At 65.6% G+C, this 49,561-nt stretch carries 43 protein-coding genes, 1 tRNA gene and 1 pseudogene; 16 read left to right on the top strand and 29 right to left on the bottom strand.

Annotated elements, in window-relative coordinates:
• On the top strand, positions 1-187 hold a 187-nt coding region (locus tag Q8J98_RS11105; protein ID WP_305294399.1), incomplete at its 5' end, for a hypothetical protein.
• A gap of 155 nt (positions 188-342) precedes the next feature.
• Here Q8J98_RS11105 and rpoD read toward each other — a convergent pair.
• The 7 genes from rpoD to Q8J98_RS11070 all read right to left on the bottom strand — a co-directional run bounded on the left by rpoD (position 343) and on the right by Q8J98_RS11070 (position 11,004).
• Positions 343-2,331, bottom strand: a complete 1,989-nt coding sequence (gene rpoD, locus Q8J98_RS11100; RefSeq protein WP_305294398.1) for an RNA polymerase sigma factor RpoD — start codon at positions 2,329-2,331, stop codon at positions 343-345.
• 108 nt (positions 2,332-2,439) lie between these two features.
• Complete coding sequence (gene dnaG / locus Q8J98_RS11095) at positions 2,440-4,392, bottom strand: DNA primase (protein ID WP_305294397.1); 1,953 nt, start codon at positions 4,390-4,392, stop codon at positions 2,440-2,442.
• A 40-nt stretch (positions 4,393-4,432) separates the two neighbouring features.
• On the bottom strand, positions 4,433-4,939 hold the full coding sequence (locus tag Q8J98_RS11090) for a sarcosine oxidase subunit gamma (protein WP_305294396.1): 507 nt from the start codon (positions 4,937-4,939) through the stop codon (positions 4,433-4,435).
• Positions 4,932-7,829: a 2Fe-2S iron-sulfur cluster-binding protein gene (locus tag Q8J98_RS11085; protein WP_305294395.1), complete on the bottom strand. Its 2,898-nt coding sequence runs from the start codon at positions 7,827-7,829 to the stop codon at positions 4,932-4,934. Before Q8J98_RS11085 ends, Q8J98_RS11090 begins: the two co-directional genes overlap by 8 nt.
• Positions 7,826-8,077 (bottom strand): sarcosine oxidase subunit delta, encoded by a 252-nt coding sequence (locus Q8J98_RS11080; protein WP_305185464.1) that lies wholly within the window; start codon positions 8,075-8,077, stop codon positions 7,826-7,828. Before Q8J98_RS11080 ends, Q8J98_RS11085 begins: the two co-directional genes overlap by 4 nt.
• Positions 8,078-8,086: 9 nt before the next feature.
• Positions 8,087-9,337 (bottom strand): sarcosine oxidase subunit beta family protein, encoded by a 1,251-nt coding sequence (locus tag Q8J98_RS11075; protein WP_305294394.1) that lies wholly within the window; start codon positions 9,335-9,337, stop codon positions 8,087-8,089.
• Positions 9,338-9,573: 236 nt separating this feature from the next.
• Positions 9,574-11,004 (bottom strand): Glu/Leu/Phe/Val dehydrogenase, encoded by a 1,431-nt coding sequence (locus tag Q8J98_RS11070; protein WP_305294393.1) that lies wholly within the window; start codon positions 11,002-11,004, stop codon positions 9,574-9,576.
• A 388-nt stretch (positions 11,005-11,392) separates the two neighbouring features.
• Here Q8J98_RS11070 and Q8J98_RS11065 point away from each other — a divergent pair, with 388 nt between their 5' ends.
• From Q8J98_RS11065 to Q8J98_RS11050, 4 genes are all read left to right on the top strand, one after another.
• Entirely contained in the window at positions 11,393-13,057 is a 1,665-nt protein-coding gene (locus tag Q8J98_RS11065; RefSeq protein WP_305294391.1) for a pilus assembly protein TadG-related protein, read from the top strand.
• A gap of 1 nt (position 13,058) precedes the next feature.
• Positions 13,059-13,610 (top strand): TadE/TadG family type IV pilus assembly protein, encoded by a 552-nt coding sequence (locus Q8J98_RS11060; RefSeq protein ID WP_305294390.1) that lies wholly within the window; start codon positions 13,059-13,061, stop codon positions 13,608-13,610.
• Positions 13,611-13,618: 8 nt separating this feature from the next.
• Positions 13,619-14,173, top strand: coding sequence for a TadE/TadG family type IV pilus assembly protein (locus tag Q8J98_RS11055; RefSeq protein WP_305294389.1), 555 nt, complete (start codon positions 13,619-13,621; stop codon positions 14,171-14,173).
• Between the two features lie 124 nt (positions 14,174-14,297).
• Positions 14,298-15,209 carry a pirin family protein gene (locus tag Q8J98_RS11050; RefSeq protein ID WP_305294388.1) on the top strand — a complete coding sequence of 304 codons (912 nt, stop codon included), beginning with the start codon at positions 14,298-14,300 and terminating at the stop codon, positions 15,207-15,209.
• 96 nt (positions 15,210-15,305) lie between these two features.
• Here Q8J98_RS11050 and Q8J98_RS11045 read toward each other — a convergent pair whose 3' ends face one another.
• Positions 15,306-15,893: a TetR/AcrR family transcriptional regulator gene (locus Q8J98_RS11045; protein ID WP_305294387.1), complete on the bottom strand. Its 588-nt coding sequence runs from the start codon at positions 15,891-15,893 to the stop codon at positions 15,306-15,308.
• A 91-nt stretch (positions 15,894-15,984) separates the two neighbouring features.
• On the opposite strand from Q8J98_RS11045, the gene Q8J98_RS11040 reads away from it, so the two are divergent.
• The 3 genes from Q8J98_RS11040 (at position 15,985) to glpX (ending at position 18,771) form a co-directional block, all read left to right on the top strand.
• Positions 15,985-16,194: a hypothetical protein gene (locus Q8J98_RS11040; RefSeq protein WP_305294386.1), complete on the top strand. Its 210-nt coding sequence runs from the start codon at positions 15,985-15,987 to the stop codon at positions 16,192-16,194.
• A gap of 75 nt (positions 16,195-16,269) precedes the next feature.
• The gene (locus Q8J98_RS11035; RefSeq protein WP_305294385.1) at positions 16,270-17,568 is read left to right on the top strand and encodes a homoserine dehydrogenase; all 1,299 of its coding nucleotides are present in this window, start codon (positions 16,270-16,272) and stop codon (positions 17,566-17,568) included.
• 216 nt (positions 17,569-17,784) lie between these two features.
• Positions 17,785-18,771, top strand: coding sequence for a class II fructose-bisphosphatase (gene glpX / locus Q8J98_RS11030; RefSeq protein ID WP_305294384.1), 987 nt, complete (start codon positions 17,785-17,787; stop codon positions 18,769-18,771).
• A gap of 67 nt (positions 18,772-18,838) precedes the next feature.
• Here the strand turns inward: glpX and Q8J98_RS11025 are convergent, their stop codons facing one another.
• Positions 18,839-19,255 carry a c-type cytochrome gene (locus Q8J98_RS11025; RefSeq protein WP_305294383.1) on the bottom strand — a complete coding sequence of 139 codons (417 nt, stop codon included), beginning with the start codon at positions 19,253-19,255 and terminating at the stop codon, positions 18,839-18,841.
• Between the two features lie 158 nt (positions 19,256-19,413).
• On the opposite strand from Q8J98_RS11025, the gene recJ reads away from it, so the two are divergent.
• Positions 19,414-21,159, top strand: a complete 1,746-nt coding sequence (recJ, locus tag Q8J98_RS11020) for a single-stranded-DNA-specific exonuclease RecJ (RefSeq protein ID WP_305294382.1) — start codon at positions 19,414-19,416, stop codon at positions 21,157-21,159.
• Positions 21,160-21,260: 101 nt separating this feature from the next.
• A tRNA-Glu gene (locus Q8J98_RS11015) sits at positions 21,261-21,335 on the top strand.
• A gap of 173 nt (positions 21,336-21,508) precedes the next feature.
• On the opposite strand, the gene Q8J98_RS11010 is transcribed toward Q8J98_RS11015, so the two are convergent.
• The 3 genes from Q8J98_RS11010 to Q8J98_RS11000 all read right to left on the bottom strand — a co-directional run bounded on the left by Q8J98_RS11010 (position 21,509) and on the right by Q8J98_RS11000 (position 26,731).
• Positions 21,509-22,111 (bottom strand): hypothetical protein, encoded by a 603-nt coding sequence (locus Q8J98_RS11010; protein ID WP_305294381.1) that lies wholly within the window; start codon positions 22,109-22,111, stop codon positions 21,509-21,511.
• Positions 22,112-22,454: 343 nt separating this feature from the next.
• Positions 22,455-25,559, bottom strand: a complete 3,105-nt coding sequence (locus tag Q8J98_RS11005) for an efflux RND transporter permease subunit (protein ID WP_305294380.1) — start codon at positions 25,557-25,559, stop codon at positions 22,455-22,457.
• Positions 25,556-26,731: an efflux RND transporter periplasmic adaptor subunit gene (locus Q8J98_RS11000; RefSeq protein WP_305294379.1), complete on the bottom strand. Its 1,176-nt coding sequence runs from the start codon at positions 26,729-26,731 to the stop codon at positions 25,556-25,558. Before Q8J98_RS11000 ends, Q8J98_RS11005 begins: the two co-directional genes overlap by 4 nt.
• 290 nt (positions 26,732-27,021) lie before the next feature.
• Here Q8J98_RS11000 and Q8J98_RS10995 point away from each other — a divergent pair, with 290 nt between their 5' ends.
• The 4 genes from Q8J98_RS10995 (at position 27,022) to Q8J98_RS10980 (ending at position 30,806) form a co-directional block, all read left to right on the top strand.
• Positions 27,022-27,690: a hemolysin III family protein gene (locus Q8J98_RS10995; RefSeq protein ID WP_305294378.1), complete on the top strand. Its 669-nt coding sequence runs from the start codon at positions 27,022-27,024 to the stop codon at positions 27,688-27,690.
• A 69-nt stretch (positions 27,691-27,759) separates the two neighbouring features.
• Positions 27,760-28,716 (top strand): GAF domain-containing protein, encoded by a 957-nt coding sequence (locus Q8J98_RS10990; protein WP_305294377.1) that lies wholly within the window; start codon positions 27,760-27,762, stop codon positions 28,714-28,716.
• Between the two features lie 144 nt (positions 28,717-28,860).
• Positions 28,861-30,378, top strand: a complete 1,518-nt coding sequence (adh, locus tag Q8J98_RS10985) for an aldehyde dehydrogenase (RefSeq protein WP_305294376.1) — start codon at positions 28,861-28,863, stop codon at positions 30,376-30,378.
• A 77-nt stretch (positions 30,379-30,455) separates the two neighbouring features.
• Positions 30,456-30,806, top strand: coding sequence for a DUF779 domain-containing protein (locus Q8J98_RS10980; RefSeq protein ID WP_305185483.1), 351 nt, complete (start codon positions 30,456-30,458; stop codon positions 30,804-30,806).
• 8 nt (positions 30,807-30,814) lie between these two features.
• Here the strand turns inward: Q8J98_RS10980 and Q8J98_RS10975 are convergent, their stop codons facing one another.
• From Q8J98_RS10975 to Q8J98_RS10905, 15 genes are all read right to left on the bottom strand, one after another.
• Positions 30,815-31,156: a DUF4387 domain-containing protein gene (locus Q8J98_RS10975; RefSeq protein ID WP_305185484.1), complete on the bottom strand. Its 342-nt coding sequence runs from the start codon at positions 31,154-31,156 to the stop codon at positions 30,815-30,817.
• Positions 31,157-31,164: 8 nt separating this feature from the next.
• Complete coding sequence (locus tag Q8J98_RS10970; protein WP_305294375.1) at positions 31,165-32,523, bottom strand: acyclic terpene utilization AtuA family protein; 1,359 nt, start codon at positions 32,521-32,523, stop codon at positions 31,165-31,167.
• 154 nt (positions 32,524-32,677) lie between these two features.
• Complete coding sequence (locus Q8J98_RS10965) at positions 32,678-33,661, bottom strand: sigma-54-dependent Fis family transcriptional regulator (RefSeq protein WP_305294374.1); 984 nt, start codon at positions 33,659-33,661, stop codon at positions 32,678-32,680.
• Positions 33,662-33,689: 28 nt separating this feature from the next.
• On the bottom strand, positions 33,690-34,754 hold the full coding sequence (locus tag Q8J98_RS10960) for a C45 family peptidase (RefSeq protein ID WP_305294373.1): 1,065 nt from the start codon (positions 34,752-34,754) through the stop codon (positions 33,690-33,692).
• Entirely contained in the window at positions 34,751-35,761 is a 1,011-nt protein-coding gene (locus Q8J98_RS10955; RefSeq protein WP_305294372.1) for an ABC transporter ATP-binding protein, read from the bottom strand. The genes Q8J98_RS10960 and Q8J98_RS10955 overlap by 4 nt, the downstream gene beginning before the upstream one ends.
• A complete protein-coding gene (locus tag Q8J98_RS10950; RefSeq protein WP_305294371.1) occupies positions 35,758-36,750 on the bottom strand; it encodes an ABC transporter ATP-binding protein in 993 nt (330 codons plus the stop codon). Before Q8J98_RS10950 ends, Q8J98_RS10955 begins: the two co-directional genes overlap by 4 nt.
• Positions 36,747-37,628, bottom strand: a complete 882-nt coding sequence (locus Q8J98_RS10945) for an ABC transporter permease (protein WP_305185490.1) — start codon at positions 37,626-37,628, stop codon at positions 36,747-36,749. The genes Q8J98_RS10950 and Q8J98_RS10945 overlap by 4 nt, the downstream gene beginning before the upstream one ends.
• Positions 37,629-37,630: 2 nt before the next feature.
• A complete protein-coding gene (locus Q8J98_RS10940) occupies positions 37,631-38,638 on the bottom strand; it encodes an ABC transporter permease (RefSeq protein ID WP_305185491.1) in 1,008 nt (335 codons plus the stop codon).
• A gap of 25 nt (positions 38,639-38,663) precedes the next feature.
• Positions 38,664-40,199: an ABC transporter substrate-binding protein gene (locus Q8J98_RS10935; protein ID WP_305294370.1), complete on the bottom strand. Its 1,536-nt coding sequence runs from the start codon at positions 40,197-40,199 to the stop codon at positions 38,664-38,666.
• A gap of 229 nt (positions 40,200-40,428) precedes the next feature.
• A complete protein-coding gene (rpoN, locus tag Q8J98_RS10930; protein WP_305294369.1) occupies positions 40,429-41,760 on the bottom strand; it encodes an RNA polymerase factor sigma-54 in 1,332 nt (443 codons plus the stop codon).
• A gap of 183 nt (positions 41,761-41,943) precedes the next feature.
• Positions 41,944-43,848 (bottom strand): cation-translocating P-type ATPase, encoded by a 1,905-nt coding sequence (locus Q8J98_RS10925; RefSeq protein WP_305294368.1) that lies wholly within the window; start codon positions 43,846-43,848, stop codon positions 41,944-41,946.
• Positions 43,849-43,976: 128 nt separating this feature from the next.
• Positions 43,977-45,008, bottom strand: coding sequence for an LLM class flavin-dependent oxidoreductase (locus Q8J98_RS10920; RefSeq protein WP_305294367.1), 1,032 nt, complete (start codon positions 45,006-45,008; stop codon positions 43,977-43,979).
• Positions 45,009-45,091: 83 nt separating this feature from the next.
• Positions 45,092-45,529, bottom strand: a complete 438-nt coding sequence (locus Q8J98_RS10915; protein ID WP_305185496.1) for a DUF6789 family protein — start codon at positions 45,527-45,529, stop codon at positions 45,092-45,094.
• Positions 45,530-45,553: 24 nt separating this feature from the next.
• The gene (locus tag Q8J98_RS10910; RefSeq protein WP_305294366.1) at positions 45,554-45,805 is read right to left on the bottom strand and encodes a zf-HC2 domain-containing protein; all 252 of its coding nucleotides are present in this window, start codon (positions 45,803-45,805) and stop codon (positions 45,554-45,556) included.
• Between the two features lie 112 nt (positions 45,806-45,917).
• Positions 45,918-46,478, bottom strand: a complete 561-nt coding sequence (locus Q8J98_RS10905; protein WP_305294400.1) for an RNA polymerase sigma factor — start codon at positions 46,476-46,478, stop codon at positions 45,918-45,920.
• 257 nt (positions 46,479-46,735) lie between these two features.
• Between Q8J98_RS10905 and Q8J98_RS10900 the strand changes: the two genes are divergently transcribed.
• Entirely contained in the window at positions 46,736-47,710 is a 975-nt protein-coding gene (locus Q8J98_RS10900; protein WP_305294365.1) for a DUF3179 domain-containing protein, read from the top strand.
• A 360-nt stretch (positions 47,711-48,070) separates the two neighbouring features.
• Here the strand turns inward: Q8J98_RS10900 and Q8J98_RS10895 are convergent, their stop codons facing one another.
• Both Q8J98_RS10895 and Q8J98_RS10890 read right to left on the bottom strand, forming a co-directional pair.
• Positions 48,071-48,757 (bottom strand): hypothetical protein, encoded by a 687-nt coding sequence (locus Q8J98_RS10895; protein ID WP_305294364.1) that lies wholly within the window; start codon positions 48,755-48,757, stop codon positions 48,071-48,073.
• A complete protein-coding gene (locus tag Q8J98_RS10890) occupies positions 48,747-49,100 on the bottom strand; it encodes a hypothetical protein (RefSeq protein ID WP_305294363.1) in 354 nt (117 codons plus the stop codon). The genes Q8J98_RS10895 and Q8J98_RS10890 overlap by 11 nt, the downstream gene beginning before the upstream one ends.
• 170 nt (positions 49,101-49,270) lie before the next feature.
• On the opposite strand from Q8J98_RS10890, the pseudogene Q8J98_RS10885 reads away from it, so the two are divergent.
• Positions 49,271-49,561 (top strand): annotated as a pseudogene (locus Q8J98_RS10885) (hypothetical protein); the annotation flags it as partial.

Here is a 49,561-nt window from a genome sequence, read left to right as displayed (position 1 = left end):
AGTCTGCCCGAAAGCGGGCGCGCCGCCGCGGATGCGGCTCCGAAACCGCAAAATCGATGCCATTTGCCCGAAAAAGGTGCCCCAGCGACGCTCAGACGGCCATCTCGGCGAAGCCGAAGCCGTTAATCAGACGTTCCTTAGCATTGACATTATTTGTATCAAACCCATTGGGCATCAAACTGACTAGCCGAGTGACTTCAACACCGATTCTCCCACCAATGGAGAAATCTGGAAAAGTGCAGCTACCGAGTGGCTCGAACTTTATCGCCCCAATTTGCAGCGACAATAGATAGCTCTGAGTAGCTCGCTCCAAGAAATCCATTGGTGTCGAGTCGGCTTCCCTCACTGATCCAGAAAACTCCGCAATTTCCGGCTCCTCGACGGATGCTTCAGCTTCCTGAGCGCCTTCGCCTCGATCTGTCGGATGCGTTCGCGGGTGACCGAGAACTGTTGGCCGACCTCTTCCAGCGTGTGGTCGGTGTTCATGCCGATGCCGAAGCGCATGCGCAGCACGCGTTCTTCGCGCGGGGTAAGCGAGGCCAACACGCGGGTGGTGGTTTCCTTCAGGTTTTCCTGAATCGCTGAATCCAAAGGCAGAATCGCGTTCTTGTCTTCGATGAAATCGCCAAGCTGGCTGTCTTCCTCATCGCCGATGGGCGTCTCCAGCGAAATCGGCTCCTTGGCAATCTTCATCACCTTGCGGACTTTTTCGAGCGGCATTTGCAGCTTTTCGGCAAGTTCCTCGGGCGTCGCCTCGCGGCCGATCTCGTGCAACATCTGGCGACCGGTGCGCACCAGCTTGTTGATCGTTTCGATCATGTGCACGGGAATGCGGATGGTGCGCGCCTGATCGGCAATGGAGCGGGTGATTGCCTGCCTGATCCACCAGGTCGCGTAGGTGGAGAATTTGTAGCCACGGCGGTATTCGAATTTATCGACCGCCTTCATCAGGCCGATATTGCCTTCCTGAATGAGGTCGAGGAATTGCAGCCCGCGGTTGGTGTATTTCTTGGCGATGGAAATGACCAGGCGCAGGTTGGCCTCGACCATTTCCTTTTTCGCCTGCCGGGCTTCTTTCTCGCCCTTTTGCACCTGATTGACGATGCGGCGGAATTCGGAAATATCGACGCCGACATATTGGCCGACCTGGGCCATTTCCGTACGCAGGTCTTCCACCTTGTCGCGGCTTTTCTCGACCAGTGCCTGCCAGCCACGCCCGGATTTGGCGGCCATCCGGTCAAGCCAGGTCGGGTCAAGTTCATAATTGCGGTATTCGTCGATGAATTCGCGGCGGTTGATGCGGGCACCATCGGCCAGTTTCACCATGCCCGAATCAATCGCCATGATCTTGCGGTTGATGCCGTAAAGCTGATCGATCAGGGCTTCGATGCGGTTGTTGTGCAGGTGCAGTTCGTTGACGAAAACCACGATTTCGGAACGCAGTTTCTGGTAGGCGGCCTCGTCGGTCTTGGAAAAGGTGCCGTCCTCGTTGAGCGTGGCCGACATCCGCAGGTCTTGCATTTCCGCGAGCGTAGTATAATCGCGCGCGATAAGTTCCAGCGTTTCCAGTACCTTGGGCTTTAGCGCCGCTTCCATGGCGGCAAGGCTCATATTGGCACCTTCGTCGTCATCCTCCTCGTCATCGGGGATGACAATGGGGTTGCCGTCGGCGTCAAGCTCTGGCTCTTCGGCAGCGGCGCGGCGCGGCGCGGCGCTGATTTCGGGCTCGTCCACCACCGGCTCGACGATCTCGCCCTCATCGTCAAGGGTGCGGCCAAAGGTGGCCTCAAGGTCGATCACGTCACGCAGGAGAATGTCTTCGTTCAACAGTTCGTCGCGCCAGATGGTGATCGCCTGAAAGGTCAGCGGCGATTCGCAGAGGCCCGCGATCATCGTGTTGCGGCCAGCCTCGATGCGTTTGGCGATGGCAATTTCGCCCTCGCGCGAGAGGAGTTCGACCGAGCCCATTTCGCGCAGATACATGCGCACCGGGTCATCGGTGCGGTCGAGCGTTTCGCTGGTCGAGGTGGAAACCATCACCTCGCGCGAGGTGGAGGCAATTTCGACAAGCTCGCCCGCGGACTCGCCCTCATCGGCCTCGTCGTTTTCGATGATGTTGATGCCCATTTCCGACAGCATCGACATCACATCCTCGATCTGTTCGGAGGAAGCATGTTCGGGCGGCAGCGCGGCGTTGAGTTGATCGTAGGTGATGTAGCCGCGTTCGCGCGCATCTGCGATCATGCGTTTGACGGCGGCCTGGCTCATGTCGAGCGCGTCTTCGCTTTCCTGTTCGGTCGGCTTTTCTTCGTCAGAGTCCTTGGCGGCCATGGGCGTTCCTTGCTGCGGGCTGGGTCGATGGTCGTGCGTCAGGGCGAATCACATCGCCGTCATACCGAATCATGCGGGCGAATCACAGGGGGGCGGCGCGCGCGCCGTTCAACTCTCGGGTTTGCGCGACCGCTGGGCATCAAGCAGGCTTTGCAGGTAGGCGGACATCGCCGGGCGGTCTTCGCCCATGTCGGCGGCTTCTTCGAGCTTCGGGTGCTCGGCGAGGTGGCGGGCGCGGGCGGCCTGACCAAGCCGCCAGGTCACGCCTTCGTTGGCCAGCCCCGCCAGATCTTCGGCCGCATCGGCGATTTCGGCACGCGCGGCGCGGGCGGCGGCAAGTTTGGCGAGTTCTTCAGCAAGGCACATGCGGGCAAGATCGGGGTCGGCGTCGGGGCGCACCGGCGGGGCAATGCGCACATGGGGCAGCGCCAGCAGCCGTTCAAGGGTGCCACCCGCTTGGGTGGCAAGCAGGCTGCGGACCGTCTCGGGCGGCTCATGGCAATGGCGCAGCAAAAGGTGGCGCAGCGCGTCATGCGCCGGGTCGTGCAGCGCCAGCCGCTCGAGCTGGGTTTCGAAACTGACCACCAGCGCCGGGTGATGCGCGCAGATCGCCAGGATCATCGCCTCGCGCAGCCGCTCGGCACCATCGGGGCCAAGCGCGCCCGCGAGCATTGAGGAAAGCGTGCTGGCGCGCGGTGGCTCGGGCGGCGGGGTCCACTTGCCGTTGGCGTCGCGGCTGCCTTTGCGAAGCGTGCGGCTGGCGGCGCGGGGCCTTTGGGCGCCGAACAGTTCATAGCGCAACTCTTTGATTTCGGCTGCGTAATGCGCCTTGATCGAGGGGTCGGTGATGCGCGCGATCATGGCGCGCAGGCTTTTGTCGAGCGTCGCCTTGCGCTCGGGGCTGTCGAGCACGCGGCCCTCGACCTCGCGCTGCCAGATCAGCCGCACCATTGGCTGCGCGGCCTCGAGCACCCGCGCCATCGCGCCCGCCCCTTCGGCGCGGATCAGATCATCGGGGTCCTGGCCGCCGGGCAGGATTGCAAAGCGCAGGCCCTGCCCGGCCTCTAGCAGCGGCAGCGCGAGATCGGCAAGCCGGAGCGCGGCGGCGATGCCCGCGCGGTCGCCATCGAGCGCCACGATCGGCTCGGGGTGGATACGCCAGAGCATGCGCAGCTGGTCTTCGGTAACGGCGGTGCCCAAGGGCGCAACCGCCCCGGCAAACCCGGCCTCAACCAGCGCGATCACGTCCATATAACCTTCGGCGACGATCAAGGGCGCGCCCTTGCCGCAGGCTTCGCGCGCAGGCCCGGCGTTATAAAGACTGCGGCCCTTGTCAAAAAGCGGCGTCTCGGGCGAGTTGAGGTATTTCGCCCGCGCCTCGGGGTCCATCGCGCGCCCGCCAAGGCCGGTGCAGCGCCCGCGCAGGTTGCGGATCGGGTAGATGATGCGGCCCCGAAACCGGTCATAAGGCTCGCCGCCGTCTTCGGGGCGGGCGCAAAGCCCCGCCTCGACGATCAGATCGGCGGCATTGCCCTTGCCCCGGAGCGCGTGGAACAGCCCCTGCCGCTGATCGGGGGCAAAGCCGATTTCGAAACGGTCGAGCGTGGCCTGACCGAGCCTGCGCCGGGCGAGGTAATCGCGCGCCGCCGCCCCGGCGGCGGTTTTGAGTTGCAGCCGGTAATGGCGCACCGCCTCTTCCATCACCGCCGCAAGTTCGCTCTGCCGGTCGGCGGCGGCGGCGGCCTGAGGGTCGCGCGCGGGCATGGCTATGCCTGCCTCGCGCGCCAGCACCTCGACCGCCTCCATGAAACCCATGTTCTCTGTCTCGCGCAGAAAGCTCAGCGCATCGCCCTTGGCGTGGCAGCCAAAGCAATAGTAATAGCCCTTTCGGTCATCAACATGAAAAGACGCGGTTTTTTCCTGGTGAAACGGGCAAGGTGCCCAGAGGTCGCCCTTGGCGAGGTTCGATTTGCGCTGATCCCATGTGACCTTGCGCCCGACCACCTTGCTGATCGAGACGCGGGCGCGCAGTTCTTCAAGAAAACCGTTGGGCAGACTCATGCCGTCTATATTGGGCGCGGGCGGGCCCAAGTCCAGTGGTTCAGCGGGCGGCGAGGCCGCGCATGGCGCTGGCAAGATCGTTGAGGGCATGCGCTGCCATGGAGCGCGGCAGCCAGATTTCGAGCGCCTCGGGGGCCGCTTCGGGGCGGTGGATCAGCACCGCGACATGGCCAAGAAGCGTGCGCGCGACGTGGCCGGGGCGGAAATTGAGCGCCCGAAGGTCGATCGGAACCAACCGGGCAAGCACCGCATCGGGGGCCGGGCCAGTGAGGCGGGCGATTACCCAGGCGTCGGTTTCATCGGTCTGGGGGGCGGTTTGGGGAACGGCCTGGGGCGGGGTGCCGGTGGCGAGCCAGAGCCCGTGCCCTGCCCAGAGCACGATACCACCGGCATGGGTTTGGGCGCGCCCCGGCGCGGGCAGGCCCTTGGCGGGGCCAATGGGGGCAAGCGCGGTGACCCGCCCGGGCTGCGCACCGGCAAGCTGATGCGCGCCACGGGTGGTTGGCAGAAGCGCCGCAAGCGGGTCGGTTGCAATGAAATCAGCCACGGGCGCGGCCTCCCTCGGGGTCATAGGCGGTGGGGGCCGTGACTTCGACAAGCTGATCGGTGCCGCGCAAACCATCCCATAGCCGCAGGGTTTCGCCATGCCGCCCCCGCCCGTCGCGCAACAGCGCCAGCGCAAGCGCGTGGCCCAGGGTTGGGGAATCGCAGGCGGAGGTGACATGGCCGAGGTCATTTTCAGGGGCCAGCACAGCACCTTGGGCGAAGAGGTGGCCGCCGGCGGCGATCGGCATGGCTTTGGCAAGCGGGCGGAGCCCGACAAGCTGCTTGCGCCCCGCTTCGGCAAATGCAGGTCGCGCGGCCATTTCGGCACCGATATGGCCACCCGAGGCCCGCAGCATCCGGCCAAGGCCAAGATCCTCGGCGCTGACCCTGCCATCAATCTCGGCATGGGTGAGAAAACCCTTTTCGATGCGCAAGACATTCATCGCTTCAAGGCCATAGGCACCGCCGCCCAGCGCCTCGGCGGCATCGCAAAGCGCCCGGAAGGCGGCATCGCCATAGCGCGCGGGCAGCACCAGTTCATAGCCGAGTTCGCCCGAATAGGAGATCCGCATCAGCCAGCCCCTGGCACCGCCTGCGCTGACCGGGGCCGCGCCCATGAAAGCCAGATCGGGAAGGCTGTCGAGCGTTTGCGCCAAAAGCTCGCGGGCGCGCGGCCCGGCGATGGCAAACTGCGCCCAGTTTTCGGTGGCGTCGAATATGCGCAGGCGGAGATCGGGCCAATAGCCCTGCGCGGCAAGTTCCAGATGCCGCCGCACCGCCTCGCCCGAGCCTGACGAGGTATAAAGCCAGAACCGCCCCGGCTCCAGATGCACCAGCGGCCCGTCTTCCATCACCTGTCCATCCTCGCGCAGAAGCAGGGTATAGCGGGCATGGCCGGGTTTCAGCGTGGTTATCGTATTTGTGCAAATCCGTTGCAGAAACTCGGCGGCATCAGGCCCCTGAATGTCGAATCGCGACAAGCTGGAAACATCGGCCACGGCAACGGCATGGCGCACATAGGCAACCTCGCGGGCGCAGGATTCGGCCCAGCCGGACTCGCCCAGCCTGAGGAAATGCGAGGCGCGCAGCCAGGGGCCTGCCTCGATCATCACCGCCCCCCGCGCCAGCGCCGCAGCATGCGCCGGGGTAACCCGGACCGGCGCGAAGCCGCGGCCCGCGCCGCCTGCCCCCATCGCGGAAATGCTGACCGGCACAAAGGGCGGGCGCGCGGTGGTGGTGCCGCCCGCGGCAAGCGCGCTGGCGGTTGCATCGGCAAGCACCGCAAGTGCGGTGGTGTTGGAACCACGGCCCTGATCGGGGGCCATGCCCTGCGTGGTGTAGCGCTTGGCATGCTCTGGCGCGCCCATGCCTTCGGCGGCGGCAAGCACCAGATCCTTCACCGTCACGTCATTGGCCAGATCGACAAAGGCGCGCCCGGGGGCCGCCACCTGCCAGACAAGCCGCATTGCCCCGGCCGCATCGCTTGCCGCCGGCAGGTCGGGGTCAATCGGTGCCAGGCCAAGCGCGCGCGCCGCCTCGGCCCCTGCCCGGATGCCCGCCGAAAGCGCCGCGCGGGTTGAAAACACCCCCGCCACCGCCCCCGCGAAGGCCATGCCGGGAACCGCGTCCGGGGCCATGAGAAAGCCGCCAACCGCCTCATCCCAATGCGGTTTCGCGCCAAGGTGGCAGGCGAGCTGCAGCGTCGGGTTCCAGCCGCCCGAGACCGCGAGGCAATCGGCGGCAATCCATTCCACCCGGCCCCCGGCATCGCGCAGCGCGACCGAGGAAAGCGCGGCGCGGCCGCGCGTGGCCACCACTTCGGACCCCGCCCGCAACGGGTAATCGCCCAGCGCCACCGCCTCGGGGCGCGGATCGACAACCACCACCGCGGCCCCCGCCCCGGCCAGATCGCGGGCGGTGCGATGGGCATCGTCGTTGGCCGCAAAGACCACCACCCGGCGGCCCGCCAGCACGCCGAAACGGTTGAGGTAGCCGCGCACCGCGCCCGCCAGCATCACCCCCGGGCGATCATTGCCAGGGAACGCTATCATCCGCTCGCCCGCGCCGGTGGCAAGCACCGCACGGGTCGCGACGATGCGCCAGAAACATTCGCGCGGTCGCTGGGGGCTGCCAGCGGGCAGGCGCTCCAGCGCCGCGAAGGTGCCATGGTCATAGACCCCGGTCACCGTGGTGCGCGGCATCAGCCGAACATTCGGCCAACCGGCAAGCTCGGCCAGCGCCGCTGCCACCCAGGCCGTGGCGGGCATGCCGCCCAGATCCTCAGTCTCGTAAAGCAGCCGCCCGCCCATTACCGCGCCCTCGTCGGCAAGGATCACGTCGGCCCCGGCGCGCGCCGCGGTCAGCGCCGCCATCAGCCCCGCAGGCCCCGCGCCGATCACCAGAAGGTCGCAAAAGGCAAAGGCTTTTTCATCCTGCCCCCGGTCGGGCAGGCCCGAGAGCGCGCCAAGACCTGCGGCGCGGCGGATGATCGGTTCATAAAGCCGGAACCAGGCGCGGCGCGGCCAGAGGAAGGTCTTGTAATAAAAGCCCGCGCCTAGGAAAGGCGCTGCGAGATCGTTCACCGCCTGCAGATCGCGTGCAAGCGAGGGCCAGGCGTTCTGGCTGAACACCTCCAGCCCCTCGTGGATTTCCACCATCGTGGCGCGCTGGTTCGGGGTCTGCGCGGCCCCGCGCCCAAGCGTCACCAGCGCCGAAGGCTCATCGGAGCCGAGCGAGACCACGCCGCGCGGGCGGTGGTATTTGAACGAGCGGGCGACCAGTCGCTGGCCCGCGCGCAGCAGCGCCGAGGCGACAGTATCGCCGGCAAAGCCCTGCACGGCGCGTCCGTCGAAGTGGAAGCGGATCGGTTGCCCGGGGTCGATGCCGTTCATCTTGCGCCCCCTGCAAGCACCAAACCCGCGGTCGCGTGGCTGCGGGTGTCGCGGCGGGCGCGCAACAGCGCGCCGCAGCCCGCAGAGTGCAGCCAAAGCTCGTCAAGCGGCCCGGCGGGGTTTTCGCGCAGGTGCAGCCAGGCGACAAGATCGCCTCCCGGTGCCGGGCGCGGCAGAAGCTCGGCTGCCCCGACCCAGGTGAATTCGCGCCGGTCGCGGGCCCCGCAAAGCGGGCAGATCAGGCGCATCGCGGGCCCCTAATGCAGATGATGGGTGGCACCCGTGCCCTCCTCGTCAATCAGCGCGCCGGTGGCGAAACGGTCAAGCCGGTAGCGCCGGGCAAGCGGATGCGGCGCGTCGGTGGCCATCAGATGCGCCATGCAAAGACCCGATGCGGGCGTGGCCTTGAAGCCGCCGTAGTTCCAGCCCGCATCAAGATACAACCCCTCGACGGGCGTGCGGTCGATGATCGGGCTGCCATCGGGGGTCATGTCCATGATGCCACCCCAGGACCGCAGCACCCGGGCGCGGCCGATGGCGGGCATCAGGGTCATCGCCGCCTCCATCACATGCTCGGCCATCGGCAGGTTGCCGCGCTGCGCGTAAGACGGGTAAAAGTCGATATCGCCGCCAAACACCAGCCCGCCCTTGTCGGACTGGCTGATGTAGAAATGCCCCATGCCGTAGGAAATGACGTGGTGGATGAAGGGCTTCAGCCCCTCGGTGACAAAGGCCTGCAAAATGTGGCTTTCGATCGGCAGGCGCAGCCCGGCGCGCGCCGCCAGTTCGCCCGAACGGCCCGCCGCCACCATGCCCACCCGCCCGGCACGGATCGCGCCGCGGCTGGTCTGCACGCCGGTTACCTTGCCGCCGGTGATGTCGAAGCCGGTCACCTCGCAATTCTCGATGATATCGACGCCGCGGGCATCGGCGGCGCGCGCATAGGCCCAGGCCACCGCATCATGGCGCACGGTGCCGCCGCGCGGGTGCAGGAGCGCGCCGTGCAGCGGAAACCGGGTCTGCTCAAAGTCGAGATAGGGCACCAGGGCGCGCAGGCCCTCGCGGTCGAGCAGTTGCGCATCGTCGCCCTGCACCAGCATCGCATTGCCGCGCCGCGCGAAGGCATCGCGCTGGCCGTCGGAGTGAAACAGCATCAGGAGGCCTCGCGGCGAATACATCAGGTTGAAGTTGAGCTCCTGCGCCAGCGTTTCCCACATTTTCAGCGAGGCCGAATAGAATTCCTGATTGCCGGGGATCATGTAGGTGGCGCGCACGATGGTGGTATTGCGACCGATGTTGCCAGAGCCGACCCAGCCCTTTTCCAGCACCGCAATCCGCGCCAGCCGATGTTCGCGCGCAAGGTAATAGGCGGTGGCAAGGCCGTGGCCGCCTCCGCCGATGACGATCGCATCATATTCCGCCGCAGGTGCCGCCTTGCGCCAGAAGGGCCGCCAGCCGCTGCCGCCGCGCAAGCCCTCGGCCAGAACCCTGAAACCCGAAAAGTGCATCTCGCCCTCCGGCGGCCATCAAGCCCCGGAACGCGGCGGAGTGCAATGCGGCAGCTTCGGCTTTATCGCGCAAAATGCGGCGTCTTCATCGCGAAAATACCCCGCGCGGAGCGCAGCCCGGCCGGAACGCGCCTGGCGGCGGGCGGGTGGGCCGGGGCATGAAAGCCCCCGCCACACCCGCCGCCGCTGGCGAGGGCCTTTGAACCGAAACGCAACCGGCGCATGCGGTTTTGCGCCTAAAGCCCCTTGGACCGGTAGCTTTGCGCCACCCGGTCGATCGCCACCACATAGGCGGCCATGCGCAGGTCGGTCACTTCCGGGCGGGCATGCCAGACTTCGCGCATCGACTGATAGGCGGTGCGCATCGTGTCATCGAGGCCGGAGCGGACCAGTTCCAGCTCGTCAGACCCGGTCTGGTATTTGTCCTTGAACCCGGGCGAGAGGGTCCAGCCGAGGCCCTTGTCGGCCGAAAGCCGTTCGAGTTCATTGACCAGCAGGCGGGTGCGCGCTTCTTCGGCGCGCCGCTGCATACGGCCAAAGCGGATATGGCTGAGGTTCTTCACCCATTCGAAATACGACACCGTCACACCGCCGGCGTTGGCATACATGTCGGGAATGATGATCGTGCCCTTGTGGCGCAAGACCTCGTCGGCCCCGGCGGTGATCGGGCCGTTCGCGGCCTCGATGATCAGCGGCGCGCGGATGCGCTCGGCGTTGCCCAGATGGATCACCGCTTCCATCGCGGCGGGAATGAGAATGTCGCATTCCGCCTCAAGCAGGCTTGCGCCCTCGGCAACATAGCGGCCCTCGGGGCAATCCTTGATGCCGCCGTATTCCGCCATCCAGCCGAGCACGGCGGCAATGTTCAGGCCCTTGTCGTTCCACAGGCCGCCATCGCGTTCGATGATGCCGACAATGGCGACCCCGTCTTCTTCCGAAATGAACCGCGCGGCGTGGCTGCCGACGTTGCCGAGGCCCTGCACGACGCAGGTCTTGCCCGCGAGCGAGCCGAAAAGATGCGCAGAGGCGACGTCTTCGGGGTGGCGGAAGAACTCGCGCAGCGCGTATTGCACGCCGCGCCCGGTGGCCTCAATGCGGCCCTGGATGCCGCCGGAATTCAGCGGTTTGCCGGTGACGCAGGCGCGGGCGTTGATGTCGGTGGTGTTCATCCGCGCGTATTGATCGACGATCCAGGCCATTTCGCGCTCGCCGGTGCCCATGTCGGGGGCGGGAACGTTTTGCGCCGGGTTGATCAGGTCGCGCTTGATAAGCTCATAGGCAAAGCGGCGGGTGATCTGTTCCAGATCATGTTCGTCATATTTGCGCGGATCGATGCAGAGCCCGCCCTTGGAACCGCCGAAAGGTGCCTCGACAAGGGCGCATTTGTAGGTCATCAGCGCCGCCAGCGCCTCGACCTCGTCCTGGTTGACCGCGAGCGAATAGCGAATGCCGCCCTTGACCGGCTCCATATGTTCGGAATGCACCGAGCGGTAGCCGGTGAAGGTTTCGATCTTGCCGTGCAGGCGCACACCGAAGCGCACCGTATAGGTCGAATTGCAGACCCGGATCTTCTGGCACAGGCCCGGCGAGAGATCCATGACCGCCGCGGCGCGGTCAAACATGATATCGACGGATTCGCGAAAGCTCGGCTCGGTCTTTTGCAGCATGGTTCCTCCAATGGCTCCGCAACCTGCGGCGATAGACCGCAACGCTGGCGGCCCGGCACGCAGCGCGAGCCTAGGCGCAATGCTGTGCCACCGCCACCACGGAAATGAACGAATCACCGCGCCGAGCGCCCAAAACGGCGTGATTTGCGCGCAATCTGGTACCGAAGGGTTAACCAATTGTGGCACGAATCTGGCGGCACCGTGGGCGGCGCGAAACAAACCCGCAGCATCGCCGCCACCGTATGCAAATACCGCACAATGCCGCTCTCGGGTCACAATTTCTGCCTCAATTCTGCCGCGCGAATGAGTTTAATTCAAACCCGTGAGTCTGCCCCGGGTCGGGAGAAACCGGGATGGCGCGCCACGGCGCAAGTGGATGAGGTGTGTGATGGAACGATCGAAACTGTCCGCTCTGAACCGCCGGGCCGCCGCCGTGATGCACCGGTTCCGCGACGCAGAGGATGGCGCGCTCATCGCCCTTTCGCTTTATCTGTTTGTCGGCATGCTGGTGGTGACCGGGGTGGCGATCGAGATCATGCGCCACGAGGATCGGCGCGTGCAGATTCAGGGCACCGCGGACCGCGCCGCACTTGCCGCCGCCGACCTTGGCCAGACGCTCAGCCCGGCAGACGTGGCGCGCGACTATTTCGCCAAATCGGGGCTGGAAGGGCTGAGCGTGACTCCGGTTGTCGAGCAGGGCCAGTTCGGTGAATGGCGCACCGTCGCCATCAATGTGCGCGAAACCTACCCGACCTTTCTGGCGCAGTTCGCCGGCCTGAACGAAATGACGGTAAACGCGCAATCGCGCGCCATCGAATCCATCGGCAACGTCGAGATTTCGCTTGTTCTCGATATTTCCGGCTCGATGAACGACAAGGTCTATGTGAACGGGGCGCTGAAGGGCACGCGGATTTCGCTGCTGCGCTCGGCCGCCGTGCAGTTCGTGGATACGATGTTCCAGAATGTGCAGCCCCCGGGCGCGCCAGCCGGACGGCTTGGCATTTCCGTGGTGCCCTATAATCAGCAGGTGGTGCTTGGCACCGGTCTGGCGTCCCGGTTCAACATCTCGAGCGACCACACCCAGAACACCTGCGTCGATTTCTTCACCGCCGCGGATTTCTCGACACCCGCGGTCACGCCGACGCAGCCGCTGCAACGCTCAATGTATGGTGCCAGCTTCGACTATCGGCAGTGGGGCTTTTCGACGCCAAGCACCTGGTCAACCTCGGGAAGCAGCATCCTGAACTGCCCGGAAAACAGCATGGCCGCGATTCTGCCATTCGCCAATAATCAGAGCGTGCTGACCAACAAGATCAACGCGCTGACCGCGGGTGGCGATACCGCGATCGATATGGGCGCGAAATGGGGCCTGGCGCTTCTTGACCCGGCGGCACAGCCGGTGGTTGACGGGCTGATCGCCGCCGGGCAGGTCAGCGGTAATCTCTCCGAGCGGCCCTATGCCTACGGCGACCAGAACACGATGAAGGTGCTGGTGCTGATGACCGACGGGCAGAACACCCGGACCTATTCGACCAAGCCCGAATTTCGCTCGGGCGAAAGCGGGCTGATTTCGACCTCGTCGGCGACCAACATGTCGACCAGCTATCTGTATTACTACGACCCGTCGCGTTCAAACCCCTACTACAAGTTCAGCGACGGCAAGTGGTATGCCGAAAACAAGGTGACCGGCACCAAATACCCGATCACCTACCAGACGCTGTGGAACACCCAGAAATACACGTTGCAATACGCGCTGAACACCTTTCTCGGCAAGCCGTTCAACAACGCCTCGACGCTCTACAACCAGATGGCAGAGCAAGCCGAGTTTGGCGGCAAGGATACCAACCTCGAGGCCGTCTGCGATGCCGCCAAGCACCGTGACCGCAACGTGGTGATCTTTTCGCTGGCGGTGGATGCGCCTTCGGCCGGGCAGACCGTGCTGCGCAACTGCGCAACAGCACCCGCCTATTTCTGGAGCGTGACCGCCGCCGAGCTCGACGCCGCCTTTGCCGGCATTGCCTCGGCCATCAACTCGTTGCGTCTGACCAACTGACATGCGCAAGCGCCTCGCCCGACTGCTCGCATTTCCGCGGCGCTTCCTTTGCCGCGAGGAAGGTGCTGTCACGATCCCGACGATCATCTTCATTCCGTTCTTCCTGCTGCTGTTCACCTCGTCTGTCGAGCTGGCGACGCTGTCGATCCGCCAATCGCTGCTGGACCGCGCGGTTGATGATACCGCGCGCATCCTCAAGCTCGGCATCGAGCCCTTGCCCGACCACCAGACGCTGAAGCGGTCGATCTGCAACCGCATGGCAATCGTGCCGACCTGCATGCAGGATCTGATGGTCGAGGTGATCGAGATCGACCGGACGACATGGAGCACGGCACGGGCGGGCACTGCGGTGACCTGCATCGACGCAAGCGAGGAGACCGAGCCCGAAACGCTTATCCAGCGCGGCATTTCGGATCAGTTGATGCTGATGCGGGTGTGCCTGAAGGTCAAACCGATGATGCCGGGTGCCGGTGTGGGCGCACAACTGGTGACCGACGCTTCCGGCGCGCTTGCGCTGGTGGTGGTCACCGCCTTTGTCAACGAACCGAGGTGAGTGGGGCCATGAAGCGCTTTCGCCACAACCTCGTCCGTTTCCTCGCCCGCTGGCGCGACGACAGTTCCGGGGCAACCGCCATCGAGGGCGTGCTGGCCGCGGTGATGCTGATCTCGTGGTATGCGATGGCTTACCAGTTCACCGACGCCTTCCGCGTCAAGACCGCCAACACCAAGGGGGCCTTTACCGTGGCCGATGCGATTTCGCGCGAAAAGGCCCCGGTCAATGCCGCCTATATCATCGGGCTGAACCGGCTTTTCGACTTTGTGACCAATGCGCAGGGCGAGACCTGGATCAGGGTGACCTCGATCTACTGGGACGCCGACACCGAGAAGTTTCGCCGCGAATGGTCCTACGCCACCGATGGCAAGCCGCGGCATACCAATGCCTCGATCGCGCTGGAGGCAGACCGGATTCCGACAATGCCGGTGGGCGACACCGCGATTGTGGTGGAAACCTCGATGCAATACAGCCCGCTTTTCGGCATCGGCCTGGGTGCCGGGTCGCACCAGAACTTTGTCGTCACCCGCCCGCGCGGGCCGCGCGTGGTCTGGGAGGACTGAGCGCCCCCTTCGCGCGCGCTCTCCCTCTGTGCGGCAGGGCACATGTGCTGTTGCGCCAAAGGCCTGTGCGCGCGGCGCGGCTGCGCCTATCTTGGCGGCAAGCAGCCATCAAGGAGCCCCCGCCATGTCGATCCGTCCCGTTGTTGAAAACCGCCGCGCCCGCCCGACGCTGGAAGGTGCCGGCGTGCATCTGCACCGCGCCTTTGGCTTTGCCGACCCGACCGAGCTGGACCCTTTTCTGCTTTTTGACGATTTCCGCGGCGAGCGGCCTGCCGACTATCAGGCCGGTTTTCCCTGGCACCCGCACCGCGGCATCGAGACCATTACCTATGTGCTTGCAGGCACCGTCGAGCACGGCGACAGTCTGGGCAATGCGGGCAAGCTTGGCGCGGGCGATGTGCAATGGATGACCGCCGGGCGCGGCATTCTGCATCAGGAAATGCCGACCGGGAATGCGAAAGGCCAGATGCACGGCTTTCAGCTTTGGGCAAACCTGCCCGCCGCGCTGAAGATGACCCGGCCGCGCTATCAGGATGTGAAAGCGGCCGACATTCCCGAGGTGATCGAGGATGACGGCACCAGGGTGAAGGTGATTGTCGGCAGTTTCTGGGGCAGGCGTGGCCCTGTCGATGGCATTGCCGCCGATCCGCAATACCTTGACATCTATGTGCCCGCCGGGGTGAAAAAGCGCTTCGCGCTTGATACCCGCCGCCGCGCCTTTGCCTATGTGTTTGAAGGCGATGGATTTTTCGCCGATGCCAGCGGCCCCGAAGGGGTGCTTTTGGAAAAGGAAGTGATGGGCAAGGAGGTCAATATCCGCGATCTCTCGGGCAACCGCACGCTGGTGCGCTTTGGCGCGGGCGACGAGGTGGTGGTGCAGGCGGGCGCGCAGGGGCTGCGGTTCCTGTTGATCTCGGGTGCGCCGCTTGAGGAGCCGGTGGCCTGGCACGGGCCGATCGTGATGAACACCCGCGCCGAAATCGCGCAGGCAATTGCCGATTTGCGCAACGGCAGCTTCATTGCCCCCGCGCATTGAACCGGCCGGGGGGCCAGCCCCCCGGACCCCCCGGGGTATTTGGGCAAAGAAGAAGCGCTTCCCGGTTTCTTGACGAGGCGGCGCTGGGGCGGCGGGTCAGGCACCGACCGCCTTGCGCACCATGTCCCAGTAGATCTCTTCGACCGTGGCGAGGGCGAGCCTGCCGCCTTCGCGGAACCAGATATTGACCCCGGTCAGCATGGCGATGATTGCCAGCGTTGCCAGCTTGCTGTCGGGCAAAAGAAAGCCGCCTTCCGCCTGCCCGGCGCGCAGGATCGCCTCAAGCTCGTTCTCGTAAGCCCGGCGCAGGTTTTCGATCGCGGCGAAGTTGGCGGGCCCAAGGTTGCGCAGTTCCATATAGGAGAGGAACACCGCCTCGGCGCGTTCAAGATTGAAGCGGATATGGAAGCGCACGAAGCTTTCGAGCCTGCCAAGCGGCGTGGCGGCGGCGGGCACCCTGGCCCAGGCCGCCAAGAGATCATCCATATGGCCCTTGAGAAGGTCGAAGAGCAGGGTTTCCTTGTCGGGCGTGTAAAGGTAGAGCGCGCCTGCCTGAAGCCCCACCGCCGCCGCGATCTGGCGCATCGAGACCGCGGCAAAGCCGTGGCGGGCAAATAGCCTTTGCGCCTCGGTGCGGATCCGGGGGCCGGTGATTTCGGAATGCGAACCGCTTTTGCGTGCCATGCGGTCAGGCTATCTGAACAGCCGTTCAATATCAAATGCCGGAAGCTGCCAGCGCTTGCCCAGGGTGCCGCGGGCGCGGTATGCTTGGCCCATGCCGCTTGCCCGCGCCCTGCTTTTGCTCTCGTTGCTGCTGCTGGCAGGCTGCGATCTTGCGCCTTTGCCGCCGGAACGCGCCTATCCGGTGCTGCTGCCGCTGGACCAGATACTGCTGGTGCCAGTTGGCACGCGTGCGCCGGACCCTGGGCTCTTGGCGCGCGGGGCAGCCTTGCGCGCCCGCGCCGCCGCACTCGGCGCGCTCTGATCGCCAACCCCCGCGTTGCATGCCTGCGGCGAAGCCGCTATGGGAAGCCGGAAGTTTGCCGTTTTGGAGTCTGCCATGCCCCGTTCCGCCGCCCCTGCCCTGCGCCTTGGAATTGCCGGGCTTGGCACCGTCGGCATCGGCGTGGTGAAGATCGTGCAGAGCCATGCGGCGCTTCTGGAAGCGCGCACCGGGCGGCGGATCGAGATTGTCGCCGTGTCGGCGCTGGATCGGAGCAAGAACCGCGACGCCGACCTTTCGCACTATGCCTGGGAGGCGGACCCGGTGGCACTTGCGCGCCGCCCCGACATTGACGTGTTCATCGAGGTGATGGGCGGGGCCGAAGGGCCAGCGCGCGCGGCGACGCTGGCGGCGATTGCGGCGGGCAAGGACGTGGTGACCGCCAACAAGGCGCTTCTGGCGCATCACGGCCAGGCTTTGGCCGAGGCGGCCGAGGCCAGAGGCCGGGTGATCCGTTTCGAGGCGGCGGTGGCGGGCGGCATTCCGGTCATCAAGGCGTTGACCGAGGGGCTGGCGGGCAATGCCATAACCCGGGTCATGGGGGTGATGAACGGCACCTGCAACTATATCCTGACCCGGATGGACAGCGCCGGGCTGCCCTATGACGTGGTCTTTGAAGAGGCGCGGCAGCTTGGCTATCTGGAAGCCGACCCGAACCTTGACGTGGGTGGCATCGACGCCGGGCACAAGCTGGCGCTGCTGGCCTCGATCGCTTTCGGCACCAGGGTTGCTTTCGACGCGGTAGAGCTGGAGGGGATCGGGCGGATCTCGATAGACGATATCCGCCGGGCGGGCGACATGGGCTACAAGATCAAGCTGCTGGGCGTGGCGCAGATGACCGGCAGGGGCCTTGAGCAGCGGATGACGCCGTGCCTGGTGCCCGCCGCCTCGCCGCTTGGGCAGTTGCAGGGCGGCACCAACATGGTGGTGCTTGAAGGCGACTCGGTTGGGCAGATCGTGCTGCGGGGCGCAGGGGCCGGGATGGGCCCGACCGCCAGCGCCGTGATGGCCGATGTCGCCGACATTGCGCGCGGCACCCGGCTTTCGACCTTTGGGCAGCCGGCGAAAAGCCTTGTTGCGCCGATTGCCGCCAAGGCGAGTTCGCCCGCGCCCTATTACCTGCGCATGGAGCTTTTGGACAAGCCCGGCGCTCTGGCCAAGGTGGCGACGGTCTTTGGCGAAGAGGGCATCTCGATTTCGCGGATGCGCCAGTATGATCACCCCGAGGCGCTGGCCCCGGTGCTGGTGGTCACCCACAAGACCACCGGCGATGCGGTGGCGCATGCCTTCGCGCGACTGCCCGCGACCGGCGTGGTCATGGGCGAGCCGGTGGCGATACGGATCGAAGCGGTCTGAGACACCGGTGCCGGGCGCGGTCGCAGCGCGCGGATAATTGGTGTTTGCTGGCAATTCCGGCGCCTTCCCGGGGCGTGTCGGCCTGACAGCCGCCCGGCACCCGAGCCTGCGGCCGGGCCCGCGTGACTTATCGGCCCCCGTTAGCGCACCCATCCTTGTCGCATGGCAAAGAGCCGCGCTAGATGCCGCCAGGGCACACCGCAGGGGGAAACCGCCATGACCGACTCGCTTGAATTCAAGGACCGGATGCTGTCGCTGGGCCTTGCCCGCGTTTCCGAAGCCGCCGCTTTCGCCTCGGCCCGGCTGATCGGGCGCGGCGACGAGAAGGCCGCCGATCAGGCCGCGGTCAACGCCATGCGCGAACAGTTGAACCTGCTCGATATCCGCGGCGTGGTGGTGATCGGCGAGGGCGAGCGCGACGAGGCACCGATGCTTTTCATCGGCGAGGAGGTTGGCACCGGTGTAGGCCCCGCGGTCGATATTGCGCTTGATCCGCTGGAGGGAACCACGCTGACCGCAAAGGACATGCCGAACGCGCTGACCGTGATTGCCATGGCACCGCGCGGCTCGCTGCTGCACGCGCCCGATGTTTACATGGACAAGCTCGCGATTGGCCCCGGCTACCCCAAGGATGTGATCAGCCTCGAGATGTCGCCCGCCGAGCGGGTCTTTGAACTGGCGCGGGCAGGTGGCGTTACCCCCGGCGATATCACCTGCTGCGTGCTCGAACGGCCCCGCCACGACGACCTGATTGCCGAGATCCGTTCGACCGGGGCCTCGATCCGGTTGATAACCGATGGCGACGTGGCCGGGGTCATCCATTGCGCCGAATCCGAGATCACCGGCATCGACATGTACATGGGCCTTGGCGGCGCGCCCGAGGGGGTGCTGGCGGCATCGGCGCTCAAATGCATGGGCGGGCAGATGTGGGGGCGGCTCAGCTTTCGCAACGACGACGAGCGCGGGCGGGCCTACAAGGCGGGCATTACCGACCTCAACCGCATCTATTCACGCGACGAGATGGTGCGCGCCGATGTGATCTTTGCCGCGACCGGCGTGACCAATGGCTCGATCGTCGAGGGGGTGAAGCGCGAGCCGAACTTCATTCAGACCGAAACCATTCTCATGCGGTCGAAAACCGGATCGGTGCGGCGGATGCTGTGGCGGAGCCCGATTGCGCGCAACGGCCACAGCAGCCACTGAATTTGGCACCACCTCGCGGTGGTGCCTGACCCTGCGCGCGCAGCGGATGCGCCGCTGCGCGTATCTGTCATTCCTGGACAGACTGCAGGAAATAGACCAACTCGAGTATCCGCGCCCGCACCACAGCTTCGCTGCCGTAGGTTCCAGCAGCGGGGTTATCGACGGTATAGCGGTTGCCGAACAACGGCATCGGGTCGCCGTGCGCCTTGATCTTGGCGCGGCCATCGATGGTCTGGAACACGGTCAGAGTCGGAAACACGCCATCGTTCGCCTTCGCGAGTTGCGTCAACCGCGGCACCTTGCCCGAAAACATGATGGCAATCGGGCCGTTGCCATCGAGAGCCTCACCGTGGCAGGCGGCGCATGCCGCCATGTACTCGGCGCGCCCAGCGGCATATTCATCCTCTGCCATCTGGGCTTGCGCGACGCTGCCGAGTCCGAGGAAAGCCATGATAGAAACGGAAACAACAAACGATCTGAACATTTCTTTGCTCCTTTCGTATCGCTATGCTCTCCCTTTCACGTTGAAGACTCCTCCCAGCGGTGATTATAGCACGAAATGCCCGGCCAGACAAAATTTCGGCGGCCGCCCAGATGTGCCCGCTCTGGCATCTCGTCCCCGAATAGGGCATGTCGGGGGGCATGAGCGCACGCGCCTTTCTTGATGTCGAAGCCTCCGCCACCGGGCGGCGCTGGGTTGGGCCCGGGGTCGAGGCCGACCGGATGGCCGAGGCGATGGTGCAGGAAACCCGGTTGCCCTTGCCGCTGGCCCGCCTGCTGGTGGCGCGCGGGGTGGCCGCTGCCGATGCAGCGCGGTTTCTGGAGCCGCAGTTGCGCGATCTCTTGCCCGACCCGCTGCTGCTGAAAGATATGGGCCGCGCCGCCGCGCGGTTTCTGCGCGCCGTGGCGGGGCGCGAGGCGATTGCCGTTTTTGCCGATTATGACGTTGACGGCGGGGCCTCGGCGGCGCTGCTGACGGTCTGGTTGCGCGCCATGGGGCGGCGCGCGACGCTTTATATTCCCGATCGCATCGACGAGGGCTACGGGCCGAACGAGGCGGCGATGGCGATGCTGGCAGAGGGGCATCGGCTGATTGTCTGCGTCGATTGCGGCACATTGAGCCACGCCCCGATCGCCGCCGCCACGGGGGCCGATGTGCTGGTGCTTGACCATCACCTCGGCGGCGAAACATTGCCCCCCGCGCTGGCGGTGGTGAACCCCAACCGCGCCGACGAGACCGGCGATCTGGGCCACCTTTGCGCCGCCTCGGTGGTGTTCCTGATGCTGGTCGAGGCCAACCGGCAGTTGCGCGCCGAGGGGGCAGAGGGGCCCGACCTGATGGCGATGCTCGATCTGGTGGCGCTGGCCACGGTCGCCGATGTGGCCCCGCTGGTGGGGGTCAACCGGGCACTGGTGCGCCAAGGCCTGCGGGTGATGGCGCGGCGCGAGCGGCCGGGCCTTGTGGCGCTGGCCGATGTGGCCCGAATGGACCGCGCGCCCAACACCTATCACCTCGGTTTTCTGCTTGGGCCAAGGGTCAACGCGGGCGGGCGAATAGGTGCCGCCGACCTTGGCGCGCGGCTGTTGGCGACGGATGACCCGCATGAGGCGGCAGCGCTGGCCGAGCGGCTGGACGCGCTCAACACCGAGCGGCGCGAGATTGAGAACCGGGTGCGCGACGCGGCACTGGCGCAGGCCGAGGCGCGCGGGCTGGAAGGGCCGCTGGTCTGGGCTGCGGGCGCGGGCTGGCACCCCGGCGTGGTCGGCATCGTCGCCGCGAGGCTGAAGGAGGCTACCAACCGACCGGCGGTGGTGATCGGGGTCGAGGGCGGCATCGGCAAGGGCTCGGCGCGCTCGGTGGCGGGGGTGGACCTTGGCGCGGCGGTGCAGCGGCTGGCCGCCGAAGGGCTGATCGTGAAAGGCGGCGGGCACCGGATGGCGGCGGGGCTGACGGTGGCGGAAGGCCAGATCGAGGCGGCGATGGCGCGGCTGGCCGAGCTTCTGGCGCGGCAGGGCGCGGGGGCGGCAGGGCCGCGCGAATTGCGGCTTGACGGGCTCCTCATGCCCGCCGCCGCCACGCCCGCGCTGATCGAGGAAATCGAAAAGGCCGGGCCTTTCGGGCAGGGTGCCCCGGCACCGCGCTTTGCCTTTGCCAGCGCCGAGGTCACCGGGGCGCGGCGCATTGGCGAGAACCACCTGCGCTTCAGCCTCGGTGACGGCCGCACGCGGCTTGATGCGGTGGCGTTCGGGGCCTTTGACGGGCCGCTGGGGCCGCTGCTTGCCAGCCCCGGCGCGGCGCGATTTCACCTTGCCGGGCGGCTTGAGACCAATAGCTGGGGCGGCCGCAACCGGGTGCAGCTGCGCCTTGAAGACGCCGCAAGGGCCTGACCCCGCCGCCACCCCGGAAGCTGCGGAAGTTTCGACCATATCGGCAAAATCCCTCTTGCAGAGCACCCCGCCCTGCCCTAAACACCGCCCACGCCAAGCGCGGCCCGTTCGTCTATCGGTTAGGACACCAGGTTTTCAACCTGGGAAGAGGGGTTCGACTCCCCTACGGGCTGCCACGCGTTCATGTAAAATGTTGATTTCGCTACACAGTCTGAAATCCGGCAAAACTCTACCCACAATCTACCCATGGCAGATTGACCCCTGAAAGCGGCCCTTCGGGCGCTGCGACAGGCTGGAAACGATCACGCGAACGTGAACGCTTCGCGTCATGCCATGGCCTTCCGTTCGATCATTCTTCGCGGTTGATCTTTTGTCTAAGCTGTTTGACAGCACCTTCGGCATACCGTGCGCCCTCGGAAGCTGCCGACATTGCCAACGAAGACGCAAGCAACCCCGCCATAGGTTCGGGCATTTGCGTGAAGCTTTTTGAAATTCGCGTCGCAGATACGGAAACGGCTTCGGCAACATCAAGGTTCGACAGCGGCAAGAAGTGGTCGATGAAATCTTCGTAAGGCATTGAGGAATATGGCATAACGCCCCCAACTTTCGTTAGGATCATATGAGCGACTGCGACCACTTCGGTAAAATCATCACTCAAGTCTTCGTCTAGACTTGCGCGAGCGATTCCGAGAAGTGCGATTTCGACAGCGGTCTTATCTCCAACTGTTCCGTGAAGTAACTTTGCCACTTCAACACGCTGCGAGCCGAAAATACGAAGTGTTTCAAAAGCGTTCATAATGCAGAAACTAAAAACTGCGACGAAACCCTTCACTTCTGCATCGGGGGAACCGCGCTGAACGTCACGCCAGCTTGCGTTCAAAACGCGGTCAATCCCTACCTCAAACGCCGTATGTTTCGCCATGATCCTGCGCGCCCGGAACTTTTCAAACATGGCAAAACCCTTCGACTTGCTCTTTCCACCCCTTCTAACCGACCAAGCCTTTCCCTGAAATCCAATTTTCGACTGCTATCGCGCCGTGTGACGCCTGCCTTCCCGGCAACTACGACGAAAAAAGACCCCCGAAACCTTGCGGCAACGGGGGTCAGGTAGCTTCCTCAGTGGCCCTGTGGAAGATCGTTAGAAAGCGGCTGCGGGGATGCCCACAAGGGGCGCGTCGGGGTCGATACCCGCAGCGGTGCAGGCTTGGCGCATGGTGGCCCCTGCGGCGACCCGCAGCACGGGCCGGAGCGGCGGCACCGCACCCGTTCAGCCCCGGTCACCGTCCGCCCCCGCCCTACTCCGCCGCTACCCCCTTCGCCCCCCTCCCGAACCACCCGCGCCGCTTCCTCGGCCCGTTCGCCCGTGTCGTCAGCATCAGCATCGACGGGGTCACGATCAGGGTAAGGATGGTGGCGAAGGCGAGGCCGAAGACGAAGGCGGAGGAGAAGGCGATCCACCATTGCGTGGAGGGGGCACCGTAGGTGGTTTCGTGGCTCAGGAGTTCGAGATTGAGCCCGAAGGCGATCGGCAGCACGCCCAGTATGGCGGTAAGCGCGGTCAGCACCACCGGGCGGGCGCGCTCGCGGCAGGTTTCCAGAATGGCCTCGACCTTGTCCATGCCTTCGTGGCGCAGCGTATCGTAGGTGTCGATCAGCACGATGTTGTTGTTCACCACCACCCCGGCAAGCGCGATGATGCCGATGCCGGTCATCACGATCACGAAGGGCTGGCCGAGAATCATCAGGCCAAGCAGCACCCCGATGGTGGACATCACCACCGCCGAAATCACCAGACCGACCGAGATGAACTTGTTGAACTGCGCCAACAGCACCGCGAAGATGAGCGCCATTGCGGCACCGAAGGCCTTCATCAGGAAGGCCGAGGCTTCGTCCTGCATTTCGTCTTCGCCAGCAAGTTTCCAGCGGATGCCCGCCGCTTCCAGCCCGGCGCTTGCCAGCCGCTCCGAAATCGCGGCGCGCGCCGCGGCTGCCTGCACACCGTCGCGCAGGCCCGCCTGCACAGTGACCGTACGCACCCCGTCGATGCGGGTCAGCGTGCCGGTGGTGGGCGCGGCGACGCGGGTGACGAAGTTCGAGATCGGCACTGGCCCCGCCGCGGTTTCGATCTGCAACTGGTCCAGCGCCGAGATCGTGCGCTGGTCGGGTGGCAGGCGCAGCACGATATCGACCGCGTCATCGGCCCCGGCGGGGCGATAATCAGACAGTTTCAGGCCACTTGTGACAAGCCGCACCATCGAGCCGACGGCCCCCGGTGTCAGTCCATAACGCGCCGCTGCCGCCCGATCGACCTGCAATTCCCAGTCCACGCCCGGTGGCGGCAGGCCGTTGTCGATATCGATGATATCGGGGAATTTTGCCAGTTCGTCCGCAATCATGCGGGCCGCGTCATTGAGCCCGGCCGGGAATTGCGCCGAAAGCCGCAGCTGGATTGCCTTGCCGCTCGATGGCCCGGCCACCGGAACCGCAACCTCGATATCAACGCCGGGAATGCCCTGCATCGCCACCCGCAGATCGGCGAGGATTTCGCTGGCGGGCTTGCGCTCGCGCCAATCGACGAATTCATATTGGATCGTACCGATCACATCTGCCGCGACGCTGGTGCCAAAGCCGCCGCCGGAGCCGGTGCGGGTATAGACGGTTTCAATGCCGCGCCAACCGAGAATGCGCGCCTCGGCCTGCCGCACCAGCGCATCTTTTTCTTCTATCGACAGGTTGCCGCGGGCATGCACATAGAGAAGGCCGTAATCGGGTTCGACCGAAGGGAAGAACTCGACCCCGGCCCCGTAGGTGCCATAGCTCATCGGCACCGCGATCAGGCTGCCAAACGCAAGCAGCACGACGATGACGGGGTGGCGCACCGCGCGTTTCACCACCGCCATGTAAAGCCCGTCGCGGTCGCCCTGCTTGAGGTGCACCGGCTTGGAAAAGATCGCGCCGAGGGTGGGGGCGAAGATCAGCGCATAAAGCATCGAGGCGGAAAGCGTGGCGATCAGGGTGATCGGCAGGAACATCATGAATTCGCCGACAATGCCGGGCCAGAACAGCAGCGGCGAAAAGGCGGCGACGCGGGTCATGGTGGCGGCAATCACCGGCCCGGCCATCTTGTGGCTGGCCTGGGCAAAGGCCTCGCGCTTGTCCATGCCCTCGCTCATTCGCCGCTCGGCATATTCGGTCACGATGATCGCGTCATCAACCAGCATCCCCACCGCAAGGATCAGGCTGAACAGCACCACGAGGTTCACCGTTGCCCCATAAAGCGACAGGAACAGGATGCCCATCAGGAACGAGGCGGGGATCGCCAGGCCGATCAGAATCGAGGCACGGCCGGAAAGCGCAAACAGGATGACGATGAACACGAGGATAACCGCGGTCAGCACCGAGTTCTGCAGATCGGCAAGCAACTGGCGGATCGAGATCGATTTATCCTGGCTGAACGAAACATCGATGCCTTCGGGCAGAAGCGCGCGAAACTCCTCGACCACCGCCTTCACCGCATCGACGGTCTCGATCAGGTTGGCACCGGAGCGCTTGCTGACCTCGATCGCCACGGCGGGCTGGCCGTTGAGGCGGGTTACCGTGGTCGCGGCCTTCTTGGTGGAAAGCACCGTTGCAATGTCGCGCGCCCGCACCGTGGCGGCGGGAGAGACCACCACCGGCAGGTTTGCCACATCTTCAGCGGTTTCGATCAACGACGGCACCTTGATCGCATAATGCCCCTCGTCGCCTTCCAGCGCCCCGGCGGCGATAAGCTGGTTGTTGGCACTCACCCCGGCGATCAGCGCATCGACCCGGAGCCCGTAGGAGGCGAGCCTTGCGGGGTCAACGATCACCTCGATCAGGTCGTCGCGCACGCCTTGCAGGTTGGCATCCAGCACGCCCGACACGTCTTCGATGCGGTTGCGCAATTCGCGCCCGGCCAGCGTCAGCACCCGTTCCGGCGCATCACCCGAAATCGTGACCACCAGCACCGGAAACTCGGATAGCGTCACCTCGTTCACGCTGGGCTCATCGACGCCGCTCGGCAGATCGCCGCGCGCCGAGGAGACCTTGCTGCGCACATCGTCAAGCGCCTTGGCAAGGTCGGCCCCGGCCTGAAACTCCATCAGCACGTTACCGCCGCCGGTATAGGCCGACGAGGTCATCTGCTTGATGCCGGGAATGGTTTTCAGCGCCGATTCCATCGGCCGCAGCAGCAGCCGTTCGCTGTCTTCGGGCGAGATGCCCTGATAGGACATGGAAACGTAAATGATCGGAATCTTGACGTCAGGCTCGGCTTCCTTGGGGATCGAGACATAGGCCATGGCCCCGGCGACCATCAGGAAGATCAGTATCGATATCGTCAGCCGGGCGTTCCGGATCGCAAGCTCGACCAGTTTCATTCGGTCACCTGCGCGGCGGGTGCCGCGGCGGTGGGCACATCGGCCGCAACTGTCACCAGGTCGCCATCGCGCACCAGATCCTGCCCGGCGATGATGATGCGCACATCGGCAGGCACCCCGGCCAGAACCAGCCCTGTCGGCGTGTCGTCGAGGAGTTCGACCGAGGCGAAACGCGCGATATTGTCTGACCCCACCACCCGCAGACCCAGTTCCCCCGTCTCCGAAAGGGTGATGACCGAGCGCGGCACAGTGACCGAACGCACCGGGTCGGCGAAAAGCCGAACCTCCGCAGTCATGCCTGCACCGATCGCGCCACCGGGGTTCGGCAGCGTAATGCGGACCGGAAAGGTGCGGGTCTGGGCCGAGGCCTCTTTGCCGACAAAGCGGACGCTGCCGCTGAGTTCGGTGCCATTGGCGAGCGTCACCTCGGCCTCGGCACCGGCGCGCAGGTAGCGCGCGAAAAGCTCGCTCACCTCGGCCTGCACCTCGATCGGGTCAAGCGACAGGAGCGTGGCTACCTTGGTGCCCGCGGTAATCCACTCGCCCCGCTCCACCTCGACGCTATCGACAATGCCCGTGAAGGGCGCGCGCAGTTGCAGCCGGTCAACCGCGGCGCGCGCCTGTTCCAGTTGCGCCGCAGCGGTGGTGGCGGCGCTGCGCGAGGCGATCAGCTGCAATTCGGTGCGGTTGCCTGCGGCAAAGAGCTTTTCGGCAACTTCAAGCTCGCGCTGGCGCTGGTCATGTGCGGTTTCGGCAATGGTCAGCGCCGCCTGCGCATCGCGGCCCTCAAGGGTCATCACCACGGCGTCGGCGGCAATGGTGTCGCCCGCCGCGATGGTGAGGGTTTCGATGGCACCACCGGCGCGCGCGGCCAGAACCGCGCGCTTGTCAGGCGCGGTGAGGCCGGAAAGGCGGATCAGCCGGGCATGATCGGAAAACACCGGCACCACCGCCTCGACCACCCGGCGCACCGGCGCGGTGGGGGTGACCGCGGGGGTGACCTCGGTGGGAAGCACAATGGCAGGGTCTGCGGTCCCGGCCACCGGCTGGCGCTGCGCGGCACTGGCGATCTTGCTGCCGACCGACGAAAATTCGCCGGTGCCAACCCAAACACTTGCCGCCACCAGCACGACCAGCGCCGAAATCGTGTGGCCCTTGATGAATCTAGCCATTTTTTCCGTCCCATTACCCTGCGTGACGCCGCCCATAGCGAAAGACAATACGCCCCGCAACGCTGAACGGATCAGTTCAGCGACACATTGGGTGCGGCGCGACAAAGGTCAATATCGAAGCGGTAATTCGGTGGCATTGCGACGCCCGTGCCATGTCATGCTGCCCGGAGTCGCTGCGACCCCCGGCGGAGACCGGTGCTTGACCCTACGTCGCCCGAACCTGCCCCTACGCGCGGCGACCAAACCGCGTTATGTTACGCTTCTGCCCTTCACGAACGCTGGATATGCCGATGTCACTGCCCGAAGCCCACCCCCGCCTGCACAAGCGGCAGCCGAGCCAGGGCGAGATCGTCGCCGATGGCGTGGTGCATATTGCCGCGATTCTTGCCGGGCTGATCGCCTTTGCCGCGCTTTTCACCTATATCGCGCTACACGGATCGGCGGGCTATGGCATTGCCACCGGCATCTACGCGGCGGGCTTTTTTGCCATGTTCGGGTTTTCCTGCGCCTATAACCTCACCCCGCCGTCGCCGCTCAAATGGCTGCTGCGGCGGTTCGACCATTCAGCGATCTATTTCATGATTGCCGGCACCTATACGGCGCTTCTGGCGATGCTCGGCAATCAGGTCTGGAATTGGCTGCTGATCGGCGTCGTCTGGGCCGGGGCGCTTGGCGGCAGCGCGATCAAGATCTGGCTGCCGGGGCGCTTCGACAGGCTGGCGATCGCGCTTTATCTGGTTCTGGGATGGGCGGCGCTGGCCGCGATCAAGCCGGTAGCCACCGCGCTGCCGCTTGCCACGTTGGTTCTGGTGGTGGTCGGGGGGCTGCTCTATTCGGTCGGCGTCATCTTTTACAAATGGCACAGCCTGAAGTTCCAGAACGCGATCTGGCACAGCTTTGTCGCCGCCGCCGCCGCCTGCCATTACGCGGGCATCGCCGTGGCGGTCAGCGCCTCCTGAGCGCGGCCCGAGGATTTTCATTGGACAGAAACCACGCGGCGGCACATTCTGCGCGCGGGGAGATTTCCGATGACCATACCGCGCAGCCATGCCGACCGCGTGCTTGCCGCCATTCGTGCGGGCGAGGCCACGCATTCGCGCATTGTCGCATCGTGGAGCCGGTCGGCAGAGCTTTACGGGCTGGATGCCGGGGCACCGGTGAAACCGCAGCGCCTGAGCGAGCAGGAGTTCCGCGCCGCGCGCGAACGCATGGAGCCGATCATCCGCGCTGCGGGAACCAGCCTTGACGATCTTTTTCAGGCGGTTGGCGGGGTCGGCTGCTGCGTGCTGATGGCCGACTGCGACGGCGTACCAGTGGAACGGCGCGGCAAACCCGCCGATGACCGCGATTTTTCCGATTGGGGCCTGTGGACCGCAACCCGCTGGGGCGAGGCCGAAATGGGCACCAACGCGATCGGCACCTGCCTGAGCGAACAGCGCCCCACCAAGGTGCACCGTGACCAGCATTTCCTCGCCCGCAATGCCGCGATCAGTTGCATGAGCGCGCCGCTACACGGTGCCGATGGCAGGCTTGCCGGGGTGCTCGACGTTTCATCCTGCCGGGCCGATCTGACCGAGGCGCTGGCCGAACTGATCGCGCAGTCAGTCGCGCAGACCGCGCGGCGGATCGAGGCAGAGACCTTCCGGCTGGCGTTTCCGCTCGCCCGCATCGTGATGGTGCCGGGGGCCGAGCGCAGCGCGGGAGCATTGGTGGCCGTCGATGCCGACGATCTGGTGGTGGGTGCCACGCGCGGCGCGCGGCGGGTGCTGGGCCTTTCGGGCGACGTTGCGGCGGCACCGCGCCCGGCGGCCGACCTTCTTGGCCTGCAAAGCGCCGAGACGCTGGATCAGGCCGAGCGCGGGGTGCTGGCGCGGGCGCTGGCGCGCGCCGATGGCAATGTTTCGGCGGCGGCGCGCGGGCTTGGCATTTCGCGCGCAACGATGCACCGCAAGCTGCTCAGGCAGCGGATTGCCCTGCCCGAGTGATGCTGCCGCCAGACTGTCGCAAAGCTGCGACAGGTCGGCCCCGGCATCTTTCCCGCCCATGCTGACAGCGCGGAATTCCTGCCCGCTCATGGTTCGAGGTGCCGCGAGGAGGCGGTGCCTTTGCATCATTCCGGGAGGAACACCATGAACAAGGTCGAACATTTCCGCACCGCAAAATCACCGTTCAAGACGGTCTACGGCAACTTCATCGGCGGCAAGTGGGTGCCCGCCCGGTCGGGCCGCACCTTTGCGAACACCTCGCCGGTCACCGGCCAGGTGATTTGCGAAGTCGCGCGCTCGGACGCCGCCGACATCGAAGCGGCGCTGGACGCAGCACATGCCGCCGCCCCCGCCTGGGGCCGCACCAGCCCCGCCGAGCGGGCGCTGATACTGAACCGGATCGCCGACCGGATGGAGGAAAACCTGAGCCTGCTGGCGACCGCAGAAACCTGGGACAACGGCAAGCCGATCCGCGAAACCACCGCCGCCGACATGCCGCTGGCGATCGACCATTTCCGCTACTTCGCCGGAGCGATCCGGGCGCAGGAGGGCAGCCTGTCGCAGATCGACGACAATACCGTAGCCTACCACTTTCACGAACCGCTCGGCGTTGTCGGCCAGATCATCCCGTGGAACTTTCCGATTCTGATGGCGGTCTGGAAGCTCGCCCCGGCGCTGGCGGCGGGCAACTGCGTGGTGCTGAAACCTGCCGAGCAGACCCCGGCCTCGATCCTGCTCTGGGCCGAGCTGATCGAGGATCTGCTGCCGCCGGGGGTGCTCAACATCGTCAACGGCTTCGGGCTGGAGGCGGGCAAGCCGCTGGCAAGCTCGAACCGCATCGCCAAGATCGCCTTCACCGGCGAGACCACGACCGGGCGGCTGATCATGCAATACGCCGCGCAGAACCTGATTCCGGTAACGCTGGAGCTTGGCGGCAAATCGCCCAACATCTTCTTCAAGGATGTCTGCGACGAGGATGACGACTTCTTCGACAAGGCGATCGAGGGTTTCGTGATGTTCGCGCTCAATCAGGGCGAGGTTTGTACCTGCCCGAGCCGCGCGCTGATTCACGAATCGATCTATGAGCGCTTCATGGAGCGGGCCTTGAAGCGGGTGGCCGCGATCGTGCAGGGCGACCCGCTCGACCCGGCGACGATGCTTGGCGCGCAGGCGTCAGGCGAGCAGATGGAAAAGATTCTCTCCTACTTCGACATCGGTCGCAAGGAGGGTGCCGAAGTGCTTACCGGCGGCGCGCGGCGGCAGATGACCGGCGGGCTGGAGGGTGGTTTCTACGTTCAGCCGACGGTGTTCAAGGGCCACAACCGGATGCGGGTGTTTCAGGAGGAAATCTTCGGGCCGGTCGTTTCGGTCACCACCTTCAAGGACGATGACGAGGCGCTGCGCATTGCCAATGACACGCTCTACGGTCTTGGGGCCGGGGTCTGGAGCCGCAATGTCAACACCTGCTACCGTTTCGGCCGGGCGATACAGGCGGGCCGGGTCTGGACCAACTGCTACCACGACTACGCCGCGCATGCGGCCTTTGGCGGCTACAAGCTGTCGGGGATCGGGCGGGAAACCCATCTGATGATGCTCGACCACTACCAGCAGGCCAAGAACATGCTGGTCAGCTACAATCCGAAGAAGCTTGGCTTCTTCTGAGCAAGGTGCGGGGGGGCCTCTGCCCCCCCCCCGCACCCCCCCGAGGGTATTGCGGGCAAAGAAGAAAGGGCAGGCTGATGGGCAAGGTTTCCGCGACCCCTGCGGCGCTCGCGCTTCTGGCGGAGATTGTCGCCGAGCACGGGCCGGTGCTGTTTCACCAGTCAGGTGGCTGCTGCGACGGGTCATCGCCGATGTGCTATGCGCTGGGCGATTTGATGATCGGCCCGCATGATGTGCTGCTTGGCGAGATCGGCGGCATGCCGTTCTACATTGCCGCGCGCCAGTATGAGGCTTGGCAGCACACCGATCTGGTGATTGATGCGATCAGCGGGCGCGGTGGCATGTTCAGCCTCGACAATGGCCGCGAGAGACGGTTTCTGACGCGCTCGCAGCTTTGCGCGCCGCCCGCCGATGGTGCGGCAGGCTGAGCCCGGCCTCAGGTGGTCATGTCGATTTCGAAATCGAGGAACGGCGCATATTGTTGCGCGCCGAAAATATCGGCATCGCCCGCACTGCCCGAGGGGCGCAGCCGAAGGATGGTGAACTTGATCGCGTAGCCGGGATCATATTCCACAAAATCGGTCAGCCGCGCGGGATCGACATTGAGCGTGGCGCAGACGCTGTTGCGGTTGAGCGCACCGGAGCGTTTCACCGCCTCATAGGTCGCCTTTTCCCTGAATATGATGTCGAAGGTGATCTTGTCGGTACCGGCGTTTTTCGAGCGGATGGTCTTGGCGAGATCGGCAAGCTTGGTGCGGGTGTTTTTCGGGTTTGTCATGGGGTACCTCAGCCGACAATCGCGCTATGGGTGGGGAACAGTTCCAGCGGGTCGGAAACCGCCATCGTGTGATTGAGCGTCCAGCGATAGGCGGGGCTGGCGAGCAGCACCTCGTCAAGCACGAAGGAAACACCACCGGCGGTGCCCTTCACATCGGGCAGGCGGGCGTAGAAAAGCTGGCGGGTGCCGGTCATGGTCACTTCCTCGGCCATCTCGCGGGTCGGGGCGACGCCCTGCACCACGATCATCAGCTCGTGCCCTGGCTTGTCGCGCAGCGGTTCCATATCGCCCATCACGCCATCGCGGCCAAAGACGTTGTAGTGCAATTCCCAGCCAGTATCGCCGAAACGTTCGCGGGTCTGGGTGCGCGCCCAGTCGATCACCCGATCGACATTGGCGATGGTGTAGGGGTCGCGGATGCCCGCCATGCCCACATACCGCTCGCCGACCTTGCCGGAGCCTTCGAGCTTTACCCGAAAGTCGGTGGCGGGCACGAATTGCATGCCGGTGACGCGGGTGGTCTTTTCGCTGACCTGCGAATAGTCGCAATGGGTCATGTCAAGCATGCCGCCAGCGACGAATTCGTGGTAGGGGTTGGAGCGTTCATACATCGCGTGACCGGCGACCGAGGCGATGGTGCAGCGCTGAAAATCGGCCATCGCGGTGACTTCGACAAAATCCTGGGTGATCTCGCCCATCACGGTTTCCTTGGCACCGTAAGGTTCGGCGCAGAACGAAGCGCATTCGAGCACCTTGCCGAGGTAATAGCTTTCCGCCTCGGGGTAGCCCTTGAACAGCGCTGCGGCGGCAAAAATGGCGCTGTCGGAGGAGCGCCCGCCGATGATCACATCGCAGCCTTCTTCCAGCAGCTTGATGAACGGATGCACCCCGGCCATGGCGACGATGCGCGAGGTGGCATCAAGTTCGGCTTCGGTCAGGTCTTCGCGCGCATCGAGGCCCTTGATCGGCGAGCCGGAGCGGATTTTTCCGCGCACCATTTCCTTGTCAACCTCGGAATAGAACCAGCCCAGCTTGAAAGGCGCCAGTTGGTGTTCGGCCGCGATTTCGCGGATCATTTCAAGGTACATGTCCACCCGGCTGTTGGTGCCGGTGTCGCCGGAGGAACCGATGATCATCGGCACATTGATGCGGCGCGCCGCCAGCAGCATCTCCTCGAGGTCGTGGCGCTGCCAGGCCTTCGGGCTGGCGCAGGTATCGGCGCCAAGCGGCACCGGGCCGATATCGTCGCTGCCCGAATCGGCGGCAATGAAATCGGGGCGGGTGGCAACGGCAACATGGAAGCTATCCGGCTTCAGCGGCGCAAAGCCGAGGTGGCCATTGGGGCAGATGATCCGGAGCGACGCCATTATGAGCCTCGTGCATGGGTGCGATTGCTTGGGTATATGCACAAAGCGTGCCGCGCGATGGGGTACCGCAAGGGGTTGAGTTGAAAAGCGGATTTTTCTGCTGCTGGCAGCGCTTTGGTGCTTGCGTGAAAACCGCGCACGGGTGCTGCGGTTTTCACGCCGACCCGAGGCCGAGCTTTATCATCTGATGGCGCAGCGCGTGGCGGCTGAGACCAAGCCGGGTCGCTGCCGCTTGCAGGTTGCCGTCGGCGGCGTCGAGCGCGCGTGCCAGCATCAGCCGCTGAAAGGCCTCGGTCGCGTCGCGGAAACTGCCTTCGGGCACGGCGGGCAGCCCCTCGGTGTGCCGCGCCACCGTTGACGCATTGACCGAGCGCAGAATCCGCGCGGGCAGGTGTTGCGGCAGGATCAGATCGTCCTCCTCCAGAATGAAGATGCGTTCCAGCAGGTTTTCCAGCTCGCGCACATTGCCGGGCCAGGCGTAGCGCTGAAAGATATCTTCGGTTTCGGGGGCAAGGCCGGTGATGTTGCGCTTGTACATCACGTTGTATTTGCTAATGAAATACTGCGCGAGCCGAAGCACGTCATCGCCCCGTTCGCGCAGTGCGGGCAGGTTGAGCGCCACCACTTGCAGCCGATAGTAGAGGTCTTCGCGAAACTTGCCCGCGCTGACCTCGGCCAGCAGCACCTTGTTGGTGGCGGCGATGAAGCGCACATCGACCGTGGTCGGCTTGACCGCCCCCACCCGGCGGAATTGCTGGGTATCGAGCAGGCTGAGAAGCTTGGTCTGCAACGGCGGGTCAAGCTCGCGGATCTCGTCAAGAAACACCGAGCCGTTGTTGGCGGCCTCGATCAGCCCGAGCTTGCGTTCGACCGCGCCGGTAAAGGCCCCCCGCTCGTGCCCGAAAAGCTCTGATTCCAGCAGGCTCGCCGGAATCGCGGCGCAGTTGATATCAACGAATTCGCGCGCGGCGCGGGCCGAGGCCTGATGGATCATCCGCGCCACCAGACCCTTGCCAGTTCCGGTTTCGCCGTAGATGAGCACCGTGCGCGCCGGGCTTTTTGCCACCCGCTCGATCAGTTTGCGCAGCGCCTGAATGCTGGGGTGGGTGCCCACCAGTTCGCTTTTGTAGTCGGCCATGCCTCTTCCCATCCGCCCGGTGCCCCGGTCAGGCGGGAAGCGAAATGGTCCGCCACGCCCCGGTGCAGGGATTGCCCTCGCAAAAATCCATCTGCCGCAGGTTACACGAATAGACCGCCGAAGAAATGGTCTCGGCGGCATCCGCATTGCCATGCTGGCAGATCGGGGCGGCTCCGGGCGCGGTTTCGGGGTGGGTGGCCATCAGCTTTCGGGCGCGCGCGCGGGTCCAGCTTGTGCCGGGCAGGCTGCGCGAAAGGTAGCTGAAACGATCCCGCGAATTCGCGGCGATGCTGTCATCGCGCGGCGGCAGGGTATCGGCGGCGGGGCTGCCGGTATAATGGTTGGTGCGCCAGACCTCGGCACCTGTCGCCACCGTCACCCCGCCCGCGCCAAGTTCGATTGCGGCGGTCGCGCCGGAGTGATCGGCGAGCACCAGCGTACCGCCGCCAGCATGTTGGCTGCCACGAACAAAGGCAACGGCTTCGGCCACGGTCTTGCAGCGCGCCAGAAGCCGGGTCATCAGGAAATAGCGCAGCCAGCCGACGCGATGCGTCGCCACCGAAACCTGCGTATCGGCGAGCGCAAGCCCTGCGGCGTTGATGCCGCTGGAATAGGCTCCGGGGCTGCCGAGGCTGCCAAGGCAGAGCATGCCGCCCGAGGTCACATCGGGGCCGGTATGGCGTGCCAGCGTCTGGATGCCCAGATGCAGGCCGGAATAATCGCGGTTTTTCACCACCAGCGGGCCATCGGGGCCTGCGGCGACGGCCCAGGCGGAACAGCCGTCGACAAGTTCGGCACCGCCCTTGAGGTCGCGCAACGTTCCAAGGTGGAGATGCGCGAAAAGCTCGGCCTCGGGCAGCGCGAAGCCCTCGGCGATGCCGAGAAGTTCCGACATGCCTTCGGGGTCATGCAGCGCCATGAAGGCGCGCTGCGCGGCCAGATAGCCGCGCGAGGCTTCGTCCAGAAGGCCCTCGGCGCGCGCCGTTTCGACCCGGCCAACGGTGGCGGCGCGCAGCTGCGGCCCCTGCCCCGCCGCCGCCTGACCGCGACCGCGCGCATAGGCCGAGCCGGAAAGCACAAGATCAATGCTCATGCGCCGGCCCCGTCGAGCAGGTTCAGCCCTTCGGCAAGCCTGTGGCAGGCCGCCTGATGCCCCGGCCCGACGCTTTCGCTGACCGGTTCGCGAACGCGGCAAATGTCGGTCGCCAGCGGGCAGCGGGTGTGGAATTTGCAGCCCGCGGGCGGGTTGAGCGGCGACGGCAGATCGCCCGCAAGCCGCACCCGCGCGCGCCGCCCCTGCGGCTCGATCTCGGGCACCGCGGAAAGCAGGCTCTGGGTATAGGGGTGGCGCGGATTTGCCAGTACGTCCTCCACCGGACCCATCTCGACGATCTCGCCCAGATACATCACAGCGACCCTGTCGCTGAGATAGCCTATCACCGAAATATCATGCGAAATGAAAAGGTAAGTCAGTCCCATCTCGCGCTTGAGTTCCAGCAAGAGCGCGATGATCTGCGCCTGAATCGAAACGTCGAGCGCCGAAACCGGTTCATCGCAGACGATGAATTCGGGGTTCGACACCAGCGCCCGGGCAATGCCGATGCGCTGGCGCTGGCCGCCTGAAAACTGGTGCGGGTAGCGGTCAAGCTGGTTCGCCTTCAGCCCTACCCTTTCGACGATCCGCGCGGTGATGGCACGGGCTTCCTCGCCGCTCGCCAGACCGTGCAGCTTCAGCGGCAGGCCGACGATCTCGGCCACGGTGCGGCGCGGGTTGAGGCTGGCGTAGGGATCCTGAAAGATGATCTGCATCCGGCGGCGCATGTTTTTCAGCGCCAGCGGATCAAGCGCGGTCACATCGGTGCCGTCAAAGGTGACCTTGCCCGCATTCGGTTCATTGAGCCGCAGGATCGCACGGCCAAGCGTGGATTTGCCGCAGCCGGATTCGCCGATCAGGCCGAGGATTTCGCCCTTGCCGACGCTCAGGCTGACGTCATTGACCGCGCGCACCACGGTATGGGGCACGCCGGTCATGCGCTCGATCAGGCTGCGGCGGCCTTCGTAGTGCTTGGAAAGGTGCTCGACCTGCAAAAGCGGCGTCATGCGGGCACCTCGTCAAGCAATATGCAGCGCGCCATGCGCCCCTCGCCCGCCGCGCGCATGGCGACCGGGGCAAGGCACGCCTCGCGGCGAACGGGGCAGCGCGAATAGAAGCGGCACTGCGGCGGCATGCCGATCAGGTCGGGCACCTGCCCCTCGATCGGGCGGATCGGCTGGCCGCGCAGGCCGGGGCGCGGGATCGAGGCCAGCAGGCCGCGGGTGTAGGGGTGGCGGGGGTGCGCGATGACCTCGGCGGTGGGGCCGGATTCGACCACCTGCCCGGCATACATCACCATCACCCGGTCGCAATGCTCGGCGACCACGCCAAGGTCGTGGGTGATCAGCACGACGCTCATGCCCAGCCGCCCACGAATTTCGGTGATGAGTTCCAGCACCTGCGCCTGAATGGTCACGTCAAGCGCGGTGGTCGGCTCGTCGGCAATCAGCAGCTTGGGGCGGCAGGCAAGCGCGATGGCGATCATGATGCGTTGGCGCATGCCGCCGGAAAATTCATGCGGATACTGGCGCAGGCGGCTTTCGGCAGATGGGATGCCGACGAGGCCAAGCATTTCCACCGATTTCGCGCGGATCGCCGCGCGCCGGGCGCGGCCACGGGTGGGCAAGGTTTCGTCATGCGCCTCAAGCGCCTCGGAAATCTGTTCGGCCACGGTCAGCGCCGGGTTGAGCGCGGTCAGCGCGTCCTGCATGGTCATGGCAATTTCCTTGCCACGCACGGCGCGCATTTCGCGTGGGGTCAGGGCGCGCAGATCGCGCCCGTCAAACAGTATCTGGCCTTCGGCCACCCTGCCGGGGCTGCGCACGAGGCCCATGACCGAGGCGAAGGTGACCGATTTGCCCGAGCCGCTTTCGCCGACGATGCCAAGGCATTCGCCGCGCCGCACCTCGACATCGACGCCATCGACCGCCCAGACTTCACCGGCGCGAGTATGAAACACGGTGCGCAACCCGCGCACTTCCAGCAGCGCGCTCATTCGTGGAACCTCGGGTCGAAGGCATCGCGCAGGCCCTGGCTCGCCACGTTGATTGCCAGCACCAGCAACAGGATCGCAAGGCCCGGGAAGGTCGAAACCCACCAGGCTTCCAGAATGAAGGCGCGGCCGTCGGAAACCATGCTGCCCCAGCTTGCCATCGGCGGCTGCACGCCAAGCCCGAGGAACGAAAGCGAGGCTTCGAGGATGATCACATTCGCCATCCGGATGGTGGAAACCACAACCACCGGCGAGAGGATGTTGGGCAGGATCTCGCGCAGCATGATGTGGCGTGGCGAGGCACCAAGCGCGCGCGCCGCCTCGACATATTCCAGCTCGCGCACGGCAAGGGTTTCACCCCGCACCACGCGCGCCGGGATCACCCATTCCTTGTAGGCGAGCGCCAGAATGATGTTGCCAAGCCCCGGCCCCATCATCGCCATCAGGCCGATCGCAAAGATCAGGTAGGGGAAGCCCAGCAAGATATCGACGATGCGCGAAATCACCACATCGACCCAGCCGCGCAGATAGCCCGCAGCAAGCCCCGCCACGATGCCGATGCCGGTCGCCACCACGATTACCGTGACGCCGACGAATATGGAAATGCGCGCGCCGTAGATGATGCGCGAAAAGATGTCGCGGCCAAGCGCATCGCAACCCAGAAGAAAGCCCCACTCGCCGCCATCTACCCAGGCAGGCGGTTGCAGGCGGCGGAAAAGGTCGGTCTCATAGGGGTTTTGCGGCGCAAGCCAGGGCGCGAAGACGGCCATCAGCACGAACAGAAGCACCACAATGGCGCTGCCCATTGCCAGACGGTTGCCCGCGAAGCTCGCCAGATTGCGGCGAAAGATCGAATCTGCGGCAGCGGGTGTGCTTGCCATGCTCACAGCTTCACCCGCGGGTTGAGAACCGTGTAGAGAATGTCGGCGAAGAAGTTCAAGAGCACATAGATCACCGCGTAAAGCAGCACTGCGGCCTGCACCAGCGGGTAGTTGCGCAGAAAGATGCTTTCCACCACCAGCCGCCCGAGGCCGGGCCAGCCGAACACGGTTTCAACGATCATGTTGCCGCCCAGAAGGCTGCCGGTTTCAATCGCGGCCACCGAAACCGTGGGAATTAGCGCGTTTTTCAGCGCGTGGCGAAACAGCACCCGGCGGCGCGAAAGGCCCTTGGCATCGGCAAAGGTCACATAATCTTGCCGCAGCACCTCCAGCATCGAGGTGCGGGTGACGCGCATCAGGATCGCGGTCATCGGCAGGCCAAGCGTGACGGCGGGCAGGATGATATGTTTGAACGCGTCCCAGAAGGCGGGAAGGTTGCCGCGCAAAAGCGTGTCGATCAGCAGAAAGCCGGTGATCGTTTCGATCTCGCTCGAATAGCCGATGCGGCCCGAGACCGGCAGAATGTGCCACTGCACCGCGAACAGCATGATCAGCAGGATGCCGAACCAGAACCCCGGCAGCGATACCCCAAGCAGCGAGCCGACGGTGGCGAGCTTGTCGAAGATCGAGTTCTTGCGGATCGCCGCGAGCACACCAAGCGGGATCGCGGTCACCAGCGCCACGATGAGCGCAACGAGGCTAAGCTCGATGGTGGCGGGCAGGCGTTCGGAAATGACATCGGCAACCGGGCGGCGGTGGTAGAAGCTCTGCCCGAAATCGCCCTGCAAGGCGTTGCCGAGAAAGACGAAAAAGCGCTCGACTATGGGCCTGTCGAGGCCGAGGCCGCGGCGCAGTTCCGCTTCCTGTTCCGGGGTGATGTTCTGGTCCCCGATCATGATCTGCACCGGGTCGCCGGGGGTCAGCGCCATCATCACGAAGACGATGAGGCTGACACCCAGAAGAACGGGCACGAGTTGCAGCAGGCGTTCGATCAGCTTGCCAAGGCTCATGCCCGTTCCTCCTGGTTGGCGGCGCTTACTTCAGGCAGGCGTCATGCAGGTTGATGCGGCTGTCGGCGCTCGGCTGCCAGCCGGTCACGCGGTCGGATACTCCGTAAATGTCCTGCGGCACCCAGAGGTAGAGGTAGGGCAGGTCGGCGTTGATCAGCAGTTCCGCTTCCCGATACATGCCCGCGCGCTTGGCCACGTCAAGCTCGGTCGCCGCGGCGTCGAGCAGCGCATCCACCGCCGGGTTCGCATAACCCGCCGAGTTGCCGCGGTCATTGGTGCGGTGGGTGGGGGTGAAGATGTCGAACGGGTCGAGCGAACCGTTGCCCCAGCTGGAGAAGTACATGTCGCCGGTTTTCGGGGCCTTGCCCTGCACCCGCCATTTCGCGGTCAACTGGGCGCTTTCGCCCACCGCGACGGTGGTGCGGATACCGACCTTGGTCAAGAGCGAGGCAATCGCTTCGGCGGTATCCTTGAAGGCACCCTCGGTATCCATGACGATGTCGATACCGTTCGGGAAACCCGCATCGGCGAGAAGTTTCTTCGCCATTTCGGGGTCGTAGCCATAGCTCGGCAACTCGCTCGCGCCAAAAGCGTCGGGCGAGAGGATGCCGTCGATCGGCGCGGCGTTGCCGCCGAGGATCTTGTCGATCAGGAGGTTCTTGTCGATCGCATGGGCGGCGGCCTGGCGCACCCGCGGATCATCGAAATATTCGCCTTCGAGGTTCATCGCCACGAAGAAGCTGCGGGTGCCGTTCACGGTCATCACATGGGTGCCGGCGTTGGCATTGACCTGCGCCATCGAGAAGGCCGGAAGCTCGTTGATGATGTGCACATCACCCGCCAGAAGCGCGGCAACGCGGCTGGCGCTTTCGGGGATGATCTTGAAGATCACCCGGTCAACGCAGGCCGGGCCGACCGGGGCAATATCGGTGGCACCGCCGTAGTAATCGGCAAAGCGTTCCAGAATGACCGATTCGCCCTTGCGCCATTCCACGAGGCGGAACGGGCCGGTGCCGTTTTCGCTGGTGGCGATGCCTTGCGAGCCGTTCGCTTCGACAAAGGCTTTGGAGACGATCTGCTGGTTGGGCAGCATCGCGGGCAGGATCGGCCAAGGTTCCTTGAGCGTGATGCGGACGGTATCGCCGCCCACCACCTCGACCGAGGCAACCGGGCCCATCAGGCTGGCGCGCGGGCTGGTCTGGCCTTCCATCGCGCCTTCGACGGTTACCCGGTCAAGCGTGAATTTCACGTCTTCGGCGGTCATCAGCGAGCCATCGTGAAACTTGATGCCGGCGCGGATCTTGAAGTCATAGACGGTGGGCGAAACCTGGGTCATCGACTCGGCAATTTCGGGCACCACGACCATGTTTGCATCGCGCGTCAGCAAACCGTCATAGAGGTTGCGGATGATGGTTTCGGTTTCCCGCTTGCGGTGGTTGGCGGGGTCGAGCGTATCGGCATCAAGCGTGAAGCCGACCACGAGATCGGCGGCATGGGCACCAGTTGCAACCGGGCCGATTGCCATCGCGGAGGCCAGCAGAAGGCGCTGTAGGGTCGTCATCTTCTATCTCCCTGTGTACTGCGCTCGAAACGGCGCATTCGTCCGGGTCAAGGTGGACAGCTTCCTAGATGCACAAGTCGTGCCACACAGCGCGGCCGGGCTGCGCGCAAAATTTTCGGCGTTTTTCCAAACCTTGGGCGCAGTGCCACGGCGCGCCGCTGCGTCTGGCGGGCGCAATGCGTGAAATGCGCGCACCCCTGTGCAATTTTCGCGCAAGCCATGGTGCCCCTCACCGCTTGCGCCGCGCCGCCGAGCCCGCGATGCCAAGCGCCGCGCGGTATTTGGCCACGGTGCGCCGCGCAAGCACCACACCCCTGGCCTGAAAATGCCGGGCAATGTCGTCATCGCTGAGCGGCCGGGTGCGGTCTTCGGCGGCGATCAGGGCCTGCATCTGGTGCAGCACGCGCTGGGTGGCGACCGGCGCGGCATCCCCGCGCGCGGCCAGCGCGGCGCTGAAGAAATCCCGAAACCTCACCGTGGCGCGCGGCGTTGCCAGCAGCAACCCGGCGGTGACCCGGCTGATCGTGCTCGGGTGCAGACCGGTCGCCTGCGCAATTTCGGCGGCGGTCAGCGGCACCAGCCGCTCTGGCCCGTCGGCGAGAAACCCTGCCTGACGGAGCAGCACTTCGCGGGCGATGCGCAGCGTGGTGGCGTTGCGCCGCGCCACCGCGCGCGCCATCCAGCGGGCATCGCGCAACAATTCGTCGCTGCCACCCTCGGGGGCCTCGCGCAGTTCGATTGCGGGCAGGGTGGAGCGGTTGAGTTCCACCATCCAGCGCCCGCGCTCGCGCCGCACGATCAGGTCCGGCTCGGTGATCGGCGGCGGCGCATCGCCAAAACCCGCGCCGGGCTTTGGGTTCATGGCACGAAGAGCGCGCAGCATTTCCGCCAGCCGCTCTGCGCTACAGCCGCATCGCGCCGCCAGCGCTGCCTGATCGCCCCGCGCCAGCAGCGGCAGGTTGTCGAGCAGGGCGGCGAAATCTGCGGCAAGCAGACCCCGATCCTGCGCTTGCAGCCGCAGGCATTCGGCAAGCGAGCGGGCAAAAAGCCCGGCGGGTTCCGCCTGCTGCAACTCTGCCAGCACCTTTTCGGCGCGGGCCTGGGGCACGCCACAGCCGCGCGCAACCTCGGCAACACTGGCACCAAGCCAGCCGCTCGGCTCCAGCACCGCGACAAAGGCCAACGCCAGCGGGCGGTCGGCGGGATCGCGCACGAGCAGGCCAAGCTGCGCCATGACATGCTCCACCAGCCCCGGCTCGGGGGCCGCAGCGCGCTCTGCCGCGTCGGCCCCCGAACTGCTGCTGCCCCCAGAGATCGGCGCGGGAGCTGGCGCTGCGGCCCCGGCAGGCGGCGCGGCAAGAAACTGGTCAAGCCAGTTCCGTGCCAGCGCAGGGCGCGGCGCGGCGGCCAGCACCAGATGCGGGTTGGCGGCGGCAAAGCTTGCCAGATGCTCGGAAAGCTGCTGGTTGCCCAGCCGCAAAAGCCCGATGGCCTGCCGCAGCCGACTGGTCATGGCAAGCGATCGTGTCTGATAGGCACCAAGCTCCAGCCGGGTTTCCATGCCGCTCCTCAAATCCGCGTTGCCCCAGTCTGGCTGCAAGCGGCGGCGCGGGCAAGCACCGGGTGCGAGACCGTGACCCCGAACAACGCGCGCCCCGCCCGCCGTGCCCTCCCACCGCACCAGGCACCGCCAGCGTGGCCGCGGCGATTACCGCCATCAGAATGCCAAGCGGCACCCCCTGCCTTAACGAGGCCTGCGGTCTGACCGGATCGGGTCGGCGAGCAGCCGGAGCCCGTTCAGCACCACCAGAATCGTGCCGCCCTCATGGCCGATCACCGCAACCGGCAGTGGCAGTTCAAACGCCAGCGCACCCGCCACCAGCACCACCATTGCGCCGACGGCAAAGAACAGGTTGGCGCGGATGATGCGCTGCGTGCGGCGGGCAAGCCGAAGTGCTGCGGCAAGCCGGGTCAGATCGTCCGACAGGAGCGCCACATCGGCGGCGGCAAGCGCCACATCGCTGCCCGCGGCCCCCATCGCTATGCCCACGTCGGCGCGCGCCAGCGCCGCCGCGTCATTCACCCCGTCGCCGACAAAAGCCACCCGCGCCTCGGAGGCAAGCGCGGCCACCAGCCGCAGCTTGTCCTCGGCCAGAAGGTTCGCGTGGGTGTCATCGGGCGCAAAGCCAAGCTCTTCCCCGATCTTCTCTGCCACTTCGCGGCGGTCGCCGGTCATCATCACCTGCCGCGCGATGCCGACGCGGCGCAGCGCCGCAAGCCCTTCGGGGGCCGAAGCGCGGGCCCCATCGGCCAGACCGATTGCGCCCAGAAGCTGCGGCCCGCGACCGACCCAGACCACGGTTTCCGCCGAGTTGGCAAGTGCGGCAAGCGGCGGTGCCGCGGCCCCTGCATCCGCCAGCATCCGCGCCATCATCCGCTCATTTCCCGCCCAGACGAGGCTTTCTCCGGCCATTCCGGCGATGCCCTCGCTGGTGACCGCGGTTACCTCGAACACCGCGACAGGTTGAATGCCGCGCGCCACGGCGGCGTGGCGAATGGCACCTGCAACCGGGTGTTCGGAATGCGCCTCAAGGCCCGCGGCAAGCGCCAGCAGCGCCGCTTCGCTGCCCTCCAGCGCCACCACGCGGCGCAATTCGGCGCGGCCGGTGGTCAGCGTGCCGGTTTTGTCGAAGGCAAATATCCCCGCCTCGGCAAGGGTTTCCAGTGCCGCACCGCCCTTGAACAGCACACCACCGCGTGCCGCCGCCGAAAGCGCCGAAAGCATCGCGGCGGGCACCGATATCACGATGGCGCAGGGGCTGGCCGCCACCAGAAGTGTCGCGGCGTGGTAAAGCGCCGATTGCGGCGTGTAGCCAAGCCAGAGGAACACCCCGTAGGCAAGCGCCGCGCCCGCCAGCACCGCCAGGGTATAGCGCTGTCCGAACCAGTCGCCGAACCGCTCCGAAGGGGCGCGCTCGGCTTGCGCGCGGGTGACCATTGCGATCATCCGCGCCACCGTGCTTTCGCCAAGCGCCCGCATCACCTCGATCTCGAGCACCGCGGTCAGGTTCACCGTCGCCTCGAAAACCGCATCGCCCGCGCCCTTGCGCACCGGCATTGATTCGCCGGTAATCGTCGCCTCGTCGATTTCGCCTTCGCCAATGCGGATTGCGGCATCGACGGGCACCCGCATGCCGGGCCGCAAGAGCACCCGGTCGCCGGGGGCAAGGCTGGCAACCGGCACTTCGCGCAACCCGCCATCGGGGCCACGCAGAAGCGCCGTATCAGGGCGCAGCGCCATCAGCGCCTCGACCGCGCGGCGTGCCTTGCCCATCGCGCGCGCTTCCAGTGCGCCCGCCGCCGCGAAAAGCGTGAGCAACACCGCGCCTTCAAGCGCCGCCCCGACCGCCGCTGCGGCAACCGCCGCCAGCACCATCAGAAGGTCGATCGCCAGCACCCGGTGGCGCACCAGCGCCAGCCCGGCGCGCAGCGACGCGGGAATGCCGCCCGCCGCATAGACCAGCACCAGCCCTGCCACCAGCGCGGGCCTGAAGGGGAATACAAAGGTCGCCAGAAGCGCCAGCGCCAGCCCGCCGAGCGCGACCAGCGCCAGCGGCGTCACGCCTTGGTCTGCACCTGTTTTCGACATTGCCTGCCCTTGGTCCCGCACCGCGGGACCGCCCGACGGGGCAGCCGCCGCGGGCGCTCGGCACCAATCTGCGCCCCTTGGCGCGGGCTCCGCAATGCGGTCATAGCGCCTGCGGCAATAGGCCCGCCTCAGGCCAGAAGCGCACGCACCCGGGGAATGACCACACTGCCATAAAGCCCGATCGAGCGCATCAGCGCCGCATGTGGCAGCGGCCCCATGGAATATTTCAGATCGAACCGCGCCAGCCCGAGCGTGCGCGTGGTCGCCGCGATCTTTCGCGCCACGGTTTCGGGGGCACCCACATAGAGCGCGCCGTGCTCGATCTCGCGTTCAAAATCGGCCCGGGTGATCGCGGGCCAGCCACGTTCGCGGCCAATCCGGTCATGCAGCGCCTTGTAGGCGGGAAAGGCCTCGGCTTGCGCCTCGGCATCAGTCGGCGCGATGTGGCCGGGCGAATGCACGCCCAGGGGCTGCGGCGCTTTGCCGATCTCGGCATAGGAACGCTGGTAAAGATCGACGAAGGGCAAAAAGCGGCGCGCGCTGCCACCGATGATCGCCAGCATCATCGGCAGGTCGTGGCGCACCGCACGCAGCACCGAACCCGGGCTGCCGCCGACCCCGATCCAGGTTTTCAGCCCGCCCGGACCAAGCGGCGGCCAGACCCGCTGGCGGCGCAGCGGGGCGCGGCTTTGCCCGCTCCACGTCACCTCGGGCTGGCGGATCAGCGCGGCGAAAAGCGCAAGCTTTTCCTCGAACAGCGCCTCGTAATCATCGAGGCTGAAGCCGAACAGCCCATAGCTTTCGGTGAACGAGCCGCGCCCGAGCATCACCTCGGCCCGCCCCTCGGAAAGCGCATCAAGCGTGGCAAAGCGCTGGAACAGCCGCACCGGGTCGTCGGTGGAAAGCACCGTTACAGCGGTGCCAAGGCGGATCCGGCGGGTACGCCCGGCAATTGCGGCCAGCACCACCTCGGGCGCGGAAATGGCAAAATCGTCGCGGTGGTGTTCGCCCAGACCGATGAAATCAACCCCGACCTCGTCGGCCAGCACCGCCTCCTCGACAACATCGCGCAGCACCTCGGGCTGTGGTTTCAGGCGGCCATCCGCGCCGGTGGTGACATCACCGAAAGTGTCGAGGCCAAATTCGAGGCTTTGGGGCATGGTGCGATCCGTTCGTGTGGCTCTGTCGCCTGTCTACCACAAAACCGCGCATGGCAAAGCGGGGCCGAAGCCCCGCCCCACCTTCATGCGGTTGCGGCACCAGGTTGCGACAGGGCGCGAAAGACCCCGCCCAGCACCGCGCCGAAGACGACATGCAACACCAGCGTCATCATTGCGGCCATGATGCCGAAGGCCATGCCGAATAGTCCGGCCCCCGCCATTGGCATGACCACGAGCATCATCATCAGCCAGGCGGCGATGGCGAACACGATACCCTTGCCAATAGCGCCACCGCCGGGGATCAGGGCGTAGGCGACCGCAAACCCGCCGCCCCAGGCAAGCGTGCCGATCATGAAATGCGCGGCCCAGCCCAGCGCATCGCCGGTGCCCATCATCGCGCCGAGCATCTTGACGACGTCAAGTTCGGGCATCACCCCCATCATCGTTTTTGCCACCATCAGCGCCGACAGAACGACAGTCGCCACGAACCCGGCGACGAGGCCAGCTAGCAGATTTTTCATTCCCATATTCCTTCCCTTGGGGCCTCAGCCGCCCGTTTGCTTGCCTTCGTGAAGCTCGGATAGGATGGCGCTGATGCGCAGATCGTCCGCATCCTGCTCCGCCTCGGCCTCGCCTGCGGCCTCGGTCAGTCCGCGCGTGATGCGCATCTGGCCGATGAACCGCTCGCAGCCCTTGCACATCGCCAGGTGCATCCGCATCTGGAGCATGTCCCAGGCTCCAAGCTCGCCGTCGATCATGGCGCTTGCGCGTTGGGCAACTTCCTTGCAGCTCAGCATCTGGCGAAGTCCTTTTCTCGTGCTTCACCCGATGAGGACATGCCAGCCCTGCGCGCGTTACAGCATGGCGAAAAATAGGCGCAAATCTGCGGTGTGCAAGCCGCGCCCCGGTTCATGCCAGACCATCCACCGCTGCCCGCACTGTTAGCCGCGCGCGGTGCAAAAGCACGCGCATATTGCCTTCTGTGATCCCGAGAATTGCACAGACCTCGTCCGCCTCAAGCCCCTGTTGGCCCCGCAGCACCAGCACCGAACGCTGCGCCGGCGGCAGGGTTTCGATTGCGGCGGTGACGTGGTGCAACACCGAGCGCCCGGCAATGATCCGCTCGGCGGTGATTTCCTCCCAAAGCTCGGGCATGTCCTTCCAGCGGCCGCGACCGTCGAAGGCGGCAGCAAGGTTGTCATCTTCTCCCGCGCCATCGAACGAGACCGAGCGGCCATCGCGCCCGGCGCGGGTGCGGGCCTTGTTGAGCACGATGGTAAAAATCCAGCCCGCCAGCGACGAGCGGCCCTCGAAGCCGCCGATGTTTTTCAGCACCGACACCCAGGCATCCTGAGTGACCTCTTCGGCACTTGCGCGGCTGCGCAAGATGCCGGTGGCAAAGCGCACCATGGCGGCGTTGTGCTTGCGATAAATCGCTTCAAAGGCGGCGCGGTCGCCCGATGCGAGCATGCGCAGCAACGCGGCCTCTGCGTCCCGGTCTTGCCGCTTGCTCTCGCGCACCCTTCGCACCCCCGCCGTTGCGACCGCAGCTTCGTGAAATCTGCGCGCGAATTCAACCGCTCAATGCTTCGTGAAGCCGCGTGATTTGTGTTTGGCAGAGTTCCGCCACAGCTTGAGCCATGCCGACCACCGCCCGAGACCCCGCGCGAGCAGGGCGCAGGGGCCTCCGCGGTGGCTGGCACGACACCTTTTGGGGAGACCGCAAGATGAAAACCCTGCTCGCAGCGCTCGCCGCTGCCCTGACCCTTGCCGCTACCGCCGCCACTGCCCAGACCGCCCCCGCGGCCTGGCGTGCCGAGTGGCCAGCCACGGATTTCAGCCGCTCATCGGTTGAATTTGCCGAAATCCTTTCCGGCGGGCCGCCGAAAGATGGCATTCCCGCCATCGACGCCCCCCAGTTCCAGACCGTGGCCGCGTTGTCCACCCGCCCCGCCGACCGCGAGCCGGTGATCAGTATTGAGATCGGCGGCCAGGCGCGGGCCTATCCGGTGGCGATTCTGATGTGGCACGAGATCGTCAACGACAGTTTCGCAGGCACGCCGATTGCCGTGACCTATTGCCCCTTGTGCAATTCCGGCATCGTCTTCGACCGCCGTGTGGGGGGCGAAGCCACGACCTTCGGCACCACCGGCAAGCTGCGCAATTCCGATCTGGTGATGTATGACCGCGCCTCGCAAAGCTGGTGGCAGCAGTTCGAGGGCCGTGCCATCATCGGCAAACACATGGGCGAGGAGCTGGTGCGGCTGCCTTCGCGCTTTGAACCTTTCGGCGAATTTGCCGCGCGCCACCCGGATGGCGAAGTGCTGATTGCCTCCAACCGGTTTGGCCGCAGCTACGGAGCCAACCCTTACGAGGGCTATGACAGCCTGCGCCAGCCGTTCCTCTATGACGGTGCCTATGACGGGCCGGGCGAGCCGCTGATGCGGGTGGTGGCAATCGAGGGCCTGCCCGATGCCTGGAGCTTTGCCTATGTGCAGGCCCATGCGCCCTTCGAGGTCGGCGGGTTCAGGGTCGAATGGCAGGCGGGCCAGGCCTCGGCGCTCGATACGCGGCAGATCAGCGAAGGGCGCGACGTGGGCACGGTAACGGTGACAAGGGGCGGGCAGACGGCAATCTACCATGTGCCCTTTGCCTTTGCCTTCGCGGCCTTCAACCCCGGTGCGACGATCTTCCACGACTGACAGGCTGCTGAAAAAGGTCTTGCCCACATCCCGGGCGGGAAAACGTTCCGGGCCGGACACCGGTTCGGGCGGATCAGGAAAAGCCCTGCTTTTCCCCGCCCGCCGCGACCAAGCTGCAACATGGCCGCCTCCACCTCCACCACGAAAGGTCAGCGCCTGCCCTGGCGGGCGAGAAGCGCCCGCCCTCCGGGTGGCGGGCGCTGACCGGGGGCTTTGGGCCCCCGGCCCGGAAACCCGAAAATCAGCGCATGGCCGAGGCGATGGCCTCGGCCATGGCAGTCGTAGCAGCAACAGCTTCGCGCTTTGGCGTCAGGAACAGGCCATGTCAGGGTCTTTCCGCGGCCCGCCAGGCCGAAGCTTTCAGAACATCGCCATCAGATTGATGTCGAAGCCCCAGATCATCAGCGGCACGGGTGCCACCGCAAGCGCGATGGTGCCCGCCATTGCCCAAGGCCGAAACAGGCGACTCAGCCCCGCCACGAACAGAATGCCGCCACCGCCGCCGATCAGCGCGTTGCCCGGAAGGTTCACCGCCACCGCGATCAGCGCATAGCGATAGCGCGACACGAGGGGCGCGCACCAGCGCGGCAGCCTTGCGCGCAGCAGCGCCAGCCGCGCTTCGCGCGAAAGCGGCGCCACCCGTGCCAGCAGATCACCCGCACGGCGAAGCCGCAGGTCGGCAAGCAGCCGCACCAGCCGCGCGTAGGCCAGGCGTTCGCCCAGAACATAGGCCAGCATCAGCCCGGCGTTGGTGGCAAGATAAACGAATGGCGCGATCCACGCGCCTTCAATGGCCAGCAGCGAGAGGCCAATTTCTATTCCCGGCACAAAGGGCGTGGCGATGAGCAGCGCATAGACCGCCAGCAGCAGCAGCAGCATGCCCGCCCGCAAGCCGCCCATTGGCTGGCTTGCGGTCAGCCCGGTCGCCCAGCCGATCAGCAGATGCAGGGCATAAACCACCAGGGCGATCAGCGCCACCCGCCCGAGGCTGCGCCCGATCCAGCCTGCGATGCCGTGCAGGCGCATGCGGTCCGGGTCAGCGGCCATGCGCGGCCCATTGGCAACGGTCGAAGGCGGCATAGGCCAAAAGCTCTTCGTTTCCCCCGGCCCCGACCAGCCTCGAACACCCCTCGACGCTGTCTTCGCGCTCAAACACCGCCACCACCCCGCCCGGCATTCCGGAACTGCTCAGGCAAAGCCTGGCACCCGGGGCAAGCATGGCGCGCGCCCGCACCCCGGCCGCATTCTCTACGGTAAAGACCAAGGCGGCGGCATCGCCGTTTTGCACACAAACCTCGCCCGCAGCAAAACCGGCACTCGGCGCGGCCGCAAGCAGGAATAGCACCGTCGCCAGCCTTCGCACCAAAGCCGCCCCCTTTTTGCCAAGCATGGGACATGACTGCCCCCGGTAATGCGCCATTACAGGTTTTCGCGCAAACGTGAAGCGCAGCTTCCCAAGGCGCTCCCATGCAACCGCCGCTCACGAACAGGTGAACGGTTCTCGTGTAACAAGCCCCGCCGCCCGCAGTCCTGAACGCACCAAACCAGGGAGAACGACCAATGAAATCGAAACTGATTGCAGCCGCCTTCACGCTTTCGCTCGGCATGTCCGGTGCCACTGCGCAGGCCCAGACAATGCCCTTCGGCAGCCCGGCCGATGCCGATTACGCCCAGCTTTTGTGGGATGTGATGACGGCCGCGAAACTGGTCGGGCCGGGGATGATCCACGCTACCCCCTACGAGGGCACCGATCCGCATGGCATGATCCTTGAAACCTTCTACACCACCGCCACGATCAACGGCCATGCGGGCGATCTGATCGTCAAGCGCAACTACGGCCCGGCTGGCGTG

The sequence above is a fragment of the Phaeovulum sp. genome, from assembly GCF_030684035.1.
Lineage (GTDB): Bacteria > Pseudomonadota > Alphaproteobacteria > Rhodobacterales > Rhodobacteraceae > UBA6213.
The sequence above is the reverse complement of the archived record's forward strand: the minus strand, read 5'-3'. Positions and strand labels throughout refer to the sequence as shown.

What these genes read in the sequence shown, in the direction of transcription:
- Q8J98_RS10950 (WP_305294371.1), bottom strand. Translation starts at nt 36,750, where the DNA reads ATGAGCGCGCTGCTGGAAGTGCGCGGGTTGCGCACCGTGTTTCATACT.
- rpoN (WP_305294369.1), bottom strand. Translation starts at nt 41,760, where the DNA reads ATGGAAACCCGGCTGGAGCTTGGTGCCTATCAGACACGATCGCTTGCC.
- Q8J98_RS10990 (WP_305294377.1), top strand. Translation starts at nt 27,760, where the DNA reads ATGACCATACCGCGCAGCCATGCCGACCGCGTGCTTGCCGCCATTCGT.
- Q8J98_RS11050 (WP_305294388.1), top strand. Translation starts at nt 14,298, where the DNA reads ATGTCGATCCGTCCCGTTGTTGAAAACCGCCGCGCCCGCCCGACGCTG.
- Q8J98_RS10975 (WP_305185484.1), bottom strand. Translation starts at nt 31,156, where the DNA reads ATGACAAACCCGAAAAACACCCGCACCAAGCTTGCCGATCTCGCCAAG.
- Q8J98_RS10900 (WP_305294365.1), top strand. Translation starts at nt 46,736, where the DNA reads ATGAAAACCCTGCTCGCAGCGCTCGCCGCTGCCCTGACCCTTGCCGCT.
- dnaG (WP_305294397.1), bottom strand. Translation starts at nt 4,392, where the DNA reads ATGAGTCTGCCCAACGGTTTTCTTGAAGAACTGCGCGCCCGCGTCTCG.
- Q8J98_RS11000 (WP_305294379.1), bottom strand. Translation starts at nt 26,731, where the DNA reads ATGGCTAGATTCATCAAGGGCCACACGATTTCGGCGCTGGTCGTGCTG.
- Q8J98_RS10960 (WP_305294373.1), bottom strand. Translation starts at nt 34,754, where the DNA reads ATGAGCATTGATCTTGTGCTTTCCGGCTCGGCCTATGCGCGCGGTCGC.
- Q8J98_RS10940 (WP_305185491.1), bottom strand. Translation starts at nt 38,638, where the DNA reads ATGAGCCTTGGCAAGCTGATCGAACGCCTGCTGCAACTCGTGCCCGTT.
- Q8J98_RS10890 (WP_305294363.1), bottom strand. Translation starts at nt 49,100, where the DNA reads ATGCTTGGCAAAAAGGGGGCGGCTTTGGTGCGAAGGCTGGCGACGGTG.
- recJ (WP_305294382.1), top strand. Translation starts at nt 19,414, where the DNA reads ATGAGCGCACGCGCCTTTCTTGATGTCGAAGCCTCCGCCACCGGGCGG.
- Q8J98_RS10935 (WP_305294370.1), bottom strand. Translation starts at nt 40,199, where the DNA reads ATGACGACCCTACAGCGCCTTCTGCTGGCCTCCGCGATGGCAATCGGC.
- Q8J98_RS10945 (WP_305185490.1), bottom strand. Translation starts at nt 37,628, where the DNA reads ATGGCAAGCACACCCGCTGCCGCAGATTCGATCTTTCGCCGCAATCTG.
- Q8J98_RS11070 (WP_305294393.1), bottom strand. Translation starts at nt 11,004, where the DNA reads ATGCTGCAAAAGACCGAGCCGAGCTTTCGCGAATCCGTCGATATCATG.
- Q8J98_RS11055 (WP_305294389.1), top strand. Translation starts at nt 13,619, where the DNA reads ATGAAGCGCTTTCGCCACAACCTCGTCCGTTTCCTCGCCCGCTGGCGC.
- Q8J98_RS10925 (WP_305294368.1), bottom strand. Translation starts at nt 43,848, where the DNA reads ATGTCGAAAACAGGTGCAGACCAAGGCGTGACGCCGCTGGCGCTGGTC.
- Q8J98_RS11035 (WP_305294385.1), top strand. Translation starts at nt 16,270, where the DNA reads ATGCCCCGTTCCGCCGCCCCTGCCCTGCGCCTTGGAATTGCCGGGCTT.
- Q8J98_RS10965 (WP_305294374.1), bottom strand. Translation starts at nt 33,661, where the DNA reads ATGGCCGACTACAAAAGCGAACTGGTGGGCACCCACCCCAGCATTCAG.
- glpX (WP_305294384.1), top strand. Translation starts at nt 17,785, where the DNA reads ATGACCGACTCGCTTGAATTCAAGGACCGGATGCTGTCGCTGGGCCTT.
- Q8J98_RS11045 (WP_305294387.1), bottom strand. Translation starts at nt 15,893, where the DNA reads ATGGCACGCAAAAGCGGTTCGCATTCCGAAATCACCGGCCCCCGGATC.
- Q8J98_RS11060 (WP_305294390.1), top strand. Translation starts at nt 13,059, where the DNA reads ATGCGCAAGCGCCTCGCCCGACTGCTCGCATTTCCGCGGCGCTTCCTT.
- Q8J98_RS10995 (WP_305294378.1), top strand. Translation starts at nt 27,022, where the DNA reads ATGTCACTGCCCGAAGCCCACCCCCGCCTGCACAAGCGGCAGCCGAGC.
- Q8J98_RS11025 (WP_305294383.1), bottom strand. Translation starts at nt 19,255, where the DNA reads ATGTTCAGATCGTTTGTTGTTTCCGTTTCTATCATGGCTTTCCTCGGA.
- Q8J98_RS11040 (WP_305294386.1), top strand. Translation starts at nt 15,985, where the DNA reads ATGCCGCTTGCCCGCGCCCTGCTTTTGCTCTCGTTGCTGCTGCTGGCA.
- Q8J98_RS11085 (WP_305294395.1), bottom strand. Translation starts at nt 7,829, where the DNA reads ATGAACGGCATCGACCCCGGGCAACCGATCCGCTTCCACTTCGACGGA.
- Q8J98_RS10920 (WP_305294367.1), bottom strand. Translation starts at nt 45,008, where the DNA reads ATGCCCCAAAGCCTCGAATTTGGCCTCGACACTTTCGGTGATGTCACC.
- Q8J98_RS10915 (WP_305185496.1), bottom strand. Translation starts at nt 45,529, where the DNA reads ATGAAAAATCTGCTAGCTGGCCTCGTCGCCGGGTTCGTGGCGACTGTC.
- Q8J98_RS11005 (WP_305294380.1), bottom strand. Translation starts at nt 25,559, where the DNA reads ATGAAACTGGTCGAGCTTGCGATCCGGAACGCCCGGCTGACGATATCG.
- rpoD (WP_305294398.1), bottom strand. Translation starts at nt 2,331, where the DNA reads ATGGCCGCCAAGGACTCTGACGAAGAAAAGCCGACCGAACAGGAAAGC.
- Q8J98_RS11075 (WP_305294394.1), bottom strand. Translation starts at nt 9,337, where the DNA reads ATGCACTTTTCGGGTTTCAGGGTTCTGGCCGAGGGCTTGCGCGGCGGC.
- Q8J98_RS11010 (WP_305294381.1), bottom strand. Translation starts at nt 22,111, where the DNA reads ATGTTTGAAAAGTTCCGGGCGCGCAGGATCATGGCGAAACATACGGCG.
- Q8J98_RS10970 (WP_305294375.1), bottom strand. Translation starts at nt 32,523, where the DNA reads ATGGCGTCGCTCCGGATCATCTGCCCCAATGGCCACCTCGGCTTTGCG.
- Q8J98_RS10980 (WP_305185483.1), top strand. Translation starts at nt 30,456, where the DNA reads ATGGGCAAGGTTTCCGCGACCCCTGCGGCGCTCGCGCTTCTGGCGGAG.
- Q8J98_RS10910 (WP_305294366.1), bottom strand. Translation starts at nt 45,805, where the DNA reads ATGCTGAGCTGCAAGGAAGTTGCCCAACGCGCAAGCGCCATGATCGAC.
- Q8J98_RS11065 (WP_305294391.1), top strand. Translation starts at nt 11,393, where the DNA reads ATGGAACGATCGAAACTGTCCGCTCTGAACCGCCGGGCCGCCGCCGTG.
- Q8J98_RS10905 (WP_305294400.1), bottom strand. Translation starts at nt 46,478, where the DNA reads ATGCTCGCATCGGGCGACCGCGCCGCCTTTGAAGCGATTTATCGCAAG.
- adh (WP_305294376.1), top strand. Translation starts at nt 28,861, where the DNA reads ATGAACAAGGTCGAACATTTCCGCACCGCAAAATCACCGTTCAAGACG.
- Q8J98_RS10955 (WP_305294372.1), bottom strand. Translation starts at nt 35,761, where the DNA reads ATGACGCCGCTTTTGCAGGTCGAGCACCTTTCCAAGCACTACGAAGGC.
- Q8J98_RS11080 (WP_305185464.1), bottom strand. Translation starts at nt 8,077, where the DNA reads ATGCGCCTGATCTGCCCGCTTTGCGGGGCCCGCGACCGGCGCGAATTC.
- Q8J98_RS10895 (WP_305294364.1), bottom strand. Translation starts at nt 48,757, where the DNA reads ATGGCCGCTGACCCGGACCGCATGCGCCTGCACGGCATCGCAGGCTGG.